At 56.8% G+C, this 57,671-nt stretch carries 48 protein-coding genes, 1 tRNA gene and 2 pseudogenes (1 of these 51 only partly in view); 36 read left to right on the plus strand and 15 right to left on the minus strand.

Going from position 1 to position 57,671, the window contains the following annotated elements; all coding sequences use genetic code 11:
* The first annotated feature begins 220 nt into the window (after positions 1-220).
* Both BLV07_RS07445 and BLV07_RS07450 read left to right on the plus strand, forming a co-directional pair.
* On the plus strand, positions 221-1,795 hold the full coding sequence (locus BLV07_RS07445; protein WP_210187791.1) for a tryptophan halogenase family protein: 1,575 nt from the start codon (positions 221-223) through the stop codon (positions 1,793-1,795).
* Positions 1,796-2,278: 483 nt separating this feature from the next.
* Positions 2,279-2,974 (plus strand): GntR family transcriptional regulator, encoded by a 696-nt coding sequence (locus tag BLV07_RS07450; RefSeq protein WP_091881861.1) that lies wholly within the window; start codon positions 2,279-2,281, stop codon positions 2,972-2,974.
* Here the strand turns inward: BLV07_RS07450 and BLV07_RS07455 are convergent.
* From BLV07_RS07455 to BLV07_RS07480, 6 genes are all read right to left on the minus strand, one after another.
* Positions 2,883-4,580 (minus strand): ATP-binding cassette domain-containing protein, encoded by a 1,698-nt coding sequence (locus tag BLV07_RS07455; protein ID WP_091881864.1) that lies wholly within the window; start codon positions 4,578-4,580, stop codon positions 2,883-2,885. The two genes, BLV07_RS07450 and BLV07_RS07455, sit on opposite strands and share 92 nt — an antisense overlap.
* The gene (locus tag BLV07_RS07460) at positions 4,567-6,225 is read right to left on the minus strand and encodes an asparagine synthase-related protein (protein ID WP_091881867.1); all 1,659 of its coding nucleotides are present in this window, start codon (positions 6,223-6,225) and stop codon (positions 4,567-4,569) included. Before BLV07_RS07460 ends, BLV07_RS07455 begins: the two co-directional genes overlap by 14 nt.
* Positions 6,222-6,779 (minus strand): lasso peptide biosynthesis B2 protein, encoded by a 558-nt coding sequence (locus BLV07_RS07465; protein WP_143035360.1) that lies wholly within the window; start codon positions 6,777-6,779, stop codon positions 6,222-6,224. The genes BLV07_RS07460 and BLV07_RS07465 overlap by 4 nt, the downstream gene beginning before the upstream one ends.
* Positions 6,780-6,854: 75 nt before the next feature.
* On the minus strand, positions 6,855-7,001 hold the full coding sequence (locus BLV07_RS47390; protein ID WP_176945388.1) for a hypothetical protein: 147 nt from the start codon (positions 6,999-7,001) through the stop codon (positions 6,855-6,857).
* 1,186 nt (positions 7,002-8,187) lie between these two features.
* Positions 8,188-8,622, minus strand: coding sequence for an SET domain-containing protein (locus BLV07_RS07475; RefSeq protein ID WP_091882146.1), 435 nt, complete (start codon positions 8,620-8,622; stop codon positions 8,188-8,190).
* A gap of 1,123 nt (positions 8,623-9,745) precedes the next feature.
* Positions 9,746-11,119, minus strand: coding sequence for a hypothetical protein (locus BLV07_RS07480; RefSeq protein ID WP_091881874.1), 1,374 nt, complete (start codon positions 11,117-11,119; stop codon positions 9,746-9,748).
* Between the two features lie 225 nt (positions 11,120-11,344).
* Here BLV07_RS07480 and BLV07_RS07485 point away from each other — a divergent pair, with 225 nt between their 5' ends.
* The 10 genes from BLV07_RS07485 (at position 11,345) to BLV07_RS07530 (ending at position 22,897) form a co-directional block, all read left to right on the plus strand.
* Positions 11,345-11,617, plus strand: coding sequence for a hypothetical protein (locus BLV07_RS07485; RefSeq protein ID WP_143035361.1), 273 nt, complete (start codon positions 11,345-11,347; stop codon positions 11,615-11,617).
* Positions 11,618-12,714: 1,097 nt separating this feature from the next.
* Positions 12,715-13,791: a hypothetical protein gene (locus tag BLV07_RS07490; RefSeq protein ID WP_176945390.1), complete on the plus strand. Its 1,077-nt coding sequence runs from the start codon at positions 12,715-12,717 to the stop codon at positions 13,789-13,791.
* 385 nt (positions 13,792-14,176) lie between these two features.
* Positions 14,177-15,562 carry an extracellular solute-binding protein gene (locus BLV07_RS07495; RefSeq protein ID WP_091882148.1) on the plus strand — a complete coding sequence of 462 codons (1,386 nt, stop codon included), beginning with the start codon at positions 14,177-14,179 and terminating at the stop codon, positions 15,560-15,562.
* Positions 15,563-15,619: 57 nt separating this feature from the next.
* Positions 15,620-16,582: a carbohydrate ABC transporter permease gene (locus tag BLV07_RS07500; RefSeq protein WP_091881880.1), complete on the plus strand. Its 963-nt coding sequence runs from the start codon at positions 15,620-15,622 to the stop codon at positions 16,580-16,582.
* Positions 16,583-16,592: 10 nt separating this feature from the next.
* Positions 16,593-17,453 (plus strand): carbohydrate ABC transporter permease, encoded by an 861-nt coding sequence (locus BLV07_RS07505; protein ID WP_091881882.1) that lies wholly within the window; start codon positions 16,593-16,595, stop codon positions 17,451-17,453.
* Complete coding sequence (locus BLV07_RS07510; protein ID WP_091881885.1) at positions 17,450-18,391, plus strand: ribokinase; 942 nt, start codon at positions 17,450-17,452, stop codon at positions 18,389-18,391. Before BLV07_RS07505 ends, BLV07_RS07510 begins: the two co-directional genes overlap by 4 nt.
* The gene (locus BLV07_RS07515) at positions 18,388-19,158 is read left to right on the plus strand and encodes an SDR family NAD(P)-dependent oxidoreductase (protein ID WP_091881888.1); all 771 of its coding nucleotides are present in this window, start codon (positions 18,388-18,390) and stop codon (positions 19,156-19,158) included. Before BLV07_RS07510 ends, BLV07_RS07515 begins: the two co-directional genes overlap by 4 nt.
* Complete coding sequence (locus BLV07_RS07520) at positions 19,151-19,975, plus strand: HAD-IIA family hydrolase (RefSeq protein ID WP_091881890.1); 825 nt, start codon at positions 19,151-19,153, stop codon at positions 19,973-19,975. Before BLV07_RS07515 ends, BLV07_RS07520 begins: the two co-directional genes overlap by 8 nt.
* Positions 19,975-21,087: an ABC transporter ATP-binding protein gene (locus BLV07_RS07525; RefSeq protein ID WP_091881893.1), complete on the plus strand. Its 1,113-nt coding sequence runs from the start codon at positions 19,975-19,977 to the stop codon at positions 21,085-21,087. Before BLV07_RS07520 ends, BLV07_RS07525 begins: the two co-directional genes overlap by 1 nt.
* Before the next feature lie 55 nt (positions 21,088-21,142).
* On the plus strand, positions 21,143-22,897 hold the full coding sequence (locus BLV07_RS07530) for a phosphoenolpyruvate hydrolase family protein (protein WP_283806513.1): 1,755 nt from the start codon (positions 21,143-21,145) through the stop codon (positions 22,895-22,897).
* A gap of 116 nt (positions 22,898-23,013) precedes the next feature.
* Here the strand turns inward: BLV07_RS07530 and nodU are convergent, their stop codons facing one another.
* On the minus strand, positions 23,014-24,792 hold the full coding sequence (gene nodU, locus BLV07_RS07535) for a nodulation protein NodU (protein ID WP_091881896.1): 1,779 nt from the start codon (positions 24,790-24,792) through the stop codon (positions 23,014-23,016).
* A 1,539-nt stretch (positions 24,793-26,331) separates the two neighbouring features.
* Here nodU and BLV07_RS07540 point away from each other — a divergent pair.
* From BLV07_RS07540 to BLV07_RS07565, 6 genes are all read left to right on the plus strand, one after another.
* A complete protein-coding gene (locus tag BLV07_RS07540; RefSeq protein WP_244551005.1) occupies positions 26,332-26,691 on the plus strand; it encodes a nuclear transport factor 2 family protein in 360 nt (119 codons plus the stop codon).
* A gap of 577 nt (positions 26,692-27,268) precedes the next feature.
* Positions 27,269-28,783, plus strand: a complete 1,515-nt coding sequence (locus BLV07_RS07545; protein WP_091881902.1) for an amidase — start codon at positions 27,269-27,271, stop codon at positions 28,781-28,783.
* A gap of 202 nt (positions 28,784-28,985) precedes the next feature.
* On the plus strand, positions 28,986-30,161 hold the full coding sequence (locus tag BLV07_RS07550) for a sugar ABC transporter substrate-binding protein (protein WP_091881905.1): 1,176 nt from the start codon (positions 28,986-28,988) through the stop codon (positions 30,159-30,161).
* A 68-nt stretch (positions 30,162-30,229) separates the two neighbouring features.
* On the plus strand, positions 30,230-31,192 hold the full coding sequence (locus BLV07_RS07555; RefSeq protein WP_091881908.1) for an ABC transporter permease: 963 nt from the start codon (positions 30,230-30,232) through the stop codon (positions 31,190-31,192).
* Entirely contained in the window at positions 31,189-32,730 is a 1,542-nt protein-coding gene (locus tag BLV07_RS07560; protein ID WP_091881910.1) for a sugar ABC transporter ATP-binding protein, read from the plus strand. Before BLV07_RS07555 ends, BLV07_RS07560 begins: the two co-directional genes overlap by 4 nt.
* On the plus strand, positions 32,711-33,739 hold the full coding sequence (locus BLV07_RS07565) for an ABC transporter permease (protein ID WP_143035362.1): 1,029 nt from the start codon (positions 32,711-32,713) through the stop codon (positions 33,737-33,739). Before BLV07_RS07560 ends, BLV07_RS07565 begins: the two co-directional genes overlap by 20 nt.
* A gap of 940 nt (positions 33,740-34,679) precedes the next feature.
* Here the strand turns inward: BLV07_RS07565 and BLV07_RS48675 are convergent.
* Positions 34,680-35,010, minus strand: a pseudogene (locus BLV07_RS48675) (LrgB family protein); the annotation flags it as partial.
* Positions 35,011-35,355: 345 nt separating this feature from the next.
* Positions 35,356-36,534, minus strand: a complete 1,179-nt coding sequence (locus tag BLV07_RS07570; protein WP_091881916.1) for a DNA sulfur modification protein DndB — start codon at positions 36,532-36,534, stop codon at positions 35,356-35,358.
* 672 nt (positions 36,535-37,206) lie between these two features.
* On the opposite strand from BLV07_RS07570, the gene BLV07_RS50070 reads away from it, so the two are divergent.
* From BLV07_RS50070 to BLV07_RS07580, 3 genes are all read left to right on the plus strand, one after another.
* Entirely contained in the window at positions 37,207-37,350 is a 144-nt protein-coding gene (locus BLV07_RS50070; RefSeq protein WP_502689894.1) for a DUF6538 domain-containing protein, read from the plus strand.
* A gap of 20 nt (positions 37,351-37,370) precedes the next feature.
* A complete protein-coding gene (locus tag BLV07_RS48680; protein WP_244551006.1) occupies positions 37,371-37,838 on the plus strand; it encodes a site-specific integrase in 468 nt (155 codons plus the stop codon).
* Between the two features lie 256 nt (positions 37,839-38,094).
* A complete protein-coding gene (locus BLV07_RS07580; RefSeq protein ID WP_244551007.1) occupies positions 38,095-39,375 on the plus strand; it encodes an adenylate/guanylate cyclase domain-containing protein in 1,281 nt (426 codons plus the stop codon).
* A 196-nt stretch (positions 39,376-39,571) separates the two neighbouring features.
* Here the strand turns inward: BLV07_RS07580 and BLV07_RS07585 are convergent, their stop codons facing one another.
* Positions 39,572-39,859, minus strand: coding sequence for a hypothetical protein (locus tag BLV07_RS07585; RefSeq protein ID WP_244551008.1), 288 nt, complete (start codon positions 39,857-39,859; stop codon positions 39,572-39,574).
* A 188-nt stretch (positions 39,860-40,047) separates the two neighbouring features.
* On the opposite strand from BLV07_RS07585, the gene BLV07_RS47400 reads away from it, so the two are divergent.
* Positions 40,048-40,215 (plus strand): hypothetical protein, encoded by a 168-nt coding sequence (locus tag BLV07_RS47400; RefSeq protein ID WP_176945391.1) that lies wholly within the window; start codon positions 40,048-40,050, stop codon positions 40,213-40,215.
* A 337-nt stretch (positions 40,216-40,552) separates the two neighbouring features.
* On the opposite strand, the gene BLV07_RS07595 is transcribed toward BLV07_RS47400, so the two are convergent.
* Positions 40,553-41,125 carry a hypothetical protein gene (locus BLV07_RS07595; RefSeq protein WP_091881921.1) on the minus strand — a complete coding sequence of 191 codons (573 nt, stop codon included), beginning with the start codon at positions 41,123-41,125 and terminating at the stop codon, positions 40,553-40,555.
* Between the two features lie 140 nt (positions 41,126-41,265).
* On the opposite strand from BLV07_RS07595, the gene BLV07_RS07600 reads away from it, so the two are divergent.
* The 7 genes and pseudogenes from BLV07_RS07600 to BLV07_RS50075 form a co-directional block, all read left to right on the plus strand.
* A complete protein-coding gene (locus tag BLV07_RS07600; protein ID WP_091881924.1) occupies positions 41,266-42,519 on the plus strand; it encodes a Tm-1-like ATP-binding domain-containing protein in 1,254 nt (417 codons plus the stop codon).
* Positions 42,506-43,336 (plus strand): phosphoenolpyruvate hydrolase family protein, encoded by an 831-nt coding sequence (locus tag BLV07_RS07605; protein ID WP_244551010.1) that lies wholly within the window; start codon positions 42,506-42,508, stop codon positions 43,334-43,336. Before BLV07_RS07600 ends, BLV07_RS07605 begins: the two co-directional genes overlap by 14 nt.
* 28 nt (positions 43,337-43,364) lie before the next feature.
* Positions 43,365-45,143, plus strand: a complete 1,779-nt coding sequence (locus BLV07_RS07610; RefSeq protein ID WP_176945392.1) for an FAD-dependent oxidoreductase — start codon at positions 43,365-43,367, stop codon at positions 45,141-45,143.
* A gap of 368 nt (positions 45,144-45,511) precedes the next feature.
* Positions 45,512-45,982 carry an Lrp/AsnC family transcriptional regulator gene (locus tag BLV07_RS07615; RefSeq protein WP_091881930.1) on the plus strand — a complete coding sequence of 157 codons (471 nt, stop codon included), beginning with the start codon at positions 45,512-45,514 and terminating at the stop codon, positions 45,980-45,982.
* Positions 45,983-46,095: 113 nt separating this feature from the next.
* Positions 46,096-47,508 (plus strand): pyruvate kinase, encoded by a 1,413-nt coding sequence (pyk, locus tag BLV07_RS07620; protein WP_176945403.1) that lies wholly within the window; start codon positions 46,096-46,098, stop codon positions 47,506-47,508.
* A 155-nt stretch (positions 47,509-47,663) separates the two neighbouring features.
* Complete coding sequence (locus tag BLV07_RS07625; protein ID WP_091881935.1) at positions 47,664-48,263, plus strand: DUF6088 family protein; 600 nt, start codon at positions 47,664-47,666, stop codon at positions 48,261-48,263.
* Positions 48,218-48,495: pseudogene (locus tag BLV07_RS50075) on the plus strand (nucleotidyl transferase AbiEii/AbiGii toxin family protein); the annotation flags it as partial. The gene BLV07_RS07625 and the pseudogene BLV07_RS50075, both read left to right, overlap by 46 nt.
* Here the strand turns inward: BLV07_RS50075 and BLV07_RS50080 are convergent.
* Positions 48,427-48,657, minus strand: coding sequence for a hypothetical protein (locus BLV07_RS50080; protein WP_176945367.1), 231 nt, complete (start codon positions 48,655-48,657; stop codon positions 48,427-48,429). The pseudogene BLV07_RS50075 and the gene BLV07_RS50080 sit on opposite strands and share 69 nt — an antisense overlap.
* Positions 48,658-48,905: 248 nt before the next feature.
* Between BLV07_RS50080 and BLV07_RS07635 the strand changes: the two genes are divergently transcribed.
* The 3 genes from BLV07_RS07635 (at position 48,906) to BLV07_RS07645 (ending at position 51,128) form a co-directional block, all read left to right on the plus strand.
* Complete coding sequence (locus tag BLV07_RS07635; RefSeq protein WP_091881938.1) at positions 48,906-49,760, plus strand: type IV toxin-antitoxin system AbiEi family antitoxin domain-containing protein; 855 nt, start codon at positions 48,906-48,908, stop codon at positions 49,758-49,760.
* Positions 49,747-50,658, plus strand: coding sequence for a nucleotidyl transferase AbiEii/AbiGii toxin family protein (locus tag BLV07_RS07640; RefSeq protein ID WP_091881941.1), 912 nt, complete (start codon positions 49,747-49,749; stop codon positions 50,656-50,658). Before BLV07_RS07635 ends, BLV07_RS07640 begins: the two co-directional genes overlap by 14 nt.
* Positions 50,659-50,741: 83 nt before the next feature.
* The gene (locus BLV07_RS07645; RefSeq protein WP_091881944.1) at positions 50,742-51,128 is read left to right on the plus strand and encodes a hypothetical protein; all 387 of its coding nucleotides are present in this window, start codon (positions 50,742-50,744) and stop codon (positions 51,126-51,128) included.
* Positions 51,129-52,050: 922 nt separating this feature from the next.
* Here the strand turns inward: BLV07_RS07645 and BLV07_RS47410 are convergent.
* Positions 52,051-52,119: transfer RNA gene (locus BLV07_RS47410), tRNA-OTHER, on the minus strand.
* 2 nt (positions 52,120-52,121) lie between these two features.
* On the opposite strand from BLV07_RS47410, the gene BLV07_RS07655 reads away from it, so the two are divergent.
* Positions 52,122-52,421 carry a hypothetical protein gene (locus BLV07_RS07655; RefSeq protein ID WP_091881951.1) on the plus strand — a complete coding sequence of 100 codons (300 nt, stop codon included), beginning with the start codon at positions 52,122-52,124 and terminating at the stop codon, positions 52,419-52,421.
* Positions 52,422-53,221: 800 nt separating this feature from the next.
* Here BLV07_RS07655 and BLV07_RS07665 read toward each other — a convergent pair.
* Positions 53,222-53,608 carry a hypothetical protein gene (locus BLV07_RS07665; RefSeq protein WP_091881957.1) on the minus strand — a complete coding sequence of 129 codons (387 nt, stop codon included), beginning with the start codon at positions 53,606-53,608 and terminating at the stop codon, positions 53,222-53,224.
* Between the two features lie 546 nt (positions 53,609-54,154).
* On the opposite strand from BLV07_RS07665, the gene BLV07_RS07675 reads away from it, so the two are divergent.
* Positions 54,155-54,436, plus strand: a complete 282-nt coding sequence (locus tag BLV07_RS07675; RefSeq protein ID WP_143035363.1) for a hypothetical protein — start codon at positions 54,155-54,157, stop codon at positions 54,434-54,436.
* 480 nt (positions 54,437-54,916) lie between these two features.
* On the opposite strand, the gene BLV07_RS07680 is transcribed toward BLV07_RS07675, so the two are convergent.
* Positions 54,917-55,105, minus strand: a complete 189-nt coding sequence (locus tag BLV07_RS07680) for a hypothetical protein (protein WP_091881963.1) — start codon at positions 55,103-55,105, stop codon at positions 54,917-54,919.
* 413 nt (positions 55,106-55,518) lie between these two features.
* On the opposite strand from BLV07_RS07680, the gene BLV07_RS07685 reads away from it, so the two are divergent.
* Positions 55,519-57,093, plus strand: coding sequence for an amidophosphoribosyltransferase (locus tag BLV07_RS07685; protein WP_244551011.1), 1,575 nt, complete (start codon positions 55,519-55,521; stop codon positions 57,091-57,093).
* 10 nt (positions 57,094-57,103) lie between these two features.
* Positions 57,104-57,671 carry the 5' portion of an HAD family hydrolase gene (locus BLV07_RS07690; protein WP_091881967.1) on the plus strand. The gene runs 113 nt beyond the window's last position, so 568 of the gene's 681 nt are visible here — the first part of the coding sequence; the start codon lies at positions 57,104-57,106; its stop codon lies off the right edge, out of view.

Raw genomic sequence — 57,671 nt, forward strand, 5'->3', positions numbered from 1 at the left:
TGCTGATCTCTCGTGACGAACGCGGCTGCGCCTTCAAACGCGGTTATGAGCCATCGCCTTTAAGGCGGGGTAGCTTCAATCTCACAAGCGGTGAAATCCCTCCCCTGACCTCGACGCCAGCCTGCCAAGCGATGCTCTTGTCGATCGAGCGGAGCTGGAGCTCTGCACCGATTGGACAACGCCAACAAACGACTAACATTTGATGAGCGAAATGGGAGCCATGATGATCGGCGAATCTATCGTGATTGTGGGCGGCGGGTCGGCAGGATGGATGACTGCCGCCTATCTCAAAAAGGCGTTGAGGGGTGTCGATATCGCGCTTATCGAGTCTGCTAACGTTGGCACCATTGGGGTTGGTGAAGCCAGCTTCAGCACAATGAAATTATTTTTTGATTATCTTGGCCTTGATGAATCGGAATGGATGCCACCGTGTAATGCTACCTATAAGCTCGCGATCAAATTCACCAATTGGAGCGCTGGGGGCGGTCATTTCTATCATCCGTTTCAACGCTATGAGATCATAGGCGGAAACAATCTTGGCGAATGGTGGTTACACCTAAAGCCTAATGAGACACCATTCGATTCCGCCTGCTTTAGCACCCCCTCTCTATGCGAGAACAACAGATCTCCAAGATACTTAAACGGTGAAGTCTTCGATCACAAGGTCAAAACCACCTTCAATTTTGCTAGCGAGGCGCCGCCAAATACATTCCTGTCTGATCACCGGTCGCAGTACCCTTATGGGTATCATTTTGAAGCCAGTCTGCTCGCGAGCTTTCTTAAGGATTATGCGACGGCGCTTGGCGTTCGGTGCATCAAAGACGATGTCGAAGACGTGCTTCTCTCGAGTGATGGTTCGATCGATTGTCTCAGGACGCGCAGAAATGGGGCAGTGAAAGGATCGCTTTATGTAGATTGTACCGGTTTTCGCGGTCTCCTCATCAACCAGGCGCTCAAGGAACCGTTCGTTTCGTTCCAAGACGTCTTGCTGAACGACCGCGCGATAGCGCTGCAGGTCCCCTACCAAGCCGACACATCAAATATCCAGCCCTTTACCTCAGCCACTGCTTTACCGTCCGGCTGGGTGTGGAATATTCCTCTGTATAATCGCGTGGGGACCGGCTACGTCTATTGCAGTCAGTTCATCTCTTCCGAGCAAGCTGAATCAGACCTTCGCGCACATTTAGGTCCGCGCGCCAAAGATTGCATCGCAAATCACATCAAGATGCGAATCGGCCGTTGCCGCAATTCTTGGGTCAAAAACTGCTTCGCAATCGGTTTGTCCTCCGGTTTCGTAGAGCCACTAGAGTCGACCGGGATTTTCTTTATTCAGTTCGGCATTGAGGAGCTCCTACGTCATTATTCAGGTTCCACGACGGACCCGGAGGTAGTGGCCGACTACAATAGGATCATTGCCGATCGCATCGATGGGGTGCGCGACTTTCTTGTCCTTCATTATCGCGCTTCTGATAGGGCTGACACGCCGTTTTGGAAGGCGACAAAGGAGATCTCTGTACCTTCCTCGGTGGATCAACGTCTTGCCCTTTGGAAAAAGCGGCTTCCGAACGAAAGGAGCATCAACTCGTGTTATCACGGCTTCGAATTCTACTCGTATTCTGTGATGCTGCTCGGGTTGCGTTATCGGCCCGTCAATAGCTTGCCTACTCTGCGGCACTCTAACGTAAGCGCTGCCGTCGCGGCATTCCAAGCAGTGCGGGATCGGACAGCCGAGTTAGTCCGCACATTGCCGAGCCATTTGGAATATCTTCAGCATCTTCGGCGAGCGAGGAACTGAACTGGGCTCCTGATTTTCGACCAGCGGATTAGGTGGTGCGGATGCCGTTCCATTTTGATAACGAGCGGACCTCGAGGCGGAACGGCGGAACTCAATCTCTCCATGGCGCCCGGTTCGTTGGTCATGATCAAAGAGGACCGCGAGTGCCGACGCAACATCGTGAACAGCGAAACCAACATGTTGGCGCCGACATCGGCAATCGTGGCAGCGACGCTGCTTCTTGGGCGAGTTGCACAATAGAAGAAATGCCGCTCGATCATCGCCTCTACCTGTTCCGACCGCCGAGTCCGCTTTGGACATACCCACGTCGTACTCTGCGGCAGAGCTTCGTGGCCCTGGCGGAAGCCCTGCCATGGCGGCCTACCCCAGCAGCCATTTCGCCACGGACCGGACCGCTCATGGCTTCCGGGGCGGCCTAAGCTATGCCAAGAGGTGAGGCCCCCTTGGCCGCCTCAGTCAGGACGGTTGAACGGGCGAGTAATCATGGCTTTTGAGACACAGCATCCAGTATTCGAGGCCTTGCGCGAGCGTCTATTACTGGGCCATTGGCTACCCGGCACAGCCTTGAAGCCTGCCGACATTGCCGATGAGCTTCGCGTCGGCATTTCGCCCGTACGAGAGGCTTTGATACGGCTGACTGAGCGCGATGTGGTGCAAAATGTCGACCACAAGGGGTTCAACGCCAGGCCGATCGACTCACACCAAGCCATCCTGTTCTGCAATATGCTGTCGCAAATGTATGTCGATAGCATCAGCGATTTCACCAAGGCGAAGCTGATCGACGAAGTGGCGGCAAGTTTCTGCGGTGAAATTAATCCCATTTACGCAAGCAATGCGGATCCCGCCAAGCTCTTCTTGAAAGCAGGCGAGTGCTATCGGCGCGCGTTGCTGGTCAAACAGCATCGCCACATTGCGGATCACGTCGCGGACGTCGTCTATGTCTACCTTTCACGCGCAATGGGAACGCGTACGTACTACAGCGATTTGCTTGTCGAAAGCCAAAGTATTAGTGCGTTGATGGTCGAAGGGCAGCACAAGGCCGCAGCCCGTGCTATCCAGGGCTTTTTCAGACGCCGGGTCACGGAGGTTATGCGAGCACAGGCGAGGCTCTCGCGGATGCCGACCACGACAAATCTAGCACGGAGTCATGTGAATTTATCACGCCCCGGCGGTGCGTAATTGCTATGATCGTCGTGTCCGACGCGAGTTGCCGAAGTTCGTCGAAGATTCCGCGCTCAGTCTGCTCGTCCAGACCGGAGCTGGCCTCGTCGAGGAGCAACAGCCGGGGCCTTGCGATGAGTGCACGGGCGATCGCAAGGCGCTGCCTCTCGCCGCCGCTTAGCAATTGGCCCCGTTCGCCGACGCGGTAGTCCAAGCCCTCCCGCAAGGAAGTCACCTTATCAGCCAGATGGACACATTCTAGCGCGTGGAGCACGTCCGCATCGGAAAACGGGCGGCCCAGCAGAACGTTTTCGCGGATACTCAGATTCATCATCATGGGCTCTTGGGGCACGTAACCTACGTACGCCAAGTAATCTTCCGAATCGATCGTGGCCAGGTCCAGGGAGCCAACGCGTACCAGGCCGCTGTAGCCTTGATGCATCTTTAGCAGGAGTTGCATAAGCGTCGATTTGCCAGCGCCCGACCGTCCGATGATGAAGTTGATGACGCCGGGCTTGAACTCGCCCGTTATCCCAGAGAGAAGCGGCGAGGCGGCTCGCTCATAACCAAACGAAAGCGCGCTGATGGAAATGGTGAGTGAGCCCGATATCGGCATAGTACGCTTGAGCATAGCGGGTCGTGCCGCTGGGGCATGTGCATCAAGCAGCGCCTGCAGCGGCCCGGCCATGCCACGCGCAACGATGATGTCCCGAATTGACATGCCGATAAGCTCGAACGGCCGGTTCAGTTGAACCAGGATCATGCTCACCATGACGAGCCCACCTATCTCGCCCGACCGCTCATAGAGCCACAGCGAAAGCCCCAAGATCGAGGCATACTGAACGAACAAGAGGGCGGCTTGCAAAGCGCCATAGCGCAATCGGACACCATAGAACCTGAGCCAGGCTCGGCGCGTGGCGGTGGTCTGGCGATCATACAACTCAGCTATCCACGGTTGAGCGCGAAACACCCTGATCGAAACGATGTTTTCGATTGCATTTCCTAAAACGTTCGAACCCTCGTTACTTGAGGCCTGCGCCTGAGCCTGATACACCTTTGTAACGCTATTGCTCTTCCACGTTATCAGTACGAGGACGGCGCCGTAGGCTACGACGAACAGCGCCACAAACCAATTGGCGGCTCCACCGACGGCAAGGAACGAGAACGCAACATCGGCGACCCCGCCCATCAGCACCATCAAATAGAGCTGGATGTAGATCTTATTGGACTGGTGCCAACTCTCTACCATTGCCGAAATCTTGCTCGGATTGTTTTGAGCAAACAGCGATCCCTTGGCGCTCACCAGAGCGGCCATGATCTTCTTGCTGGAGAGATTACGAACGTCCTGTTCAAGCCTGTTCGACAGAACCGCCTTGACCTCCTGCAAGCACCGAGCAAGCGCGGCCGTAACGGCAAACAGCAACAACAAACTGAGCGTATAAAGCGGCGGCGCGCTCGTCAGCCGGGCGACGGCCCGTGAGAACAAGAGCGGCCCAGCGACCGTGCAGGCGGACGCTGCAATGGTCGTGAGCAGGAAGCCCACGACAAGAAGGCGAGAAGATTGCAAGCTCGTCTTGATGATGTCCCATTGGAGCGGGGGTAAGAGCGGCTTACCCGAGTTCATGAAGGTCCATCCAATCGGCAACAGCGCAGACACGAACGAGTGCAAACGCTGAGTCGTAAGATAAATTGTCGATAGCAGAACGGAGGAGATCGCGGGAGATCAAGCCGTGCCGATACAATGCACTACGCTCGATACGTGACGCCAAGGCACCATATTCGTACCGCATTAGCATGTCGCGCCCGGCACCTTTGCCAACACGATAATAGATCACGTCGGGCAAGTCTTCCCGGAAGGCCTCGCGCTCAAGTGCACGATCAATTCCATTTGAGTGGTGATGTCGGCGAGCCGCGAGGAGACCCGCCTTGATGAGCGGCCAGAACACAAAGGCCTTTCGCTCTTCTACCGCAATGTCTCGCAGTGCGATGCGATTGAGCTCCGCATTGCGCATGCCGAAGAACTGAAACAGTCGCGTCGTCGGCAAGTGGCGTAGGGACCGGGCGCCAGGTACGAGCTCTGCACGGATATCCGGCCGCACTGATGCGACAGGCGACTGCGGAAATCGAAGATCACCGAACATATGCCGGCGTAAGTCCCGGCTGCTCTGACCGGTGATCACGTCGCGAAGAACACGCCAGACAGACGCTCGAGCCTGAATCGCAAGGCCGGCGAGCTCGCGCAATGCCTCTCGTGGCGATCGGGATTCGGCAAGCAGCTCTCTGGCCATCGTCAAGCGGCGCATTCTGAGAAATAGTTGGTCGCCTCCATCTCCTGTGAGTACCAAGCGCGATCCTGCAGCCTGCGCAGCCTCGTGAAGTTGAGCTGTTGTGGCGATCGTGGCGGCTAGCTTACAAGGTCGCGGCGTTGGAGCCAGCAATTCTGACGATAGGTGGGTCATCGACGAGCGAGCATTCGCTTCGACATAGGTTGGCGCGCCGCCCACCTGCTCGGCTAGTGCGGCAAAAAAGAAGCGTTCGTCACCATTGACGTCAGTCTCTGAGTAGCTGTTCAGGAGGGAGAGGGACCTATCTCGATGGAGGTCGGCCGCAGCCAACGCCACTACCGACGAATCAAGGCCCCCGGAACATTCAATGCTGAAAGCACCGCCGTAGCGGCGCGTTTTGTGAGCGATGCTCGCCGAGATCAATTGGCGAAAGCTGGCCACGTCATCCTCGAAAGAGACCGCTGACGCGTTGAGCCTGGCCACGGCGCCCGCCAGAAAATCGACTTGCCGAAAGGTGCCACTTGAGACGATGAGCGCCGCGCCACTCAGTAGCTCGAAAATCCCACACAACCCTGTTTCCGGGGTCAACCAGGACGCGTTGCATATCACGCCCGTCAAATAGCCAAAGTTGAAGGCGCGGCGTTGCGCCAAGGCGGCATCTGGCAGCTTCAGTCCCGCCCAGCACTCAATCACATCATTTCTGACCTGGTAGAAGATGGATATTTCCGAGAAAGGGGGGCGTACGATTGCGATGCCACTTGGCGCGCGAACAATGAAAGCCGCATCGCCAGCGTACCGCTCCTGCAGCAGAGCCACAATCTCCGGCAGAGACGTGCCTTTGAAGTGTGTTGGTTCCAATTGAGTCGGCATGCCGGTCTCTGCGTCAACAATATCGTTGAGCACCGTGATTTCCACGCGGCCGTTTACAACGATGGTGGCAAGCTCCTTGGCTGAATCCAAGAGCCCATCTGCATTGAGTCTCATTTGTCGAATCTCAAGATGACGCTGTAGTCCTCCACAGCACGCTTCGCGTCGTTCAAAATGAGGTCGCCAGATTGCAGCCAGGCGTGGGCTCTGAAAGGTGGCTGCTTCACACCCACGAGGAGCTCGAGCGATGCGATGTAGGGATAGAAAAAGAGATACCCACCCACGGAATCCTCAAGACAGCGCGGGCGGCGGAACCGAAGATTGCGCAGATGTTGGAATACGCTGGCGTAGTAATGGATTGTTTCGACTCCCACGGACACCGGTGCCGTACCGCGACGCGAGGCACGTAAAAAGTCGAGTTGACGAACGATGGTCTGGCTGCGAACGAAGCGAGCAGCATGAGCCGCACGCGCATAGTGCCACACCAGATGGAGGGGTGGGAAAAAGGCTGGCGGTGAACTCAGGCAATCGCGCAACTTTGCCGTCGTCTCGGTTAGCCGTTCACGCTCCTCCGGACAAGCTACAGATGTGGTAGCCATGCTGTAACGATTGGATTGCAGGTCGAGGCTGATCCAACGCCCGTTAGACCACGCATGAAATATGTCGCTCACAGCAGCGATCCCTTGCCCACCGCGCCCTCAAACTGATGGGATGGGCCGAAGCCCATCCCATCAAGACGATCCGCGTCAATCGGAATCATCCATGTAATAATAATCGCCGGTCGTGTGTTCTGCGCGCCACGAGCCCCCAAAGCCTTTTGTGAGCTCGGTGGCGTCCCCGAGCTCCTGCACCGTGTCATTGATAGCGGTGTCATTGATAGCGGTTGTATTCATCCACTTTCTCCAGAGTGACCGGCATATCGCCAGCGCGCGGAAGCTAGCATCGTGATATAAAATAGGGCTTTTATTTTTTGAGTATGATGTCGATCGATTCGAAAAAATAGTTTGACGTTGCGGAGGATGCGGGATTGGGCGACGAGGCAATTAGGTTGGCGCGTTTGCGGCCAGCGTCAGAAAAACGATGAGTCAATCGCCTATCATCATGCGTACCCTGAGCCTTCCAGGGTTAGTTCGAGAGGAAGGTTTCGTCGCCAGTTTTCATCAACAGTCGCGTCTTACAAATTCCAACAGGCGTTAACCACAGGTCTCCCCACCCTCAGGCTCAATCCAGGTTGAAGTTCGCTCGGGCCCCACAACAACGATCAGAACATGAAGCGTAGCAACTGTTTGCAAGAGATGGGGTATTCGGTCCCGATCGCCTGGCCTATTTGCCGAGTAGCCCCTTTTGCCTGGCGATCATGAACCCGTTCCATCCGAGGGGGACAGCCATGATCTACGTCGGCCTGGATGTTTCCCTAAACTCCTTGCGATATGCGAGGTCGACCGGACCGGAAAGGTTGTTCTGCGCCATCGATTGTGGGGTACCTTGAGCCTTGGATCAGTCAAGTTGAGCGGGTGGGCCTTGAGGCAGGACCGACTTCAGAGTGGCTGACGCGAATGGTACGACGGCCGACCGGTGGCCGCCGGCTTCGCAACTTCAAAGCCCATCTCAGCCAAACCGAGCGCATCGACAAATGCGTCGATCACGCGAACCGGGTTGCTCTCGTCAATCAAGTCACCGAGGCGTTCGGGCAGCAGTGTCCGCTGCCCACGATCTGCCTCTTCATGAAGCGCCTCATCAATTCCCCTAAAATCACAGGGAACTCGTAACAGCAGCCCAGTGTTTTCACTGCCAGGAGCCGTTGCGGCATTTGCCGGTAAAGCGAGTCAGTAACGAAGCCTCAGGTTGGCACAACAGATGTAGCGAACTCCACGTAAACGTCATCAACGGCGCGTTCGCGAGCGTGCGCCACCGCACCGCGCGCGCCAAGGAATGTCTATCGAACAAAGGGGATCTCTATCGAGCAAGACTGCGCTCACTATGATCTTCAACTCGCGTCGTCTCGATGGCCACAATCAGTTGCCGAAACTCTCCCGGGTGTAAATTCGTCAACGGAATCAAAGTCGTCAGACCGCAAACTCAATCCGCCGCCGCCTGGCGCCTTCCGGCACCAAGATTCGGTGCTGGCTCTTTAACCCACGATAAGTCGCACCTTGGATCGAAAGACAAGTAATCGCAAGTCAGTTCTTCACCCGGTTGTACGTCACGGGCTGTGAAAATTCGGCAATGATCGTCTTGATATGTGTTTGGCTGACTGCTGTGATTCATGAAACGGGCGTTGTCAGCATTGTACTCTAGAACACCATCATCAACGTCGAGGTCTCTTGGATAGGCATGCTTGTCAAGTAAAGCTTGAAATGTTGGAGGTAAAGCGTCGTACTGTTCAGGTGTCACGGCAATGTCAACGATCGGATTATGAATCCAAATTAATGTACCTTTAGGTAGAAGAGTAGCCGAGAAAAGTCCGATACCGCCAAACTGGTCTGGCTTCAAAATGGTTTCAACAATTAACACGGAGATATCTCCAAAACGACTAACACCCAGCAAGCTAACTGACCTGAGTCCTGCAAATCTCCTGCAAGAATTGGTAGGGGTCGTTTAATCGCGCCTCCGCCACATTTCGATTTTTCTTCGATCTCTGCATTCATTTCGGCGCTGCTGCTGTCGGATCAGGATCTCAGCGAACTGGATCGGCTTTGCGGCTATGTCATAGAATCCGGGCAGCCGGATATCGGGCGGGAATAGGAAGGAGTCCAATGGCCCCCGCCGCATACAGCCCCGCAGTGGCCGTGCCACTTCCGCCAAAAGAGCCCGGTGCGATGAAGGTTGCGCTTGATGGGACTAAGATTGTCGACTCAGCGCAGTCGGCCTGAGAGATGCGCCTCCTCAAGAGGCTGCAAGCGAACACGCCGAGACAAGTCATAAACCAAGGCTCGCCCGGCACGAACCGAAGGGCATTGCTGGCCGGCTTTCCGCGGAGGCGCTGGATGCAGATGTATCAAGAGCTATAACCAGGACACGGGCGTTGGCGGCAACGTCGGCGCAGCACTGGCTGAGCTGCGGAAGTCGTCGGTCGGCGCTAAAGATCGCGCACGGTATCCCGACCACTGCTGATCTCGAAGACACGGCACTGATAGACTGAGGCGGATCGACGACACCGCTGCAGCCCGGCGTTGGCCAGAGGAGCTTTCTGCGGAAGGCGACGACCAGGATGTGCATCTGGGGCTGATGGACGACTAGACCGTCGTCATCGGCCTTGCAGCCAGCTCAGTCGACGGGGACTTCAATGGGGTGCGGGAAGCAGCCTCTTTACTCCGAGGATGCTTCCCTGATTTCGGGGCTTGAGGAGGCCCTCATCGGGCAATGCCGCCAAACATACCGTCAAGAACACCGTAGGTTTTCTTCGCAGCTTTGGCCGCTGGCTCTTTGCAAATGACAAACGGGCCATGGCTGTTCGGCTCAACGAGCGAGTCGCTGAGCGATGCTGCGCGCTAGTTCATCGGGACGGGTAGCGCTCATTTGCACCGCCCCCATTGCCAAGGTCGCAAGAGTCGCTGGAGCAAGCTATCGTCCAATAACAACCCCGATATCAGAGCTATCTGGACGGGCTCCTAGCGTCGGGAGTGTTCCTCGGCGTCTACATTCGTGGATGATGGATGAGCCGAACGTCGTTGGGTCCTCCCGGCCCCAAGAGGGCGGTGTAGCGCTCGCCGCGAATGTCATATTGTTTTTCCGGCTGCGCCGTGTCCGGCAAGAGGCCCCAGCGGCCGAGCTTCGAGACCATCGTGGGAGGGGCGGGTTGGGTGCCGTGCGAAAAGCCCTCGGGAACGGCCCATGATGCAGCATAAATCTCGCGGACCGCGGGGGACGTCGTCTCAGCCCTGGAGGACGCCGGAGCGGCTTTTTCCGTCGACCGTCCAAGCCGCGCTTGCGAGGCCCGATTGGCCGGCTGCGCACTGGGCTGCGGAACGTCTTCCGGTCGAAAGCCGGGACGAATGGCAGCGCCTGGCGGATTGAGTGGGGTGCTTCGCCTCATCGCCGCCGCGGGCACGAACAGCGCGGTGTAGCGGTCAGTGTGAACCACGAAACTGTTGGGTCGGCTGTCCTGGCTCGGCGGGATGCTGCTACCGTCAAGCGCAGCCGACGCGTGCTGGTCGCCCTGCCGGAAGTTGAAGGGACGAACGACCGCTCCTAAATCCAGGGTCTGCTGATGGCGCGCGGTTGGCTCGAGAGACGATGATGGGCCGGCGTCTTCCACCATCGCCCACAGCTGATCCTGATCGTAACCTTCCTCAGGAAGGACCAATGACGAACCGACCGCTGGCCCGTAAGGCGACGGTGCGCCGGCGCTTTCCATAAGCACACGAGCCATTGAATTGCCCGGCTCGCTCAGCTGGCGCTCAATAGCATCCAGTTCCGCATGGCTTAGCGTCCTCTGCCTCTTCGCAGGACTCAACTGCCCGCTGTAATCCTCACCCATGAGGGCCGCGTGACTTGAAAGGGGGGTGCTCCTGGTGAGCTCGTTCGGAGCCGGCTGGTAGCCGTCGCTCCAGTTGAAGTGACGAACGGCTTCTCCGCGATCCGGTGCCTGGTGATCGCGCGCGGTTGGCTTGAGAGACGATGCTAGGATGGGTTCGCCCATCATTCCTCGCAGCGGATCCTGATCGTGACCTTCCGCAGTCAGCTCCTTAGGCCAACTCAAAGCTTCCCAGGGCGCGCTGTGCTGCGCAGCGGCGTCCCCGACGCGTCTGGTGACTGCGTCTTGGGGATGAGGACCGCCGGCACTATGGTGCCCAAGTTCCAACGCCTGGATGAGCCCACGGTCTTCGTCAGACAGATGAGGATTGTAGCGATCTGGAGAAACAGGAGTCTCTGCGACGGCAGGGGTATCAAGCTGCGGCACTGCATCCAAGTACGGCTCAAACTCCGCTTGCTGCTGTTGCGGTTGTGGCACCGCGGCGTTGTAAGCAGAGTCTCGGTCGAATGGGTTGATGCTGTTAAATGGGTCCATGTCCCGTCCCGGTTTGAGCTGGTTCGCAATCCTGAGCCGATCGTGTCGCTCTCTGGTTCTCGCTCTATTAGGATCAGCTGTCGACAAGCTGACGCATTTAGAGACTTAAGTGAGCCATTGGCCAGCCCGACCGCCACACTCACTCGAGGAACGCGCCAAGGATGCCGGGATTGCTATTTTTCGGAAACACTGGCTGGGTGAGTCGGAGCCGGCACGAGTAGCATCATGGGACCTACAAAATCGTCCAAAAATAAAGTGTGTACTGAGCTGGGAAGTGTTCTGGACGATGCCGTCCCGATGGTGCCCGAACTGAGGCGACTGGGAAGTGTTCTGGACGATGCCGTCCCGATGGTGCCCGAACTGAGGCGGACCTCTTCGTTGAAGGCATGCCTTGCCGAGAAGGTCTTGACTCTGGCCGCAGAGGGTGAATCGGATCCAGCTATCTTGGCACGTGTCGCGGTGCGGACAGTGCAGGAATCCTTGCAGCTGCCGATGTGAAGGAGGACCGACGTGCGACATGTTGCGTGTCGCTAGGAGGGGACTTGAATTATTGCACTCGCAAGGCGTCATCCTTCGAAAACCTTGATCCCGGTGATGGTTGGTTCGTCGCGCCGCGAAAGGACCCGCACCCGGACCACCTTATAGGTGGAGAGCAGATATTCGCATAGAAAGACGAATGCTGCCTCGCGCAGAAGCTCCTCCTCCTTTGCCGTGGCCACCAACCGGTGGACTGCGCCCGAGAACGCGGGCCTTTGGGGTGCATAGTTTCGTCGGCTTTCTGAAAGTGCTGGATCTCCTACATTGCTATGAGCAAGAGCGAATTTTGAGCCGGGCAAGTGAAGCAATTGGAACGACCGTTTGCCGCTCCGCTAGCAGCCCAGTACGAGGCGGCGGATCGCCCTCTAGCGTGCAAACAAACAGTTTGATATCGAAATCAAAATCATGCGTCTTGTCCGGCCGATATTTGCGCTGCGGCTGAACTCATTAGATGTTGCGGGGTGCCTGGGCCGCAGGCGCCGCGGCCTGCCACGACGGCGGCGCGACTGGAGAGCAGACAGCTCCTTCTCGCTCACACGGCTCTTAAATGGTGTTGCAGGCCACCGAGCCGTCCGCTTGCTTAGGCTAGGCCGGCGCCCGCCGGTTACGCTCGCTCCTGCTGGAACTAGCTCGCGGACACAAAGCGCGCAGATGCTCGGCAGATTCGATGTGCCGATTGTGCGCAGAATTCTTCGCTTCCTTTACCTTCTCTGCAGCGATACTTTGCTAAGTGTGGCTTCGTTCCGAGGCTCTGCGCGACTTCCAGCCGCGCAAAGGGTGTGGGGCAGCACGGCTGCGAGCCCACGCCAGCGGCTGTTCAACTATTTGGCAGTGGAGCTACACAGCCGCAACGTTATCCCATAACCCATCAGGCGCGCCGAAGACGCGGAATTACCTGGCGTACGCAGGTCCGTGGGACGCTCTCCCGCAGCGTCGGTAGCCGAGCGGGAAGCCCCCGAAAAGTTGGCGGTCGGTCGCATTCCTTTCCTCACTTGTCAGCTTCTCGAAAGCCGCACCTGCCAAGATCAAACTGAACGTCCCATGCGCGAGGGGAACAGATGAACATCGATCCACCGAACACATTAGAACGCTTGACCCAGCAGCAGCGGACGCAGCAACCGCCGGGCGGCCCTATAAGCGCACAAACCAGCTCACCAGCACACCCGTCGCCGGATCAAGCGGACTTTGAGCAGCAGCTGAGCGAACTGCGGTCACACCGAACATCAGATTCAGCTGCCGCTTCGATCGATTCCCGGATTGGATCACCCTTGACCGTGACGAGGGGCAATCGGAGAGCGTGCGCCATCCAGGAAAGCGAGCGGTGCCCGGCCGCATCCTTCGTCAGGGGGCGCGCCGAACTTGCCGCATCGCTAGCCGGAGCGAGTGTTAAGGCGCTGAAGAACGAGATCAAACTCGCTGCGCAGCGAGCCGCACAGTGGCCACGAGCCACCGGATCTTCTGCCGGCAGTGTCGACGTCGACCGCATTTTCGACGATGTGCTGGCATCATCGTATCTGCCGCTGCACCGTTTTCAGAACGAGGACATCGATTGTGAGCCCATTCTAGACGAGGAGGTGAGTGCCATCGCGCATGTGCGTTCCCTCGCGGGTTTGCGTGCTCAGGCTAGCCCGCATGTTTATAAGGCTGCTATCTGCTCGGACGACGAAAGGGAGGACGAAATTGATATGGCGCGCCTCGCGGCATGGCACACGAAAGGCGTTACAGAGAGTGCTTTTGTCTCATTGTCCCAGACCCCCTCGCGACTGCTCCTTTCAAAGGACCACAGCGAGAATGGCGCGAACGCGATTGCAAAGAACGCTAAGAAGCTGCACACTTATACGGTACCAAGCGTCACCGCCTGGCCGATCAAAAAGATCAACGCTATTCTAGAGCGTGGGCATGCTCCCGGAGATGAGGAGCTGCGAGATTGGTTAGGGGGAATACCGAGCGAGGAGACCGAGGTCCTGTTTCTGGGCGGCAACCTAGCTGATTATTGGACAGCCAGCGTGGATAATCCGAACATGGCTAGCACACCGCAAGATCGTAGGCCGATCAAGAAAGCAAGGATCAGCTTCGATACGCCCGAGATGATGACGGATTCTCGAGCTCATTGCCCCTCGGATTCCGGCCACTGACCCTCTCAGTGCTGGCGAGCTATCGGCTGCGGTCGAATCGGCCGGGACTGGCGCCCCTGCTTTCTGCTATTTGGAAGTCAAGCGTGCCGGGCGCATGCGCGTCCGGTCCGAAGGCCGGGCCCCTCGTCAGGTCGATAGCCAAGTCAGCGAAAGCGATCATGCTTCGCCGAGAAGCACGTGTTTCACGAACCCGACCGTGATGCTGTCTTACCCATCAGGTGCATCGTCGGCACCAACCGTGAATTTGGATCTTACCCAATGTTACCCAACGTTGGTTTGAAAACCACCTCAAGGCGGAAAAATGACGGATTAGCATCCCTGCACCGCGGCCCTGGAAGAGGAGGGCGCGTGGGTTTACGGGCCAAAGAGCCTAGAGGAGGGAATGATGACAAGGAAGCTCGCCGCTTCTCGCGGTTATTGGATGAGTTTTGCCCGAAACGTTCTCATCTGTTCCACGCTTTTGGCTGGAACGGCCGTGGTCTTCACCCAAGCCAAGGCGGACGACATCAATTGGCGCCAGTTTGAAGGCGCCTCGATCGTCTGGGCCTATGACATTCATCCGTATGCCGACGCGGTCGCAGCCCAGTTGCCGGAGTTCGAGAAGCTCACGGGCATCAAGGTGACGCCCGAGCTTTATCCGGACGATGCCTATTGGAATAAGTTGACAATCCAACTCAGTACCAAGTCACCGAGTTGGGACGTCGTGGGGACGGGCATTCAACCAGCTTGGGATCTTGCGCCAGGTCAATTGCTTGAGCCGCTCGACAATTATCTGAACGATCCGAAACTCACGATGGCGGGCTACGACTACCAGGATTTCTTCCCTGCACTTCGGGATGCGCTGACCTGGAAGGTCAAAGAAGGGCAGATCGAGCCGGGAAGCGGACAGGTCTGGGCCATTGCGCATGGGTTTGAGAACATCCAGCTGTTCTACCGCAAGGACATCCTCGACAAGTACGGCGTCAAAGTCCCAACGACTCCGCCGGAGATGTCCGCCGCCTGCGAAAAACTGAAGGCCGCGGACCCCGCGATCACACCTCTGGGCGTGCGCGGCGTGCGATTTTGGAGCAGCATCCACACGGCTGCGATCTCGATTGCCAGGTCCTATGGGGTGCATGATTTCGTCCTCAAGGATGGCAAGGCGGACACTGGCCTCGACTCGCCGGAGTCGATCGCGTTCCACAAGGACTATGTGGACATGATCAAGAAGTGCGCGGCTCCGTCCTTCGCCAACGACAATTGGTACCAGGTGGTCGATGGCATCAGTTCGGGACGAACGGCGATGGCGATCGATTCCAATATGTTCGGTTTTTGGAATGACGTGGCCGGCAAGCCCGGTTCGGGGAAGATCGCATTCGCGCCTCCGCTGCACGCTCCGAACAGCAAGAATTTCGAATCCAACATCTGGATCTGGTCTCTTGCGATGAATGCCGCGTCAAAGAAGAAGGGGGCAGCCTGGCTGTTCATCCAATGGGCAACGTCAAAGCAGGTCGGACTGAACGGCGCCGTCGCCGGCAAGCTCGTTAACTCTCCGCGTGCCTCTACCTGGAGTGACAAGACCTGGCTCGAATATGCGGCAAGGCCGGAGTTCAACAACTTCGTGGACACGTTCAAGACCGTGCAGGACAGAGCGAAACTCGCATTTACAGCTCGTGTCGGCTTTGCCGAAGCAATGAATGCTTGGGCCGTCGCTATGCAAAAAATGGTCAATGGAGCCGACGTGAAGGCCACGCTGGCCGACCTTGCCTCCGAGATCCGCTCGTCGATGTGAAACGCGCCTGGGCGGCGAGCATCATCGCCGCCCCCTGCATTGCAAAGATGAAGTGAGATGGACATTCCTGGATCCCACGGAATCGTGACGCTGCAGTCTTCGACCACTCAACTTGCCTCGCCAAAAGACAAGGCGGTCAGGAGCGCACAGGATTCGCGCCTTGATTGGTGGAGCATTGCCGCAATTACCCCTGCTATCATCGTACTTCTTGGCTTTCTTTTCCTGTTTTTCTATGGCGTCTTTCAGTCGCTGACCGATCTCAAGTTCGGTCGGCCTCTAGTCCACTTCATCGGCCTCGACAACTACGCGGCATTGATCAAGATAGGAGATTTTTGGAACAGCGTTCGTGCCACTCTTGTTTACGCCGGATCTTCGGTGCTTGCGGAAGCTGTATTCGGTCTGGCGCTTGCCAAGCTGTTCGCAACTGACGTCTTCCTTGCGCGTGTGATGCGGCCCGTCATTCTCTTGCCGCTCGTCCTGCCTCCGATGAGCGTTGCGCTCATGTGGACGACAATGATGGACCCGCAAAACGGGATTATGAACTACCTGCTCTCGCTTGCGGGCATAAGCAGATTTGCATGGATTTCAGATCCAAACACCGCGATGTTCTCGCTCGTCCTCATTGACGTCTGGACCTATACGCCATTCTTCGCGCTAATCATCTTCGCCGGTCTCCAGGGCATCAATGAAGAGATCAAGGAGGCCGCGCGTGTGAATGGCGCGAAGGGGTGGGCAACCTTCCTGCACATCGAGTTTCCGCTGATCGCGCCATACATTCTGATCGCCGCAGTGTTTCGGCTGATCGAATCCCTCAATCAGTTCGACATCATTTTCGGGACAACGCAAGGTGGGCCTGGGAATAGCACCTCCGTACTTTCGGTGCGAGCTTACATTACCGCGTTCCAGAACCTCGCCTTTGGGCGTGGTGCCGCACTGATGGTCGTCAATTGGATGATCGTTCTGATCGGAACGTTTGCCCTGGTGAAGCTATGGCGCTTCGTTCGGCAGCGCGTAAGCTGAGGATGCAACCATGCGATTGAAGCGCTCGACCTCTACCAATTTGCTTCTGAACCTGCTCGTCGGCATTTGCGCATTGATCCTGGCCTTTCCACTGGTCTGGATCGCGATGACGTCGCTGAAGCAGCAGGCTGAAGTGATGACCTGGCCGCCAACCTTCCTGTTCGTGCCGACGCTGGAGAATTACCGTGTGCTGTTTGATGTCACTCAGGCCGGAGCGACCAGCTATGGCACCATCAAAGTCGACTTCTTAACGCCGATCACGAACAGCGTCGTCATTGCGCTGGGCTCCGTAATCATCTCCCTGCTCATTGGGGTGCCAGCCGGCTACGTCCTAGCCAGGCGAGACATACCCTTCAAGGAAGACATTGCCTTCTTCATTTTGGGCTTCCGCTTTGGCCCGGTCCTCTTGGTCGTCATCCCGCTGTTCAGCGTCTTTCAGACGATCGGATTGTATGACACCTATATCGGGATGATCTGGGTCTACCAAGTCGTTACATTGCCAATGATTGTTTGGCTGAGCCGCTCCTATATCGAAGACATCCCAAAAGACATAGAGGAGGCAGCCGCCATGGATGGGGCCAAACCGGTCCGAGTCGTGGTGCACATCGTGCTGCCGCTTTTGAAGCCGGGCCTCGTCGGGGCCTCATTGCTCATCTTCCTACTCGCTTGGCACAACTTCGCCTTAGGTCTGATGCTCAGTTCGACCAAGGCGCCGGTAACGGTCGCTCTTCTCAAGCTGCTCAATCCAGGCGTGCAGTTCTACCCGGTCATGGCCGCAGGGCTGGTTGTGACGATGATCATTCCCGTCATTCTGATCGTGATCGGTCAGCGTCATCTTGAACGCGGCCTAACCTTCGGTGCCGTAAAATGAGCGCCAGGCCATTGATGTTCTTCGGAACGACGAATCTCGATCTGTGCTTCAATGTCGAGCGGCTTCCAACGCCGGGTGAAAGCCTGATGGGTACGGTGACCCGTCACCCTGGAGGAAAGGGCGCGAACCAAGCCGTTGCTGCCGCCCGGCTCGGCCTGAAACCACACTTCTACACGCATCTCGGTGATGATGATGCCGGTCAGTCGCTTTTAAAATCGCTTATGGAAGCTGGCGTTTGCACTGACGCAATCACGGTCTGTGCAGGCGAAGTCTCGGGCTCGGCCTTGGTTATGGTCGCTGACGACGGCTCCAACATGATCGTCATAGACCCGGGCGCCAATTCGAAGGTGGCGCCGGACATGATCGAGAGCGCAACCAAATTCATAGAGCACGATACAATCGTCGTCGCCGAAATGGGTATGCCGATCCCTGCGCTCAATCGACTCTTCGAGATGAAGCGTAAAAAAGGCTTCGAGCTTATTTTCAACCCGGCCCCGGTAAGGCCAGGTCTTCCATCGGCTGCGTGGAGAAGCGTTGATTTCGTCACGCCGAACCAGACGGAAGCTTTCGAGCTGACAGGCATCGAGGTATGCGACTTCGATGGCGCCGCGCGTGCGGCGGTGAAGCTGCTTGATCTCGGGCCCGGTGCCGCGCTGATCACGCTCGGGGCGCAGGGAGCTTATTATGCTGATGCCACGCGCTCCTTTGCTCTGCGGGCGTTTCCCGTCAAGGTCGTCGATACCACGGCCGCAGGAGATGCTTTCAATGGGGCATTCGCAGCATCACTCGCTCAGCGGCTGCCTCTAAAGGAAGCAGTGAGGAAGGCGCTAGCGGTTGCAGCCTTATGTGTGACACGGCGCGGTGCTCAAAGCTCAATGCCGACAGCCCAGGCAGTTGACGAGTTTCTACAGTCTCAAACGATCTTGGAGTTGGAATGACCGAACAGTTCTCAGTTTCAGACCGGACGGTGCTCGTCACCGGGGCAGGCGGCGGTATTGGCTCTGCCATTGCTAATGCGTTTCGTCAGGGAGGCGCGAACGTCGTTGCCACCGATGCCAATCTAGAGAACCTCAGAGACACTCTGCCAAGACTGCCCTATGGCAACGGCATAGTGCCCATGGCTATGGATGTCGCGCGCGAGGAGGACGTCGGAAGGGTCCTCGAACAGATCGACGAACACTTTGGCCGGCTGGACGTGCTGGTCAATAATGCAGGCATAAAATCTGCCCAGCCGTTGCTCAGCGGCAGCGCTGAAAAAATTGAACGTACGATCCAGATCAACTCGATCGCTGTCCTGCGCTGCTCAAAACTGGTCGTCGAGCGCTTCATGAAAGGCAAAGGCGGACGCATCGTCAATGTCGGCTCATCGCTGTCCTCGCAAGGTGCAGTTTTCAACTATCAGGCCGGCGGAGCCGACTATTGTCTTTCGAAGGCAATCGTACACGACGTGACCAAGCTACTTGCCTATGAATGCGCGCCCCTCAGCATCAACGTGAACGCGATCGCGCCTGGCATCATTGATACTCCCATGCACGGTCGCCCGCGGGAGGAGACTGAAGCGCGCCATGGTGGCCGGATTCCGTTGGGACGGGTTGGAGTGCCTGAGGATATCGCAGGGCTAGCCGTCTTCCTGGCGAGTCCGGCGGCTTCTTACATGACAGGGCAGATCGTGCACGTGAACGGCGGGATGCTGATGAATGGCTAGCCCAAGCTCTCACCTCAACTGGCCGTCAGTCGCTGGGATCATTTCGGACCTCGATGGCGTCCTCTATCGTGGAGATGCCGCAATTGTCGATGCCATAGAAGCGTTTGCGCGATGGCAGGCGGCCGGACTGCCGTTCTGCTTCGTGACAAACAACTCGACCCACACGCCGGAGGACGTCGTCCGCAAATTGGAAGCGTTTGGCCTTGCAGTCGCGCCGAACGAAGTGGTTACCAGCGCGATTGCGGCCGCAGAACTCGCACGCGCGAAGTACCCGGACGCAAGCCGCGTATATGTCATCGGCGCGCCCTCGCTTGCGAATGCGGTCGCCGCGGTAGGTCTGGACGTTACTGACCAAGAGCCGGAGATCGTCGTGATGGGTCTCGATCGCCGCATCACGCATGAGAAGATGCGGATTGCTGTTGAGGCGATCCTGAACGGAGCCGCCCTCATCGGCACCAACCCTGATCTTCTCTTGCCGACCGCCGATGGCTTCGAACCGGGAGCAGGAGCAACAATTACGGCTGTGGCTGCTGCCGCCCAGGTCAAACCCCTGATCGTTGGTAAGCCCGAGCCGCACATGATCAAAACGGCGCTTTCCCGCATAGGGACGGTGCGCAGCGCCACACTGATGATCGGTGACCAGACTGCGACGGATATTCAGGCCGGTAAGCGAGCTGGCCTTCCAACCGTGCTGGTCACGACCGGCGTTCCGCCCCGAGAGGATCCTGCCCTGGCGCGACCAGATTTCATCGTATCGAGCCTGGCAGAGATTGAGATCCCGGCCCTGGTTGGAGGCTCGCGACAGAGGAGAGCGTGATGGCCGATGTTCGTCTGGAAGGCGTCAGCAAGGCCTACGGGACCATCCAGATCCTGCGGAATATCAACCTGACAATCGACCATGGCGAATTCGTCGTCTTCGTCGGGCCATCCGGGTCGGGTAAGTCGACGCTGCTGCGCATGATCGGAGGGCTGGAGCGCATCAGCGGCGGACGGCTCTTGATCGACAATGTGGTCGTCAACGGCCTTGATGCGGCCGATCGTAACCTCGGTATGGTGTTTCAGAGCTATGCGCTCTATCCGCATATGACCGTGCGCGAGAACTTGGCCTTCCCTCTGCGTATGGCCAAAGTGACAAGAGCCGAGATTGATGCCAGGGTCGCTGAGACCGCATCGCTGTTGCAGATCGATCACCTCTTGGATCGTAAGCCTCGGCAACTCTCAGGTGGACAGCGGCAGCGCGTGGCGATTGGGCGTGCCATTGTGCGTGAGCCCAAGGTGTTCCTGTTCGACGAGCCTCTGTCGAACCTGGATACTGAGTTGCGTGTGCAGATGCGGGTTCAGATTGCCAAACTGCACAAGCAGTTGGGAAACACCATGATCTATGTAACGCACGACCAGGTCGAGGCAATGACGATGGCCGACAAGATCGTTGTGCTCAAGGACGGCAATATCGAGCAAGTGGGAAGCCCTCATGATCTCTATCACAATCCAGCGTCTCGGTTTGTGGCGGGATTCATCGGCTCGCCCAAGATGAACTTCCTCGACGGCCACATCGAGGCAGCAACCGAGACGGGCATGGACGTCAGGCTCGACGCGGGCGCAACGGTCTCTGTCCCCGTCCAGCCGGATCAATTGCTGGTCGGCAAGCCGATCACACTTGGAATTCGGCCGGATGATTTCTCTCCGTCCGCCGCCGAGAAGGCCGACATCGCAATTGAACTTGACATCGATTTCGTCGAGCATCTTGGCAGCGTCACTTACGTTTACGGCAACGCCGGAAAGGAGGCAGTCGTCGCAAAAGCGTCAAAGCCCGAGCCGCTCAAAGGCTCCGGCAAAGTTCGTCTTGCGGCTTCCCCGGCGGACTGCCATCTGTTCATGGCGAACGGAAAAGCCCTGCGACGGTTGCAAGCGCCCGCAAATTGGAGCTAATTTTGGTTAGTGCCGCGCCAGGAGCGAACGCGGTCTATAGACACGGACGGATGAGGTGAAGGGGGGCGGTATCAGGCAGTTCTTCCGGAACTCCCGTTCGTTTGTGCTGGGGGCGGGGATCGGATCGGGCATGGCTGCGAGAGCGGCCGAACGAGCAGGGGCAGATTTCGTGCTTGCGCTCAATGCCGGCCGATTTCGCGCGATGGGCGGTTCTTCACCTGCCTCAATCCTTCCAATCCGCAATAGCAATGAATTTGTGGCCGGCTTCGGTCGGACCGAGATCCTGCCCAGCACGAAATTGCCGGTATTCTTCGGCGTTTGTACCTTTGATCCGCAACTCGATATCGATCGTTGGCTCGATCGGATCAGCAGCTGGGGTTTTTCGGGGGTCACTAACTTCCCTTCCGTCATCCACATTGATGACTACAGGAGGTCGTTGCTTGAGAAATGCGGCCTAGGTTACTCCCGCGAAATAGAGCTGCTGGTGAAGGCGGCAAAACGTGGCCTGATGACGATCGCCTATACTCGAACCCAATCTGAAGCAAGGCGCATGGTTGAAGCTGGTACTCAGGCCATCTGCATCAACTTCAATCTCAATCGTGGCGTTGAAAGCGCATCCGACCCATCGATTAGCCTGTCGGAGCTTGCCGCGCGCACGAGCGCAGTCGCGCGTGTGGCTCAATCCGTCGACCGAAACGTGATCTGCCTACTTGGCGGCGGGCCGATAACGAAGCCTGACGAACTCTTGGATATCTGCGGCGAAACGGGTGTTAAGGGCTTCATCGGGGGTTCCTCGCTCGATCGCGTCCCGCTGGAGATGTCTGTCCTTGAGGTCACCTCGGGATTCAAGACTCTTCACTTGTTGCGGGAGAAGGTCGATCTCCTTGAGCGCCAACTCCAATTGAGCGGCTTCAGGCACGGCGTCATCGCACAGTCCTCAATCATGAAACGCGTTCTTGAGACTGCAAAGCGCCTGGCTTCCCATCCCAGTCCTGTGCTCGTTTGGGGCGAGACCGGCTCGGGCAAGCGAAGGATAGCCAGCCTGGTCCATGCCTTCAGCGACCGCAAGCACGCGAAGGCAGCGCTGTTTCAATGCCGACCCGGCTTGCCCATCGATACGGTCGGTGCGCTTTTTGGGGCCGAGCGCGATCAGAGCAGGAGACGCCAACTGTCGCTGCTGGAAAGTGCAAACGATACGACCGTGTTGCTGCTGCATCTCGATCAGCTTTCGCGTGATGGGCAGGAACGGCTTGCCGATTACCTCGAGACCGGTAGTTTCGCGCCCTTGAACGGCGCATCCATTGTGCGCTCCAGTGCTCGAATCATCGCAACTGCCACGGTTGCTCGCGGGGCGGGCCTTCAAACGGTGCTATGTCCCCGGCTGCTCGGCTTGTTTTCGGGGCTCGACATCAAGCTACCTGCCTTGCCAGACCGATTGGAGGACCTCCCTCAGCTGGTTCAGCATTTCACAGTCGAGGCGAAGGGGGATTCGAATGCCCAAACGCTGGCGATCGAAAATTCTGCATTTTTGGCGCTCGCTGGCCATGATTGGCCCGGCAATTTAAGGGAATTGCGCCAGATCGTGAACCAGCTGGTGACGCTCCCAGATGCGCATATCAGCGCGGGCGTTCTGAGGCCGCTGTTGAACGCGTCGGCACCGGCTAAGCCGAAAAATGCATTCTCCGAGCGGGAATGGATCATAGAAGGCTTGAAACGAAACAGACTTCATCGCGGAAAAACAGCCAGTTCTCTGGGGCTTTCAAGAAAAACCCTCTACAACAAAATCAAAAAGCTGCGGATCTTGGAGTAGCAGTCCCGGTGTTCACGTTGCTCACGCTAGCCGCCTCGAAGCGGTCCCATCCAAAAGCGTGAACATTGGTAATGACGACCGGGTGCGCCAAGGCTCACCATACGATTTCACGTTCGCTAAGCCGATTGCTGCCGTGGAGCTGCGCTAATCTCGTCTGAACCACGCTCGGCGCCATTGCTGGCTTGCGGAGCTTTCGTCCACAGCATCCCGTCGCACCATACGTGCTCCACGCGGCCCCACTTGCAGGCGGCTGCGAGATGCGGGAAGAACCCACGTCCATGGTGATTTGCGCTCGTATTGCAAAGCAGCGGAATTCCCGTGAGCGCTTCGTATTCGACGAGAAGCTCGGCGACTTTGTGTTGAGAGGTCCTGCAGATCGTCTGCAGTCGCGCAGATCCGTCGAGATGTACAACAGCGGGGATTTTGTCCCGCCATTCAGCTCGAGTCTGATGATCGAAAATCATATAAGGATCCGGCGTTCCTGGACTGAAAATATCCGGCGCGCGATCTTCCAGGCAGATCGGCGCCACTGGCCGGAAGTGTTCGCGATGCTTGATGTCATTGAGATAATCCTTCATTCCCGGCGATGTTGCGGCTGCGAGAATGCTTCTGCTACCTAATGCCCGAGGTCCAAGCTCGGCGCGGCCGGCAAGAAAAATCACAGGCTTGTCGCTGGCGAGAATAGTCGCGAGTTCATGCATACCACACGGCGCGCCATCCCATTCAGGTGGCACATCGCTACGTTGCAGCGCCGGACCACTGTATACCGACCATTGCAACGGCACGAAACCTCCGTCCGCTCCCATTGCGCAACAAGCTGCACCGATTGCAGAGCCGCTGTCATTTGGAAACGGGGGCACCCAGACAGCATCGAACAGGCCTGCCGCCCGTAGTGCACTATTCCATTTGATATTGAGACCGCAACCGCCCGCTATGCACAAGTTGCGCGCAGCAAAACCCGAGTGCCGCTGCAAAGCACTCGCCATTTCCCGCACGAGCAGACGCTCGAGGAAGCAATGAAACGATGCGAGCACATCTTCGGGCGCCTTGGCCTTCAACCGCCGCGCGCTAGCATCGAAGAAGTCGTGAACGGTCGCAAGCTCAGACTCCATGCTCTTGATGTCGGTACGGTAACTGGCACGCTTCGTGTCAGCGGCAAAGCGCTCCTCATAGAGCTCCTGAAAGACCGTGACGATGTTTTCATTGACAGAGCCGAGGCCGATATAGGCCATCAGCTTGCCGGCGACACCCAGGTTGAGCTTGCCGGCACCTCCCGGATCCAGCTTGCCGGGGTCACCCAGGTCCCAATTGGCGCGGTTCGCTCGCTTATACGGCCCAAAGTGAAGACCCGCAGCGGCATAGACGTGCCCGATCACCGGGAACAGACACTCGATAAACCGGGTCCCCCCGCGTTCTACATGATAGAGTCGTGGAAAGGTGCCGCCATCCCACACGAGGCAGAAAGCAGGCTGTCCAGCTTTGGCAAACGGGCTGGTGCAGTATGCGGCGGCCACGTGGCTGGCGACGTGCGGATAGCTCTTATACGGGAAATCCCTGCCATCGAGCCTAAGGCCAAAGCCGTCGCGTGAGGCGAGAAGGCCCTCGGTATGGCGTTCAACATAGGACGCGCCTTTGAGCGTGATAGGTGCCGTTCCGCTAACGACCTGGTACCGAGACTCCACTTGCCCCACCCAGCCGTCGACGACGAACTGATCAATGTCCTGCACATCTAGACCGTGCTCCGCCAAAGCCATGACGATTGCATCGAGATTGTCGATCGTTTGATAGCGCGGATTGTTGTTCCGCTTCTCCTGCTCGATGCAAAAGATGAGCCGTCCGTCCTCGATCAGCGCGATCGCTCCGTCATGCGTCAGCTTGATACCGCAGATGCGCATAATGCCTCCACTTTAATGCCAGCAATTCGATGAGTTAAAGATCAAGTCTGGACTCCGAGAGCATGCGAGTAAGCAATCGTCGTGGCCCGACTCATCCTCGCGCCGCTCGCGCTAGACCATTCGCCTCATTTCGCATGCCCATGACCCATTTCGTCATCAGCGAGATCCGGTTACTAGATGCCGTACTAAGCGTGGTGCATGATTTGCGCCGATGCGGGGGACCCTATGGGGTCTACCCGGACGAGCTTCGCGTTCGCGACCGAGCAGTGCGCCAGGATTGAGGTCGCTGTTCTGCGCTGTATTGACCTCGACGATCGTGAAGGGGCCGAATTGCTCGCGGAGAGAAGATAATGTGTAGCATGCGCGTCAGCGCTCCGTTCCCTTTGTCAGTTCCGAGGGCATTGGCTTGCTTCGTCAGATCAGTGCATTCTTGCATCATTTCCTATTCTCGTATGGCTCTTCATACGGCGGGATTCCTTCGTAGTTTCAAAGAGCGTGCCAACAGCCAGTGCTGCTTTCCTTTGCTATTCCCATCCAGGGCGTGTCGCGTAGAGAACGGGATGTCCTGAGACCGACAGTGGCGTTGCAGATGCTCCGTCTTGCTTCGTTTGACGCATCGCAATTTTTGTCAGCGCGCGAAGCCGCTTTACTTAATGCGATGGAGAGCCGTGGATTCGAGATCGGCTGTTTGCGGCCTCTCCGGCCAATCGCCCTCCGCGTTTGGCGCCAAGCAGCGTGATTAAGGAGGGCGATGACGAGTGAGGACACCCGCGCTTGCGTGGGATCTCCGATAGGCGCTGGGGAGCGGGACGGTACGCAGGTTGTCCTAAGAAACGGCAACTGCTCGGGGATACGTTGATGCGTCGCACGGAGCTGCGCGCCGAGTAAGTTCGAACGCCGCGAATACCTCAGGGCCAGACCCGTCTTCATCGACGCATGCTTGATAGTGGTCGCTTACGACTGTGCTGCGATACCTCGCCTTCAGTCGATTTGATCGAGCTGAGCCTCTCTGCGCCTGGAGTCCACACGGCGCGAGCCGACTGCAATTCCTTTTCGCCGCGTTCCCGACAATCTCGCCTGAGACAATCGTACCCAGACTAAAGAATGTCACATCGACTATGAGATCTGGTCACCGTATGCAACGATTGAATTAGAGATCAGGCTTCGCCCGGCCAATTGGCTCACCGACGAACTCCATCATACCGGGGGGCACACAGTTGCATCGCCGTGGGTCTTTGTGCACTGTTCCTGGTCGAGAGTGTCGCTTGCGCGCTCGTCATACGTTGCGATGCCCAAGGTGCTTTTTGCCCTGAAGCCGCACTGTAGCTCGATGCCATCGTGTGCCGCACTGTTCCTCGACAACGCACGCAATATGGTCAGGCTTTACTCCTTCCGCTAAACCGGTACGTTCTCCTCAGCATGAGTGAGGAAGCTCAGGTCAGGCGCTTTATCGCGAGTAGCCGGTCTTGCCGTTACCGGAGCGTGCGTTCCGGCAATCAACTTCTTAGATCGAGATTCATAGTGAACGACGACTGCTCGATGAAGGACATCCGCGAGTTCCTGGACCTCTGGCAGCGAGTCTTCAACAGGCATACGCCCGATCGCCTGGTTTCGTTGTACACAGATGATGCGATGCTGCAGGGTACATCGAGTCCTAAGCTCTACATCGGGGCCAAAGAAATAGGCACTTACTTTCGTGGCGGCGCTACCGTGAAAATGGAAGTATGGCACTCTGTCACGTTGGAGCACAACGTTGTCCTGGTCGCGGGAAGCTATGTCTTTTCACAGATATCGAAAGGCCATCAGAAATCGACGCCGGCGCGGTTCACCTTCGTACTACGCCGTCAGGACGGCACGTGGAAGATCGTGCATCATCACTCATCTGCCAGCCCAGATTGAAAGTCGAACCAAGCTACGCGGTATTCAGAGTTTGGGACTGGAGTAACGAGCTCAAGCCCCTTTCAGGATTCTACCCATACAGCGAGAGGGGCAGTCTCGGTAAAGTTGCCGCTTGCCCTCAGGGGTTTTCACGAACTTCCTACGTAGGCGCTTCCTCTTTAAGACGAGAGGCGGCTATACCAGTTCTTCGGCTCTTCATTTTCGCTATGTGATCTGAAGATCATCACGCAGCGGACGGAGCCTACCTGCCCGCCTATTGCTCTTCTTTTTGATTGATGCGTTCACGTCGGCAGCGGCAAAGGCACTAACTGCTTCTGCCGAGCCAGTTATGGCGCCGCATCTACGATCCGACGTGGCATGTCCACTTGGTCCATCGGCCCCCAATGCGCAAAGCAAACGCTCTAGATGGCATGGGTGCGAAAACTTCTGCTCTGCTTCGCCACTTTCTTGGCAAAATTACCCAGATTTACCCACTGTGAGCAACTGACGTCAGGTTCGACCAACCTGCAGTCGACTAGGCTTGCCGAATTGAGCCCATCGCAGAGTGGGTCTGCCCTTGAAATTACAGGAGCGCCCAGTGCCAGTTGTCCCGCCCACACCCGCCCAGTTGCGAGATGTCGCCTCACAGTGCGGCCTTTCACTTACCGACGAGGACGTCGTTTCCTTCCGCGGACTTATCAACGAATCTCTCGAGGCCTACAGATACATCGAAGCCCTCCCGGATGAGTTGCCTCAGGTGAAATATGCGCGCACCCCGGGGTATCAACCGCGGGCGGAAGAAAATCTGCACAACGCATGGTACCGTAAGGCGAGGGTCGAAGGAGCGCCAAGCGGAAAACTCAAGGGTAAGACCGTTGCGCTGAAAGATAACGTCATGTTGGCTGGGGTGCCAATGATGAACGGCTCGGCGACGCTCGAAGGATTCGTACCAGATATCGACGCAACCATTGTCACTCGCATGCTTGATGCGGGTGCCGAAATCGCAGGTAAAGTGCATTGCGAATGCTTTTGCACATCCGGTGGTAGCCATACCGGTGCGCTCGGACCTGTGCACAATCCTCATAAAATGGGCTACTCTGCGGGCGGCTCGTCTTCGGGCTCGGCCGTTGTCGTGGCGCTTGGCGAAGTCGATATGGCGATCGGCGGCGACCAGGGCGGCTCAATACGCATGCCATCGTCGTTTTGCGGTATCTACGGCATGAAGCCCACCTGGGGTCTTGTCCCCTATACCGGCATCATGCCCAATGAGCTGACGCTCGACCACACGGGCCCCATGACCGCAACGGTCGCGGACAATGCGTTGCTCTTGGAGGTAATCGCCGGAGACGACGGTTACGATCCACGCATCAAAGCACCGAAAGTCGAAGAATACACGAAAGCACTCGGTCAAAGCGTCAGCGGATTGAAGATCGGCGTTCTGAAGGAGGGCTTCGAACAGCGCGGGGCGGAAGCTGGTGTCAATCGAGCAGTTCGTGAAGCGGCCAAGCGCTTCAAGGATCTCGGGGCCTCGGTTGAAACGGTCTCTGTACCAATGCACCTCCAAGGTGCCGCAATCTGGACGCCGATCGGCACCGAGGGCGCCACACAAACCATGATGTTTGGTGACGGCTTTGGTACCAGCCGATCAGACCTCTTTTCACTGTCACTCATGGACTTCCATCGGGGGTGGCGCCAGAAGGCGAACTCCCTGTCCGAGCAGGCCAAGTTGTTCCTGTTGCTCGGCACTTACGTAAACAACACGTACGGGCCGCGATTCTACGGCAAGGCCGTCAACGTCTCTCGCCGCCTACGCGCAGCTTACGACAAGGCCCTTAAGGATTACGATCTCCTTCTTCTACCGACGACGCCGATGAAGGCGACGCAACTCCCTCCACATGACGTCAGCCGAGAGGATTATGTCACGCGCGCGACGGAGATGTTCACCAACACGGCTCCGTTCAACATCACGCACCATCCGGCTATGTCGCTGCCGTGCGGAATGGTGGATGGCCTTCCGGTGGGCCTGATGCTCGTTGGTCGCCACTTCGACGAAGCAACCATCTACAGGGCGGCGCACGCCTTCGAGCGGATCGGAGACTGGAAGAAGATGTGACCAGAGCAATGATGCCGGCCACAACGGACCACCGCCGCGTCCGCGGTACGTTGTGAACTCTCCGCTTCGCCGGGATGACCGTTCTGACGATAGGCAAACACGTTGTGTGTTCCGATTTCTTCCATCGCGAATACGTGCTGGCCTGCCGACCGATGTGAAAGAAAGGCAATCATCTACAACCAAGTACGAGGAGGGTCAATCAATGCGTAGACTGTCGACTTACCTTTTAGCTACCGCCGCATTCCTGGGCGTTGCGGGTGGTGCGAGCGCCGAGGATGTCCTGTCCGAAGTTTCCACATTAGAAAACGAATACTTCAATAACTGGTCGCAAGGTGCCGAACAGGCCGCAAAATCGCTCGGTCTAAACTATCGCATCCTTTCAGGCAAAGGTGATGCCGCAAAGCAAATCGAAATCTATGAGGCCCAATTCGGTACAGGTGTGAGGATCACGTTCGGCGAGAATCTGGTTGCGGCGAACATAAAGCCCATCGTTGAGATGGCGAAGAAAGTCGGTGCGGTGCATGTTGCTGTTTGGGAGTCACTTCCTGGCTTCCATCCTTTGGATGCGGGGGCCGAAAATTATGCTTTTGCAACGTTCTTCTCGCCGGATGATGTCGAAAACAGCTACAGAATTGCCAAATTGCTTTTTGACAAGATCGGCGGAAAAGGCAACGTCGCGCACATTACTGGTTTTCCCGGGGTAGATGCAGACATCTCCAGAACCGCGGGTTTCGATAAAGCTCTAGCCGAATACCCCAACATCAAGCTCGTCGCGCGCCAACCAGGAAAATGGAATCAGATTGACTCTCGCAAGGTCATGGAAGACCTATTGGTGGCGCACTCCAAGATTGATGCTGTCTTCGGGCAAAACGACTCGATTGCACTGGGCGCGATGCAAGCCGTCGAAGACGCTGGTATGCACATTCCGATCGTCGGCCTCGACGGTAATCGAGAAACCCTTAAGCTGGTGAAGGAAGGCCGCATTCTTGCGACAATGGGCTTTACCCCACAGTGGCAAGCCGGTTTTGCGCTCGTGCGGGCATACGATGTCGCTAAGGGATTTAAGCCGAGCCCGTGCGAACGCATGATGTACACGGGAGCCACGCTGATAACCGCTCAGAATGTGGACAAGTATCAAGCGTTTCTCGCCGGCGAGAAGCTTCCGTTTGATTGGAGGAAAATGTCGCGGGTTCTTCATCCCAGCGATTGGGATGCTCAAAACTATGTGTGGCCGATCGACGTGAAGACGTACTGGGGAGCTCGAACGCCGGTCGGATACAATTTTCCGAAGGCTTATCAAGATGCCGTTGAATCTGGTTGCGTGGATCAGCTCAAGGCGGAGTATAACGATCACTATAAACAGCGAATTCCCGAGTGATCGCTTCGGATGCCCCTCTCTCTCTGGAGAGGGGCGTCGTGTTTACCTCACGTTGACGGATCGCAAACATGCTAGAAGTGTCGTTGGTTGGGCGCAGAGATAGCGAGCTATGGCGGCGTGCCATAACTATCTTCGTCTTTACAATCGCGATTATATCTTTTGGTGTCGCGGCTCCATCGTTCTTTACCATCGCAAATATCAGGGCAATCGAACTATCGAGTTCGGTCCTCTTGATCTCATCCATCGGGGCGACCTTCGTGATCCTGATGGGCTCTATCGACCTATCGATCGGAGCGGTTGCTAGCTTTTGCGGCATGCTGGTCGCCCGGCTAGCACCAGACCTAGGTTTATGGTCAGTTCCTATCGCGTGTTTGGTCGGCTTGGTGTTTGGTGCGATCAATGGGCTGGTCTATGTCTACCTCAGAATTCCCTCGATTCTGGTGACGCTTGGAGCAGCAACGACCATTTCAGGAGCGGTACTCTTCATTTCAGATGGCCGGTCCTTATCAGTATCGAACGCGGCTGTCATTGACGTGGCCCAGGGCGCACTGGCCAATATAGTCCCCAATGCGGTACTTTTTTCGGCCGTGATCTACGGTGTTGCGATTCTAATAGGTGATCGCACGCGTTTCGGACGAATGACGCTCGCGATCGGAAGCGACGAGCAAGTAGCCGCGCTCATCGGAGTTAAGGTCAATACGATCAAAATCCAGGCGTTTGCATTGTCCGGCCTTCTTGCAGGAATTGCCGGAGTCCTGTTGGCCGCTCGTCTGGGATCCGCCACAGTCACAATGGGCAGTTACATGACTCTCGACACGATCACCGCAGTGGTCGTTGGCGGAACTGCGATTACGGGTGGGTTTGGCAACGTGCGCCTGACGATAATCGGGGTTCTTTTCATAACGATCCTTTCAGACGGCATGAACATTCTCGCCCTGCCGTCCTATCTACAAACAATCATTCAAGGGACCGTCATTCTGCTCGCTGTTCTTCTGAACACCAATCGTGCGAGCGCGGAGGACGTGAAATGAGTGGCGTGCCGACGCCCATCTACACGATGCGCAACGGGTCGAAGCGCTTCAATGGCATTTCCGTGGTCGAAGGAATCGATCTCGATGTATTCCCGAACGAAATAGTTGGCATTGCCGGCGAAAACGGGGCAGGCAAATCAACGACCCTCAAAATGATTGCCGGCATCCATACGCCGGATGCGGGAAGTATGAGACTCTGCGGCAAGAGCTTCAGGCCGACAAGCTATACTAAGGCCGTTGAGGCCGGGATTTCGATGGTCTTTCAGGAGCAGGCCCTTATTCCAAGCCTGACTGTCTACGAAAATATATTTCTCTCTTTAGAAGCCAACTTTGCCAATCCGATAGGCATCGTCGACAGAAGAGCGATGATGGCCGTGAGCGAAAGACACTTCAAAGACCTCGGTCTTGACTTCATCGATCCGTGCCGTCGCACAGGCGACTACGCTTTCCACGATCGGCAGATGATCGAGATTGCCAAGGCGTTCGTGTTGGCCGAGTATTTCCATATTGATCATCCCATCATCCTGCTCGACGAACCGACAGCGGCAATCGGCGAGCGAGAGATCAGAATTCTCTTTGATTCGATTCGGCGGTACCGTCGTCGCGCGTCATTCGTCCTCATTACCCACCGTCTTGCGGAATACGTAGAGCTTTGCGACCGCATCTACGTGTTCAAGGACGGGCGAAATGTTGGCGAGTTCGCAGGAGAACAGATCTCCGAACAAAGCCTTCATCGGGCGATGGTTGGCCGAACGCGAGACGACGAATACTTCATGGAGAAGCGCCAGCTGAAACTCGTGGGAGCGCCCATCGCGATCTCAGTCAAGGGTCTAAGCGGCCACAACGTCCAGAATGTCAGTTTTGAGGTTCGCAAAGGTGAGATCCTTGGAATTGGTGGCCTCGTCGGATGCGGCAAGGAGGCTGTAGCCAAAGCCATCGTCGGATTTGAACCCTTCCCCTCAAACGGCACCATCGAATTGGGCGGCGAAGCGTTGCCGCTTCGCGGACGTGGAAAAGCGGCGATCGTGCGCGGGATGGGTTTCGTCCCCAAAGAACGCAAGACCGAAGGCATCGTGCCTTACATGTCGGTTCAAGCAAATATGTCTTTGGCCTCGCTTCCGCTCGTCTCGCGCCTGTCTGGTTTCATTTCGCGCTCCCGAGAACGGATTCTCGCCGAAAAGTACATCAATCGCTTGCGTGTGAGATGCAAAGGTCCAACACAGCTTTGCCAATTCCTTTCCGGGGGTAATCAACAGAAGGTGGTGATAGCTAAATGGCTGGCCCGAAAGGTTCAGGTGCTGGTCCTCGACAATCCCACGCGCGGCGTCGATGTCGGCGCCAAACAAGAGATCTACGGCGTCCTGAGGGACTTGGCTGAGGAGGGCGTAGCTATTCTTCTGGTCACAGACGATCTGCCTGAGCTTATTGGAATGTCAAACCGCATCATCGTGATGCGAGAGGGAGAAATTCAGTTCGTGTGCAACGCGCCTGCCGATAACAAGCCAACGGAGCAGGAACTTGTCCAACACATGGTATGAGCCGCAGACGACTGGGTCGAGATCAGGTGTAGAAGTAAAAGTGCAGATCGCCCAGTTTTATAACCGTCACCGTCCCATCATAAATGCGATAGGGCCATTGTTGCTGCTGATGGCAATGGTCGCGGTGTTCGCGCTGATCAACCCGCGCTTTTTAAGTTGGATAAATCTTTTCAATCTGATGCGACAGTCCTCGATCCTGCTGATCGTCTCAACGGGCATCACATTTGTGATTCTCATGGGAGCGCTTGACCTTTCCGTTGGAGCCATCGTGACACTTGTGGCAATTTCGTCTGCGGTTCTGATCCGTGACTTTGATGTAGGTGCGGTCGGAATAGCCGTCGCTGCCGCAGGCATTGGAGCGCTGTGTGGCCTCGCAAATGCTGCGCTCGTCCTTCGACTACGGCTGCCTTCTTTCGTTGCCACACTAGGCACGATGACTATTCTTGGCGGCGTTTCCACGTGGATCAGCGGCGGTGGCAACGTGTTCTTTCAGAGCCCGAACCTCACGTGGATTGCTTCCGGTTCTGTGATTGGTCGAATTCCGAATTCGGGAGTGTTGGCGCTTCTCATTTTTGTGGTCGCTTCCTTTGTCGGTGCGAGAAGCCACTTCGGAAGAGCCCTTTTTGCGATCGGTGGTGGTGGCCTCACTGCTCGACTTTCGGGGATTGACGTTCTTCGCACCAAAGCCGTCGCTTTTGTTGTCTCCGGAATGCTTTGCGGAGTTGCGGGCTTGCTACTTGTCGCGCGGACATCAACGGGAACGTCGCGCATGGGAGACGATCTGCTGCTCCAGGCGATCGCCGCGGTCGTGATGGGCGGAACCGCGCTATCTGGAGGTTCAGGCGGAGTCCATCGAACATTGACCGGCGTTCTGGTGATCGCCGTGCTGCAAAATGGTCTCAATATCGCAGGCGTGCATACATACCTTCAAATCATGGTCACGGGCCTGATCGTAGTTCTATCTGTTACAATAACTCTCGATCGATCGAGGCTAGCGTTTATTAAATAGCGGAGCACTGTCGTGGCGATATGGACCGACAATTGCCTCCCTCTGACTCGCGCCATCTAAACGCGCGTTGTGGCGAGAACAGGATGTCGGCCGGATCACTCGAGCTGTTGGGGAAAAGGTGCGGCCGGTCGACATCGCCTGTTAGGCTTGCTGATGGCGGTTAGAACCGAAATGGCGCGCCGAGAGCTCCGTTTCTAGATGCATCAGTCGAATGCCTATCCAACTTGTTGCCGGCCCGATGTCATCAGAAAATTCCGATCTGTGAGAGGGAGCTCGCGCACATGTTGCATCGGCGCGCGCATGCGAGTCCGAGAGTGGCTTCGGAATCGAATTGACCTGTCGAACCCGTTGGTATCTCTCTCCGAAAGATCGCTCGTTCCTGTGGAAGCACGCATTTGCCGCGAGAAACCTTTGGATTAGGAAATGAGCTCGCCCGCGTATTGTGCTGACGAAGTATCGGTTGCTCTTTCACAACCGCGCGGGCTGGTAGTGCCAGCGTGCCAGCGGCCACCTGTTAAGTGAATCGTGCCCGTGCGACTCCGCAAACATCGCGTTTCTAGAGCCGTGGGAAGGTAACTGTCGCGTCAGACCTGGAAGACAGCTGCGCCTAACGGTCGGTTTACTCAAAATTACCCGGATGCTGAGGTCGTGCGCCGTGACCAATCCCACATCATTTGAATAATAGCGACCGACGGCCAGAATTCCGTTCTGATCTCTTGGCTCCGCTGGCAGACCGGTTCGTCTGCTTTCTCCCAAGACTTGAGCCGCTGCCGGAGAAATCCGGCAGCGGTTTTTTTGGAGCTTCATCATGCCCACTTTGCAGTCGAGATATTGAGGTGATTGCAGCCAGTTCGATGAACGGACAGCGCAACGATAGTCGTGCCTGATAGCCCGCCCGTTGCATCGTCGCATGTAACGAAAAAGGCGGGCTACGAAAAGATCATGGGACGAGCAGCACCGGACCTGATGTAACAAGTGCATTGAGGCTCATCCGAGGCTCGAAAAGGAGCCGGCGAGTTCATCGAGCTGGAAGCGAGCGCTGTCCCTTCGTCCCGATCCCGTGCACCCCCGCCGCAAAGTCGCGCGCTCGGAAATCTGCGATCCCGTGCGGTTCTTCAGCGGCGTCACCACGATCGCCTCCATATAGCTGTGAGAATAGCCGCAGCAGTTAGCGACGGGGCCGCATCCAACGTCTAGCTAATGCCTATTGCAACACCAGCTGCGACTGATTCCGGCGCTAGCGACGAGATCACCTCGCGAGGCAGCCCAGCCGGAAACGCGGCAGAAAAGCGGCATTGGTATTCCTTAGAGAGCTGAATTGCAGCCATACCCAGACAGACAGACGGAGATTGATTGGTGCTGTCGCACGTCAGCGCCGACGCCGGTTCTCGACGTGCGAAGTTCCTAAAAACATAAGAGGTCCGATGGCGGGCCTCGTCGTGAAGGGGCCCAACACCCGCGACGAGAGCCCCTCCTCGACTGCGACTAGGCGGGCACGGGGGGAAACGAGCCCAACCGCGACGACAACTGGCCTTTCAGATTTTTGCCAGCAAATCCGTTCCAAAAAGAAAGGCCCCACATGGGGCCCTTCTGGTCTTGATCTTGTCGCCGGTCGATCAGGCGGCCTTTGAGGCGGCTCCGCCACGAACCCGCGAATACCCGGCGGATGCCGGATCGGTGAGGGTCGCGTACACCGCGTATGCCGTCTCCTTGGACCCACCCAGCGAGAACGAGCCCTTCGGGGTGAACTTTCCAGCGATGCCTTCCCAGGTCTTGTCGCGTGTCCAGTTCACGCCAGAGAGACTGTTGACAAGCTCGCGGGCCTTCAAGGCGCGATCTTTCGGATCGGCAACGTTGACCAACGGATGCCCAACTGCGCCGAGCGCTGCCATCGCCGTCGGTGAGGAAGCAAGGCTGTGCTCCCGGTTCTCGAGCGCGGGCCCGTAGGCCTCCGTCAGGGCGTTGAACCAATCGATGGCTGCCCGCTCGATTGCATTAATCGTCTCTTCCGGGACCGGGACAGGCCGTGCACCGTACTGAACACCGTTGATGCCCTTCGCCAAGGTCACGCAAGCACCGCGCAGGGTGGTGATCGTGACCACCTCGGCGTCGGTCGAGCGCAACTGACGACGAACCTTGTTCACCCTGCCCTTGAAGAAGCCGACATGCCGCTCGACCTCGCGGCAGACGCGGGTGATGGGGTCACGAGCGTCCATACCGAGGCTCAAGGCTGCGTTGGGACGCACACCGAGAGTGTTCAGATCGTGAAACGCCTGCCGCGCCCAGCCCTCGTCCCGACCGTGGTTGATGTAGATGGGAACGAAGTCCTTCTTCGTTTCGGGATCGAGGTTGGCTGCTTCGTGACGAGCCGCGAGTTGCGTCTCGCCGTCGATGGCGACCAGCCTCTTGTCCCACGGGACCTGGATGAACGCGGTGCCGTCCTCGCGCATCTCAACCAACAATGGCGCCTCGCAGTAGAGCGTGATGGCAGGCGTCAAGCCATCCTGACCATTGCGCAACGCAACGATGTAATCGGCATACGGCTCGACGTTCTTCTTCTTCGCGCCCTCGAACAGGCGCTGGACCTCGTCACGGATGCCGCGGAGTTCCTGCAACTCGTGTGAGGCGTCGAGCTTCTTCTTATTCTCGCTGTCGCGTGGATCGGGCGCGATCTGGAAGAGCTGAGAGGCGCGAACTCGACCGATGAAACGGTTCTCATCAATCGCGGTCCCGGCGATGATGTGCCCGTCCGTCGGGTTGAGGGGTTTGGTGTGGGTTGTAGAGATGGTTGACATTGCAATAGCGGTCCTTTGCCGCCTTGTCCGTCACCCTGGACAATTGGGGGCGGGGACCATACATTCCGATTGCTAAAGCCGGACTGGCGGGTCCCCGCCGGTTTCAAAGAACCCGAGCCTTCCTAACGGATCGCTCGGGTTTTTGCGTTGTACACCTGAGTCGCGGAACCCGCAAGTCGGGAGTTCCATTTTCTGCGATGGCGGCTCTCCAGCTGGCTGGTCGCAAGACTCGAGCTAGCGCATCGCCAGGCATTTTGTACCCGAGTTCAGATATCCTCAACTCGAGCTGCGTGACCGAGCCGCTCAAACAGTCCGAGGCGATCCTCTAGCCCCGCGATAATGCGTTGCTTTGGTCCAATCTCCTGGTGCAGGCGTTCGGCGACACAAAAAACCGTTATTCCTCAAGGTCCTGCGTCCGAAATGGTGCAATCCTTTCCTCGGCACCATACGATTCTGGATCGCGAATAAATCCAGATAGATAAGCCCTTTCAGGGTGTTGCGTTGGCCCCGACTGTGTAACAATGGGGTGTAACATTGCTGTTCAGGGTTGTTCGGCCAATGCGCCGGGACGGGTCTCAAAACAAGTGATTTGCTCAGCGCATCCCTGCTGATGTCCGCCCCAAAGTAATCGGTGTCGGACTCGCAATCCCGCTGGGCGATAGCTTCGTTTTCGTGACGCCTAGCGAGAGCACCCAAGCCATTCGTTTCTCCCTCCGCACTGCCGATCCCAGTGAGGCCAAGACGCGTAACGCCATTGCGGCGGCCTATCTTGAGGGTGTCTGGCAAGCTCTCCGCAATGATGCCCCCGTGATCTGAGCCACCGACAGGCGACGGCCTTGGCGGGCCAACTCTATCGCGTTTGGGCGGACAAGCGCGAAGGCAAGCTCTGGGTGCTCCACGTGACGCCGGAAGCGGGACCGGTCAAGACAGATGAAGCTCGCGATCTCGTGCTCCATCGGCAACTCATCGAGGAAGGCTTCTTGGCTTTCTTTGAAGAGTCGAAGGGTGGCTATCTGTTCATAGAGCCGAAGGCCGGTGAGCTAGGTGTGCGCAATGCGGTGAAGACGGCGCGGAATAAGGTCAATGAATTCGTCCGCGAGGTTCTGAAGGATAAGAACGTTGATCCTAGCCACGGTTGGCGGCATCGGATCAAGACGGTTGGCATTGATCAGGGCGTTGAGATGCGCGTGCGGGATGCCATTCAGGGGCATGCGCCGCGCAATGTTTCGGAGGGCTACGGGGACGTGACTATTAAGGCCAAGGCGAATGCAATAGTTCGGTTTCCGGCCATCGACGTCGCATAATCGGACGCCTGTAAGGTCCCCTAAGAAGCGGAATAAGACCTAGCTGCTTTGTCCCACTCGCGGATAGCAAATATCTCAGGCTACTCTGGTTCGTGCGGAGTTTTAGAGGCTGCGTAAAACGCTCCGAAGCATAGCGATCGGAATCCAAAGCGGCTTAGGCAACAGCCCCGGAAGTAGCTTCAAGCTGGCGGCCTATTCTGGCGCCGGCATCTTATGCTTAGATACATAGGGAATGTACTCACCCGGGAGAAACTCTTTGACCACAGCACGAACCGACCGACGACTGGCCGCTATCCTTGCGGCTGATGTCGCCGGGTATAGCTTGCAAATGGGGGCGGATGAAGAAGGCACATTAGCCCGTTTGAAGGCGGTAAGAAAAACTCTCATTGATCCCACGCTCGTTCAGCATCGCGGCCGAATATTTAAGACTATGGGGGACGGGCTGCTGGTTGAGTTTGCAAGCGCGGTTGATGCGGTACGTGCGGCTGTTGATATTCAACGAGCCATGGCAAAACAAAACGGGGCCGTGTCGAAGACTCAAAGGATTGAGCTTCGTATCGGCATTCATCTTGGCGATATCATAATTGATGACGACGATATCTTGGGGGATGGCGTGAATATCGCGGCCCGGCTGGAAAGCAGTGCCGAACCTGGAGGCATTTGCGTATCCGGTGCTGTGCACGACCAGGTTCGCGACAAGGTGTCGTTTCCATTTACTGATCTGGGTGAACAAACGCTGAAGCACATCGCGCGGCCGGTAAAGAGTTATGGCATTGCGGCAAAAGACATGGTTCAGCGGCAAGAGATGCAAAAGGATGACAAGATCTCAAAGCCGATCGTGGTCATTGTGACCGGAGTTAGAAATCGAATCGGTAAAACGACTGTAGCCAAGACATTATTAGACTATTGGACGGCCAACCAACTTTCCTTCCGGATTTTCGACGCAAGTGGGTCCGGTAATAACGATCTAGCTCGCTTCCACCCAGAAGCTACGCGCGTCGTCGATCTAGCATCGGTCGAAGACCAAATGGCTGTTTTTGACACCCTTAATAAGGGGCCAAAGATCACATTAATTGAAATTGGAAGCGATCAGTTCATCACCGTTCTGAGGACGTTGGACCATATAGGTTTCGTCGCGGCGGCTGACGCTGGAGCAATCGATTTCAGGTGCCTGTATGTCTACGATGAGAACGAGCCAGATTTATCCGAGGTTCGTAGCTACTTTAGGGATGGTTTTTTTCATCCGGTCTTGAATGAGCTAACGCGTCAAAAACCGGCAGGCGTTGAGAAAGCGCAATCTGCGTCCGGGGATATCGCAATTCCCGCTTTGCCCAAGCAAGCAATCGCAAGCGCTGAAAACGAATCCGTTGGCTTTTTGACGTACGTTGCCAACAAATTGCCGAACGGCGCTGGCGCGGATTACTCCTTCGTTTTGCGCGGCTATGTTAGAGCTTGGTTGGCCGAAATATGGACCTACTACGACAAGATAGAAATGTGGAAAAATTCAAAGGCGTCAAAGTCAAAGGCCTCGAAGTAAGTGCATTGAAGCAAAGGATGCGCGGATTCGATAATTGACGCTAGTTCGGAGAATCTTGGTGGCCTGCTTGAGTCCTCAACATGAAGTGGAGGAAGAGGCTATGGCGCAAGCAACCGCAGTGGCCAACAAAAGCTCGATTGAGGCCACAAGCGGCCCTGTCACGTCGAGTACCGGTAAGCCGACATCGATCTAGCCCTTATCGCGTGTTCGCGTAGTCCGTTGCTGCTGATTTGCAGGCAGCAATCTTGGCGGACGCCAGCACAGCACCTTCACGCAAGGCCGCCTCATAGGATTCATCTTTGTGGTTCGCGTGAAGATAAGCCCCGAGCAAGGCGGCAGCGACCAAAACCACGACGTAACGGGCCCGCTCCAAAATCAGCCGCGCCTTGAGGTTCTTCTGAATGCGAGTGACCGTGGCCAAAAATACGGCCGGTGTGCTCACGAGTAGGATGGCCACCCGCACGTCCGACGCAATGGGGATCACCGCGGCCGTCCATCTGCCAGTGCCGCCACCGCGGCCTTCAGCGTCGCCGCATCGACCGTGCCTGTGATCCGCATCCGAGCCCCGGCCGCAAACTCGATCTCGATCGACCCGCCGCTGCTGCTGGACGGCGCGACTGGACAAGGCATCTGCCCTGATTCCGCGACCACTATCCTAAGGCGGTCACCGGCTTGGAAAAGCGTGTCTGTGTCTTCAACAACGATTTCATTGCGGCTAACTTGCGATGGGAATCAGGTGTAGCAAGCCCCATCTTCTACATCGGTGCTGACCAAGCAGAAGCGGCGAAACAACTCAAGGCGCTGGAGGCCGTCCTGCCGGCTATGCTGGCGAGCTGTTGAGATTAGCGGCCTTTAACAGGCACAATCTCACGAGCTACGCTGATATCGTAGACTATCTTAGTTCGCCAATCTCAGAACGTCGTCTGAAGCAGAACATTCGGATGAGTAAGCTTCGTCTGCGGGCGCTTGCGCAGGGATCAAAGACCTAGCACTTGATCCGGTCACTCGGCACATGGGTCAACGGTTGGCATTACGGCCGCTCTAAGACCCATTTTGGGAGGCGGATCGCCCGTGAGCCCCAAACACAAGGCTGTGTAACAAGCCAACGGGGGGCTTGAAAAAATCTTAATTCAATAGGGTAAGGTAGCGGCTCACGCAATCCCGCTAGTCACTTTGTTCAAGTTGGCCGCTTCGAAGTCGTCCCATCCAGAAGCGCGAACATTGGTAATGACGATCCGTGCTGGCCAAGGCTTACCAGCTCCATCTCCTCGCTCATCGTCCGTGTAAGAGCCTCTGCTGGTAGATGGATGAGTCCGTCCAGATGGGAGCCAAGTCGCTTCTCCGCTGCGGTAATTTCAGAATCACTCGCGATGGCAAACAACGCCTTGAAACCATGGCTTGTGAACCATTCCATCCGCCGAAGTTCGAGCTCCTGTCCGGCATCAACGGGTACGCCCGCCGCCGACCGCTCGATCATAGATGCAGGCGGGAAATTGGCGACGCCGGTGATGCCGGCATCCTTCAACGATTCGGCAATATCCTCCCAGCAAGCGAAGGGGTCGATCATGAGTATCGCCGCATAGACATGAGGAGCGGACGTTGCCTTGTCGAGGGTTAGCAAGTCTCGCAAAAGACACTCATTCCAGTCGAGGATTGGCAGGGTCGCCATGACTAGCATGGAGCCTTCTGGAAGGCTGCGCAAAGAGGGCGCGTAGACTTGCAATTGTGCGCCTTTAGCTATGTCAGACATGCGTGTGGCAAGTTTGCCGGGAACTCTCGCTCTCACCGTTTCTACCCAATGTTACCCATTTGGACGCCTCACCGATCTTATACCCGGGCAGAGCCGGGTCTAGACCACCTGTTGTTAGGAATGGTTCTGGGAGGAAGATCGTGTCTCACCATTGTACGGACGACCAGAGGTCGGCCCGGGATGGTAACCTGTCCGAACTGGCGATTGGAGCCGCGACTACGGACGCGGTCGCGATCGTGGCCACGCTGGATACCAAGGGCCGCGAGGCGTCTTACCTTGCCGACATTATCGAGGCGTGCGGCCGCAAGACCATCCTGATCGACGTCGGCACTAAGAGGGATGACGGCAACAAACAAGCCGATGCGACGGCCCCCACCGAACTCTTAAAGCAGATTGCTGAAAGGACGCGCAGTAAGGTTGGTGATCTCCTGGGATCAGGAACGATCAGCGCGATTGTCGGGGTTGCGGGTGGCAGGGGGAGCGCGGTTTTCGGCGAGGTTGTGTCTGAGCTTCCTTATGGTTTTCCGAAACTTCTGGTGAGCAGCGCAAGGCCTGCGCTACTCGCCGAATTGGCCACTCACAGCGACATCATCCTCTATCCAACGCTGGTCGATCTCTTCGGCATTAATGTCTTTACCACAAGGGTGCTCGACAACGCGGGGCGGGCCATTGCGGCCACGCGCTATGCTCCCGCCAAGCTTGGACGAGACAAGAAGATCGTTGCGATCACTGCCTTCGGCGTGACCACGCCGGCGGCGAATCAGTGCGCAGCGCGGCTTGCCGACGCCGGCGTAGACGCAATCGTCTTTCCGGCTAACGGGGCGGGCGGCCGTAAAATGGAGCAGCTGATCGCGGCTGGTGAATTCGACGCCGTCATTGATTTGACCACAACTGAGCTCGCAGACGAAATCGTTGGAGGCACCGCAAGCGCCGGTCCAGATCGGCTCAAGGCAGCGTCGCGGCAAATGATTCCGCAAGTGATCGCGCCCGGTGCGGTCGATATGGTCAATTTTGGCCTGCCATCGAGCGTTCCTGATCAGTTTCGCGGTCGGCAGTTCTACGCCCATACGCCTTACACGACGCTCATGCGCACAACTGCGTCTGAGAACGCGAGCATTGGCCGGCTCACGGCAGAACGGCTATCGCGAGCAAAAGGACCCGCAATGGTCCTTTGGCCGGCGAAAGGCGTATCCGATTACGACCGCCAAGGCGGCATCTTCTACGATCCGGACGCCGACAAGGCTTGGCTGGATGCGGTCAAGGAACGTCTCTCCGCGCACGTCATGGTCCGCGACCTGAACTGTCACATTAACGATGGCGAGTTCGCCGAGGCTGCCGCGGCATGGATCCTGGAACAACTCACGCAAGAAGGTTCATCCCATGCGGATGTTTGACCGAGCCGAAATTCTTTCCAGGATCGAAGGACAGGTGGCGGAGCGAAAAGCAATTCTCGCGGCAGGAAGTAGCTGCGGCCTGGTCGCGAAATGTGCCGTTCTTGGAGGTGCCGACATGCTGGTGGTCTACTCGACCGGCCTGTCGCGTCTGATGGGGCTTCCCACGAGCCGGATTGGCGATTCCAACGCACGCACGCTGGAGCTTGCGGCCGAAATTCGTAACGTGGTGTCTTCCGTGCCGGTGGTTGGCGGTATCGAGGCTTGGGATCCTCTCCGGCTCAACCTCGATGCTCTTTTGGACAAGTTCTGGGCTGCTGGGTTCTCCGGCGTCATCAACTATCCGACGATCTCCACTATGGGTGACAAGTGGCGTGACCGCCGCGGCCGCGTCGGCCTCGGCTTTGAACGTGAAGTCGAGCTGATTGCTCTCGCGCGCAAGAAGAACATCTTTTCGCTCGCCTATGTCGGAAGCCCTCAAGACGCCAAAGCGATGGCAAGTGCAGGGGCCGACTGCATCGTCCCACATGTCGGCGCAACGCGCGGCGGCCTGGTCGGTCATGAGGACGGGCAATCCATAAAGGAGGCGATCCGGCGCATCAATGAAATCAACGCGGCGGCGCGAACCGTCCGGTCGGACGTCCTCTCGTTTTGCCATGGTGGGGCAATTGCCGAGCCTGAAGATACGATCGAGGTCTATCGAACGACCGAGTGTGTCGGCTTTGTTGGCGCATCCTCAATTGAAAGAATTCCAATTGAGCGGGCAGTGAAAACAGCGGCGGCGGAATTCAAAGCTGTCCCGCTTCCGCAAACTCATTGATGTTCACTGCAACGTGCAGCGAGGCCGCATGAACACACCAAATGACCGCGCTAAACCGGACACGATCGCTTTCGCCTCCAAAGGAGGGACGAGGCTGGATCAGGACTTTGAGACAGATGTCCTCGTGATCGGCAGCGGCGCGGCTGGACTGTCGGCGGCGCTCTATGCGGCAAAGGCCGGACTGCGCGTCATTGTATGCGAGAAATCTCCGCGACTTGGCGGAACGACGTCCCTGTCGAATGGCATGATCTGGGTTCCTTGTTCTGCTCAGGCGCGCGCGGCTAACATTGATGACACTATCACCAATGCGCGGACATACCTGCAGCATGAACTCGGCGTTCATTATCGTGCGCAATTCATTGATGCTTATCTTGAAGACGGCCCGGCGGCGCTAACCACGCTCGAGAACGGCACGAGTGTCAAGTTTACCTTGGCCTCTACGCCCGATTATCACTCGAGCCAACTTGGCGGCGCTGATACGGGACGGGCACTGAGCCCCGCTCCCTATGATGGGCGGTTTCTAGGCAACGACTTCGATTTGATTGGTGACCCCATTCGGGTTGTGCTCGGGGGCATGATGATCTCATCGAGTGAGGTGAGAAGCTTTCTCAACCCGCTCCAATCTGTTGCGTCGCTCAAGCACGTCTTAACTCGCCTGAGCCGCTATGCGCGGGATCGGCTCAGGTTCAGGCGTGGTACTGAGCTCAGCGGCGGGAATGCCTTGATCGCGCGGCTGCTGGTGAGCCTGCGCGAGTACGGCGTAGAAATTTGGCCATCTTCTCCGGCGCTCGAACTCATCAAGGAAGGCGGGCGCGTCACCGGTGCTGTTGTCAAGCGGATCAACCTTGATATCCGCGTGCGCGCCTCGCGTGGTGTTGTTCTCGCAACTGGCGGCTTTGCCCGGAACGCGCAGTTGAGGGCGGACCTCAGTGGTGCACACCAGCATGACGTTACGTTGGCCCACGCCGATGTTAACGGTGACGGCATTGGGCTTGCAACCACGCTCGGGGCCGCCATCGACAAAGATGTCGCATCCGCCGGCTTCTGGACCCCAGTTTCAATCCTGAAACGCGGCATCGGCTCGCAGGTTGTGCCATACGGCTGGCTCGACCGCGGCCGTCCTGGGGTCATTGCTGTCGGTCCGAATGCCAGACGCTTCGTCAACGAATCGAATTCGTACCACGATATTTGCCTGGCAATGTTTGAAAACGGATATCCAGCAGATAAGCGATTCTACTTCATCTGCGATCACCAGTTCGTGCGATTGAGGGGCATGGGACAACTGCTGCCATGGCCCTGGACGTTGAGCATCGGTAAATATGTCCGTCTTGGCTACATCAAGGCAGGTGAAACGATTTCGGAGCTCGCAAAGCAGCTGGGACTAGATTCCGCCGTGCTTCAAAAGACGATCGAGGAACACAACGCGCACGCTGCCCAAGGACGCGATCCCCTCTTTAAGCGTGGGGAATCGGCTTTCAATCGCACGCTCGGCGATCCGACCGTGGGAAAAAATCCAAATCTTGGACCCATCAAAGACGGACCATTTGTCGCGTTGCCGATCGTTCCGGCAACGCTTGGCACGGCGACCGGATTGGCGACCGACAGTTACGGAAACGTCCTGGATGCACAAGGCAACGCAATCCAGGGTCTTTACGCTTGCGGCAACGACATGACGTCGCCGATGCGCGGAATTTATCCCGGGGCAGGCATAACAATCGGTCCCGCCATCGTATTCGCCTATCGCACCGTCAACGCAATAGTGCTTTCCGCCGATCAGGAGCAAAAAGCCGTCGCCTCCGGAGCTTGACCGTCTACCACACCCGTGTGTGGCGGGGGGGAATATGTGCTCGGGTCCGGGGCGCGCATTGATAGAACTGGAGTCGGACAGCCTTCATCAGCAGCTCTCAGCGGACGTGGGTCCCGACCCGCGACATTCTCGAGATGGCGGCCGGGTTCGAGAATGGTGAGCCCGGCGGAGGGGGAGATCGCTGCACCAACTGTCTTCGATGTATCGCAAAGAGCTGGGCTCCCATAGGTGTTCCAAGGCACATGACAGCGGGAGAAATCGATCGTTCAACAGCTAGGCTGCCTAGTGACGAATCGAAAATGTCAGGACAAGCCGCGCAGGCGTCTGCTTCTCCGACGCGATCGCAATCCGCTGGCCGCGAGGCAGTGATGCAACTCGACAAAATCGATTTTCGTCTTCTTGATCTCGTCCAACGAAACAATCGCCTCTGTAGTGAACAACTTGGCGGGAAGGTCGGCCTATCCGCATCCGGAGTTCAACGTCGGCTCAAGCGCCTTCGATCCAAGGGTGTCATAGAGGCCGACGTTTCCATCATTTCTCCAAAAGCAGTTGGACGGAATGTGACGGCAGTGGTGCTCATTTCCTTAGAGCGCGCGCGTGCCGACACCGTCGATCGCCTAAAGCGGCAAATTCGCAAGATGCCTGAAGTGATGAGCGCATTCTACGTTACAGGTCTGGCCGACGTCGTCTTGCTAGTTACCGTAAACGATATGGAAGATTACGAGCGGTTTGTCCGACGTCTTACAGACGAAAGTGCAGACATAAAACGCATTGAAACAATGGTTGTCATGGATCGGTTCAAAGCAGGATTCACTTTGCCAATAGCGTCCATCGCATAGTGGCGACTGACGAAAAGGACATTGGCTTGTCAACTGCCGTCGACCGCAGTCCGTAAGGGTCGGCTTTGGACTTTATGGCTAGATCGATCACATCCTTTCAGATGGGGGATACGTTGCGTCGCTCGCGTCACGCCAAGATCGTGGCAACCGTCGGTCCGGCAAGTGCCGCGCCTGAGAAGATACGTGCTCTCTACCTTTCCGGGGTAGACATCTTTCGGCTAAACTTCAGTCACGGAACCCACGAAGACCACGCCAAGAGTTATGTGTGTATCCGTGAACTCGAGCGGGAATTCGGCCGGCCGATAGGCATCCTGCAGGATCTCCAAGGTCCAAAGCTCCGCATCGGCTCCCTTGAAGAAGGCAGGCTGGCTTTGCGTGCTGGTGAAACGGTCCGCTTTGTGATCGACGGAGCCAAAGGAGCAAAGCAATCGATACCCTTGCCTCATCCGGAGATTTTTGCGGCCGTCCATCCCGGACAAGAACTTCTCATTGACGATGGCCGGGTGCGCTTGAGGGTCACCGAGCCAGGAGACGGAGAAATCGTTGCGCAAGTGGCGGTCGGAGGCCTGATTTCGGACCACAAGGGGGTCAACGTGCCGGGGGCCATGCTCGACTTATCTCCACTCACCAAGAAAGATCGCGCCGACCTCGCGTTCGGCATTGATCTTGGGGTCGACTGGGTGGCCTTGTCCTTTGTTCAGAAACCGTCCGACCTGATCGAGGCGCGCGCCATCATTGGCGAGGCCGCAGGTCTGATCGCCAAGATCGAGACGCCGATGGCGCTCGATCGCATCGACGACATCATTGGCTTGTCGGACGGCGTTATGGTGGCGCGCGGTGATCTTGGCGTCGAAATCCCGGCCGAGGAGGTCCCTGGCCGGCAAAAGGAGCTCGTGCGCGCCTGTCGGCGTGCCGGAAAATCCGTCATCATCGCAACGCAAATGTTGGATTCCATGGTGGCTGGGCCGACGCCGACGCGGGCGGAAACCTCAGATGTTGCGACCGCGATCTATGATGGAGCCGATGCAGTGATGCTATCTGCTGAATCGGCAAGCGGGGCCTACCCGGTCGAAGCGGTTGCCATGATGGATCGCATCATCAAAAGCACGGAACGGCATCATCTCTATCGGTCGCTGATTGAGGCTTCTCGAGCTGACGTGGAGAGTACCCCTTCGCATGCCGTCGCGGCCGCAGGGGCAGATCTTGCGGCTACAATTGGCGCCAAGGTCATCATCGGCTTCACGGCAGGCGGGACGACAGCCGCTCGGATCTCGCGAAGCCGGCCGCCGGTGCCGATCCTTGCCCTTACTCCGGATGAGAGAGTGGCTCGGCGCATGAGCTTGTTGTGGGGGGTGCACAGTGCAGTGTCCAGCGATCCTTCTGGCTATGAGGAGATGACGCGCATCGCCTCGGCGGCCGCGCACCACGAGGGCTATATTCGATTGGGCGACTTGGCTGTGATCGTCTCTGGAGTGCCGTTTGGACTTAGAGGCGCGACAAACAATCTTCGCGTTGTCGCTTGTTAAGACAATGCCCTTGAATCGCGCTGCAGAAGGCCACCCGATCGCCATATGGACCACGCTCAGGATTCAGCTGTGACCGGGAGCCGGTATTGCTTGAGTTCGAGGCACTTGTAGTGTGTCAGAAGTTCTCCTATGTTTCTGACACTGGAGCGTGAGCCGTGACCCACCTGAGCACGCGGATTCTGGAAGCAACCAAAGAATTGCCCGAAGGCGCACCAATCGCTGCCAAGGCGCTTTTGCATCTTGGAAAGCGTGCTGCCGTCGATCAGGCTCTTTCGCGTCTTGCCGAGCGAGGAAGACTTCTGCGCGCGAGACGAGGGATATATTTGCGTCCAGTTGAAAGCCGTTTCGGAATTAGAGCTCCATCAGTCGAGAAAGTCCTCGAGGAAACCAAGGTTCGCAGCGGCGAAACCATTGTTTCCAGCGGCGCGGCGGCGGCCAATCATCTTGGTTTGACGACGCAAGTACCTGTTCGCCAGGTTTATCCGACCTCTGGTCCTTCCCGCAGGCTCCGCCTTGGTAAGCAAGTCGTGGAGCTCAAGCATGCACCGCGTTGGCAGCTTGCCTTGGCGAACCGACGCACCGGTGAGATAGTGCGTGCGCTTGCCTGGGTGGGCCCAGAGACGGCAGAACGAACATTGAGGTCCGTCAGTCAGAAATTGACCCCGACCGAAGTGAAGGAGCTGAAGTCAGCTGCTTCTTCCTTTCCGACTTGGCTTGCCAAGCCGATAAGCGAACTCCGTCGGATAGATTTCTAAAGCTGTCTGACGCCGAGCGCCAAGAGGCGCTCGGCGTTGCTGCTCCAACTCAGGTCGTCCGGCACATCTTCTCGAAAAGGATGTCTGGGTCGTCTGGTGCCTGAACGCGCTCTTTTCCTCGCCTTTAGGCGAACATCTCGTCTTCAAAGGCGGAACTTCGCTATCAAAGCCTTACGGTGCGATCCGCCGTTTTTCGGAAGATGTCGATCTCACCTACGACATTCGGACAATACGTGACGAGCAAGGTACTCTCTTTCCATTGGAGTGCGATTTCCATTGGAGTGCGATCGAGCCGCTGATCGATGTTCCAGTCTTCACGGAGGCGGTTAAGGAACTCGCGGCCGCTGCTGGAACCCCCGCGCAGGAGCGCTTCTTGAATGCGGTCGAAAAACACGTCGCTGCTGAGGCCGCAAAGGCGAAGGTAGCAGCGTCAGGCGAGGCTGATGAGCATGAAACTGAGACGGATTCACGGAGGGGAGATCCGTCGATGAAACAGATCCCTGAATTCGTCAGGTAAGCGCGCAAGACCAAATCCAGGCCGTCTGACGGTTTAAATATTGCTCAATTTATAAATCTATACTTGATTTACAGAAGATTCTTCGAACTGGACCGGTGGTTTAAGAATATGCTATTATATCAATTATGGATAGACAAAGAAGACAGCTCTTAAACCAGCTCGATAAGCTCCTTCCGGAGGGGCTGGTCGTGGATTCCGCTTGGCTCAAGCGACACGGCTACTCAACTCAGCTCCAACATCTCTATGTGCAACGAGGCTGGCTCGAACAGCCAACTCGAGGGGTCTTTCGGCGGCCACGCTATGAGCTGAGCTGGCAGCAGGTGGTGATATCCCTTCAAGGCGTCCTGAATTATTCACCGCTCGTCTTGGGAGGACGGACGGCGCTCGAATTGCAGGGATACGCCCATTACCTTTCGCAAGCGACGAGCCGCGTTCACCTCTACGGACCGAAAGCGCCGCCATCGTGGGTGGACAAGCTGCCGTTGACGGTCAAATTCATCTACCACAATGATCGGCGACTTTTCAAAAATGATCCCGTTGCCAAAGGCGTAAGCAGCGTCCGCTGGAATGTCGAGACCGGAAAGATGCTGGACGTCACGGCCTTCCGGGGAGGCGACGTCACTCAACTGAATTGGGGGCAATGGGACTGGCCTCTGACCCTGTCGACGCCGGAGCGCGCCGTTTTCGAGCTGCTTGACGAATTGCCCAACAACGAGAGCTTTGAACAGGTCGATGCGCTGCTTGGTGGCCTTGCCAATCTTCGTCCGGATCGCTTGCAAAAGCTCCTGAAAGATTGCGCGAGCGTGAAGGTCAAGCGTCTCTTTTTCTACTTCGCCGACCGCCACAACCATGCCTGGCTCAAGCGGCTTAACAAGAATGCTGTCGATCTAGGACATGGCAAACGCATGCTCATCAAAGGTGGTGTTCTCGATCCGACCTATCAAATAACGGTGCCGGGAGATCTCGATGGCGTTCGCTGACGATTACAAAAAGCAAGTCGCGCTGCTTCTGCGCATTCTCCCATTTATCAACGAAGAGAAGTGCTTCGCCCTTAAAGGAGGCACAGCGATCAATCTCTTCGTGCGCGACTTGCCACGGCTCTCTGTCGATATCGATCTAACCTATGTTCCTGTCGCGCCGCGAGTCGAATCCCTTGCTGATATCGATTCGGCGATGAAGCATATCGTCGCCAGGATCAAAGAGAAGATCCCAGACTCGCAGGTCCATGAGACTCGGAAAGAGGATGCGATCGTCAAACTCGTAGTTCGTTCGCAGAGTGTCCAGATCAAGGTTGAAGTCACGCCTGTGCTGCGCGGTTGCGTTTTCGAGCCAGCTGTGACCTCGGTGCGTCCCGCCGTTGAAGAGCAGTTCGGGTTCGCTGAGGCCCATACGGTCTCATTTGCCGATCTCTATGGCGGAAAAATCGTCGCCACTTTGGATCGCCAGCATCCGCGCGATCTATTCGATATTCGCGATTTGTTAGCCAATGAGGGAATTACGGATGAGCTCCGCAAGGCCTTTATCGTTTATCTTTTGAGCCGCGACCGCCCGATGTTCGAGGTGCTCGGCTCACCTCAGAAAGATATAAGCGACGAATTCCTTCACGGCTTCCAAGGGATGACGAAAAAGCCCGTTTCGAAGGACGAGCTCATTGCCGCGCGCAAGACGCTTGTCGAGGAGATCGTTGGCAAGATGCCAGACGATCATCGAAAATTCCTGGTGTCGTTTGAACGGGAACAACCGGATTGGAATCTCCTCGGCTTGCCCAGCGCTGCCAATCTGCCGGCCGTCAAATGGCGTCAGCAGAATCTCGACAAGCTTCCGAAGGAAAAACGCGATCGGCTTGTTGCTGATCTCGAAAAGGTACTGGCACGGTAACCCGCTTGGCACTGCCAGCCATTGTTCTGTGTTGCGCCGCCATCGCGAAAGCTCACAAAAATTCTCTAAGCGGTCATCCATGATTGACTTCGGCCGACCTCGTCTTTGAATTTCATAACTGGCTCGCCGACGAAATTCCCTGCACGGAAAAGGAGGCGCGCGCAGAACTGCATTCCTTTCCGCTGCCTTCGCTTCTCATCCATTATCTCAACTGGCGTGACCGCATTGTGCCGGTAAGGCCCCGCACCGTCATGACTTGGGACAGGTTCTTGGCCGACAAACGGACCTTGGACCATTGGGCGGCCGTCAATGCCCATGTCGAACGTATCGTCGCGGGCAAGGACCTTACTCCGTACGTCCGCTGCCGCTGCAAACCGATAATCCGTGCAACAAAAACCACGAAAGAAGCCGACAAACCGCCGAATTTAGGCGCCGATCCTGGATTTGTTGCATTAATCGGTTTTCATTGAGCGCTACAATTTCAGCGCTGAACGAGATGCCTCACGAAGGAAATTTCGGCGGCGGTCTGGAAGGCAACGGGAATAATTGGCCACATCTAGTTTGGCTATTGCTGCACAGGAGCAGAACATGGCTAAGCATTTGTACCGTCTCCGTATGGGCTCGTATGTCGGGAACCTATTTCGGCGCAGCAAGCATGATTTGCAGCAGAGGCTCTGGCTGCAATGTAACCTGATGCGGCTCGGGTGCGACCTAGCGCGATCCCAGTATCAGCCCGGCCTTGAGCAAGGGAAAGCTACTACTGCCACTTAAGCCGCTCACCAAGTCGACTTCAACTAGCCAGAAAGCCTACCTAGAGGCCGCAACTAGCGCCGCTGTGGGTCTTCATCGACGCTAAGACGATTTTGAAGGGCGCGACCGTGGCCAACTCAGGCACTGTCGATGGAGAGTGTAGCGATGGCGAATGAACAAGATGTTTTCGGCCGGATCGATGAGATCGAACTCAACGAGGCGGCGGCGGTCATAGTTGAGTAGGCCCATGACGAGATCACCGTGTTATCGCGGCGTGGTGGGCTTTCATTTTCAGCGAACGCCAGATCAGGCGCTCAAGCTCTCTCGGGCCTTGGCTGTTGCCGCAGAGAATGCGAAAAAATTCCAAGGATCAACCGAGGCGCGGCCAATATAACGCATCGCCGACCCGGAACGAGCGAAAAGCTACAGATTTTGAGGAAATCCTGCTGGTTCGAGGAAAGATCTGCAGTCATTCCTCCCGGCTCGCTAATACAACCCATTGCGCTTCTACATCAACGATGACGGTTTATGCCAAATCCCGATCTACTGTTTCTGGTCCTGGGTGGTCTCACCCTCGGAGGCTTCGTCGGCGCCCTGATTAAAGCTCTGATCGGCGACCGGGAGCTGCGCGACCGTGGATGATGCCCTCGACAGGACTTGAACCCACGCCACGAGACGTAGAAACTTCCCGCTCCACTGAGCTATGAGGGCACATGGCAGAGGTAAAAATCACGGCCAACCAATCGGACGAAGAAAGCTGGCGCATCGAGCGCCTCGAGGAAGTCCGCGATATTATCCTCGAGAAGGGCGTAAAGAACATCCTCGCGCTTCACGATCACAAGGGCAATCTCTACGTCGATTGGTCAGAGCAGCCCAGCACCTATGCTCTCGCCACTGCAATCAAGATCTGGTCCGATAAAGGCGAACCGCACTCAAACCATTCTGTGCGGGGACGCCCGCTCGTATGGGATATGGGTGGCGACAATCCTTTCTGCGGCCCTTCTTTCCCTTAGTTTCACAATCTTCAAAGTCCGCCGCTAACGGAGGTCGATTGCCATGCCAGCACTTTGGGTATGCGAGACCTTCGGCACCAGTTGCTCAAGCTACAATCCACATCAGTCGTTGACCCGACTGACTCTCGAGATGCTTTACTTGAGGACCTCCGAGTGATCGAGGATGGACTCGAGCAGTTCCAGCTGAGGCCGTAACGGGGGCACGCCAGTTCACGCTGGCAGATCTACGTGTTAACCAGCAGGCGCCGTGGCGATCGTGCGGAACGTCGTGGCACCGGCCGCAGGGGTTGGTCCAAAGCGGCTCCTGCGGTCGTTTGTTCTGTAATGTCCGGAAGTGTCCCCATTTCCAGAAACGAATGTTTTCTTGGGCACTTAAGGGGCTGATAGCCGAACGACAGTGCAGCCGTTGCTGAGGCTATGGGCCCGGCCTCCTAGGCACACCGGCCCGCGTTGCTCAAGGCCGCCTCAGTTGGGCGCCGTTCTCTTGATCTAGCTCAAGCGATGCCCCCTCTGCAGCAGTCCATCAGGCTGCGCCTGCCGCGCCGCTGGCAAGGCGCTCGTGGTCGACGATTTCAAGACGGATCAGCGTCGGGCAGGGCGACCGAAACTGATATCGCAGCCATGTTCGAGGAGCGGGCGATTACCGTGGTTGAAAAGCCGCCGCTCCTCATTGCCTCGACACTGGCTCAGGCGAGCCCCTAATCGTCGGGCTTCAGAAGGGCAACTTCCACACGAAATAGAGAAGCGCAGCAATGGCTCCCCAGAAAAGTATGCCGCGGAAGATGAAAGCGAGCGCCATGTTAATCGCCGTCTCGTCCAAGCCGCTGCGCCATGGCGATTCCATCGATCGCGTCTGCCAGCCCTTCTAAGAAAACCCGATACCACGCATCATCATCGGGAAGCTCCCACTCTCGTAGGCTGCCGACGTAACGGGTCAGAGCAATAACGCCCGCGATCGTGGTTGGCGTTGAACGGATGAGCACATTCGCATGCTCCGCGAGAGCATGGTTCCTTTGACTGCTGATTTCGTCGGCGGCATCAAACTCGAGCCCCTTATCGAGCTTCGCCGATACAGACAAGGCCGCATCGTAATGCGCCGACAGCTCGCGATGACGCTCGATCACTACGAAGATTAGATCCCGATCGGCTGCAGCCGTCGACTGGGTGGAAATTTCCTGCGATGACAATGTTGGCCCCGAGCAAGTAGCAGGCCTACGTTAGCATTGCGGCCATGATGATAATCAGCGTAGAGGGTCTTTCATCTGCGGTATTTCTGCTCGATCGGCTTGGGCATTCAGACGAGGTCACCGGCTCCATTTGGAGGTCGAGGTTTCGGGGACGAGGACGCGCGCCTTACTCGCGCCGGAAAACGGCTCCGCTCCAGCCATTCCCGGCGTAAAGCTGCATATTTTGCGCGTATAAGAGGTTGTTATCCCGCATCGGCTGCGCTTGGATAAGCTTCTACATTCGAAAGGGGCGGGCGAAATATGAAGTTGATTGCAATAGTTGCCGGTCTGTTGCTGCTCGGCGTGATCGGACAAGCAAACGCACGCGGAGGACATGGAGGGCGCGTCAGCTACGGCGGCGGACATCACACTACCAGTCATGGCGGCAGCTATTTGGGCGGATCCGGCTCATCACACCGTGGCGGGACTTATGTCAATTCGAGAACTGGCAACCGTTACGGCACTCATCGATAACGCGCGGAGAGGCAGGACTCGCGCGGCCATTCGATGGGGCTTTTTACGCGTGGACAACAATGGGAACCGACGTTTCGGGGACTTTCTAACTGCGCTGTTTTGCCCTGGGGCGTGATCGGGCTCCTCTTCAATGCGGGCACTCTCTTCGGCCGGGCTGGCTCGGTTGGGATCGGCACTTCGGTTTATGTCACCGCCATCCTCATTTGGATTGGCGGCATGGTTCTGTTCGGTTTGGGAGCGCTGCTCTCGCACAATGACTTTGATGGCGAGCGGCCCCTGCCAGAAGACGCAGGCGATATTCGGATAACGCGCTAGAACTCTCTAGGATGGGGGCCGGGATGAAATGCAGCCCGGAGTGTCCGAACGCATGAGAGGCTCAGCCGCGGTTCTTCACCTTGATCCAGTGGTTTTGTCCTGCATTACAGGATGGGACTTAAGCGGATGAGCGTTTCGTCGAGCGAAATGGCAGACTGCCGTCAAGCAATTCAAAGCTTTATGGAAGCCTATTGCATAGCGAAGATCTTGCGAGGTGTGCCGCGCTGCTTAAAGCATCACACCTCAACCCCGGCCACTGGCGACGCTAGGCCCTTGAAGTTCGTATGAAGAGCGATTCGAGGATGAGGTAGACCGCTTTCGGATCGGTGTGCCTAGAGACCAGATACGATCGGATGTCGTGGCGGAGCTCTGGCGTGAGCCGCAGTACGAACAGCTCTTTGCGATCGATTCGATTTTCCTCGTACCAGCAGATGACAGCTAAGCAAAAATCAAAAGCGAGCACGACATCGCGCGCTGCAACTAAGTCATCTCGCGCAGCCTTAAGCTGAGCTTGGTTGCCTGCGAAGCGATATTGAAGGTCCGTTTCGAACCGGCCGACGCCCTCGGAATGACCGGCTCGGGCAATGTTTTGCCGACCTTGGATTTGCGGATCCGGAGACTGAACTCACGAAGGCGAACGTCCTTTTCGAGATCGATCGAGGCGATCAAGAAGAGCTGGCTATGGAAAGGACTCGCACATTGATCTCGCCGATCGGTTGGCAGATGTGGCGGGCACTGAGCTGCGCGTTCATGACGACCTTCTGAAGCATGCATCTAGGCGAATCAGTGATGCCTTGTTGGTCGTCACATGCGCTTCCGCGCGATGTTGGCTTTGTTATTTCTCATACGAGCTCGTCGCGCTTCAGACGAATTGTCGCGAAAACGCCAGCTCATTTGTCCGGCCACAGAGATTGCGAGAGCGGAAATCTCGACACCTGTGGGTTTGAAGGTCTGGTCAAATTGCTGAGCGCTGGGCGCTGGTACGAAGCTTGCTTAAGGGCAGGTCCATCTCTTCTCGGATCGGCGGACTACATCCGCCTTGTGACGGGCTTGGGACGGGACGCTACAAGAAGGTTACCAGCATGTCAGGTATCGCTGCCGCTTTTCTATTGCCTTGGAGCAGTTCCCATCAGACTGTTTATGATCGGCTCAAGCACATGCTTCCGAAGCTCTCACTTCGCGGACAGGCAGGAGTCGGCATCGCCGCCTTCATGCACAACAAAGGCGTTCGATACAAAACCGCGTCTCGGCCACCACACGAACTGCGTGCGATCGACAAGGATGAGCAGGATCTGGAGTTCACTCCCCATGTTGCAATCGCCCATGTTCGCGGTCGAGTTTGCACAGAGGGTGAGAGCGACGATCAACCAACGCCCAATCGCAGGGCCACCTCCCGTCAACTGACAATTTCGTTGGACGGAGCGTTAGTAAATGCTCGAGAGATTAGGGCAGAACTGGTTGCCCAAGGTCGCACCTTCGCGGGTCGGACGGATGCCGAACTCTTGCTCAAGCTAGTTGAACACATTTGTGAAAGGGATTATTGGCGCCCGGGCCTGCGAGTCAACTATGAGAACGTCTTTCGTGAGATTGATGAGCGCATTGATGGTGCTATTAGTGCGCTTTTGTTGGACACCGAAGGAAATCTGGTTGCGTTCCGCAATAGATATGGTCTGCGTCCTTTGGAGTTCATGCAGACGGACGATGGATTCTTGCTCTTTGCGTCGGAAAATTGCGCATTTGCCGGGCTTCGGGGCAAGTCAGACCGAATCGTCCCCGGCTACATCAAATATGTAGATGGCAAAAGGGGGCATTGCCTCGATCGATGTGTCAGCGATTCTCAACGTGCCGCCAAGCTTTGCGTCTACGAAACTCTTTACCTCGGAAGTCCGGATACGTCGATCCAGGGCCGATCTCACCTCGAAACTCGTTACAGTATCGGTTTTTCGCTGGGTGATCTTATTGCGCGTCGGCTTCCCACAGAGCCGGACGCCACTCCAATCATCGTCGCGTCCATGCCTCATACCGGAGGGCCCTACGCTGACGGCTTATTTTCATCTCTCGTAGCACGCGGGGTTAGCGCGGAACGGCGTGAAGTCATCGAGACTCAAATCTCTGAACGAACTCTCATCGGCCCAAGCAGTGAGCGCAAGCGCCGTATTGCTCACAAATACCGTTTGGCTTCGACTGACGTCGACAAACGCACGATACTTATCGCCGATGAAGCCCTCATTCGGGGCGATACCAGTCGTACCGTAACGAATATGCTTCTTGCGGCGGGTGTCAAAGCTGTCCATTGGGGAATCGGCTCACCGCCTATCGTGGCCCCAAATTACTACGGCGTGAATATTGAGACCATCGATGAACTGGCCTTCTGGCGGACATGGAAGGGACTGTCCGCTCAACAGCGGAAGAAAAGCCTACTATTTAAAGATATCGAGCCGCATGTCCTCAAAGCCATCGAAGGAAGAATCGCGGCTTCGATCAACGCGGCAACTGTGACTTACTTGCCCTTCCCGCGTCTCACATCGTTGCTGCCGCGGGGAAACGAGGGAATAGATTTGTCACCCTTTACATTCGAAATGCCAACTCCTGCAGGGCAAACGCGCGCAAATAGAGACTTGCATAACCTGGTCGCTGGCCACTATAGCGCTGCGTGAGGCCCGAAGCATGAAGCCAGTTTTTGTTTTTGATTGGAATGGCACGTTGCTTGACGATGCCAATGCGCTACTGCAAACGACGAACACTATCTTGGAGCGCTTCGGACGCCCGACGATCGATCTGGACACCTTTCGGGATCATTCCGATGTCCCACTCTCGATTCTTTTCCGAAATGTCGGAATGTCAGAAGAGGAAGTCGCAGCCGTAGATCACGATGGGGGCGCAATCTTTCATGATACGTACGAGCCGCTAGCCGATAAAGCGGAGTTACGCATAGGTGCGCGCGCAATGCTGGAATTGGTGCGCCAAGAAGCGGCGTCGTCCATCATAGTGAGCAACCATATAGTCGCGCCCCTTGTTGCTCAATTGCAAAGGCTCGGAATCGATCGCTACTTCAACGGCGTCCTGGCCTTTGAAAGCCGTGCCACGCAGTATAAAACGATGAGCAAAGGGGAGAGACTTCGGCGATATATGGAGCAAAATGATATAAATCCCGAGTCAACCTTCATCATCGGGGATATGCCAGTAGAAACGAATATTGCACGAAGCCTTGGACTGATAAGTATATCCATTACCG

The organism is Bradyrhizobium sp. Rc2d, from assembly GCF_900099855.1.
Classification (GTDB): Bacteria; Pseudomonadota; Alphaproteobacteria; order Rhizobiales; family Xanthobacteraceae; genus Bradyrhizobium.

Coding starts and splice junctions, on each gene's coding strand:
- BLV07_RS07595 (WP_091881921.1), bottom strand. CDS start 41,125: ATGTCTGACATAGCTAAAGGCGCACAATTGCAAGTCTACGCGCCCTCT.
- BLV07_RS07495 (WP_091882148.1), top strand. CDS start 14,177: ATGACAAGGAAGCTCGCCGCTTCTCGCGGTTATTGGATGAGTTTTGCC.
- BLV07_RS07455 (WP_091881864.1), bottom strand. CDS start 4,580: ATGAACTCGGGTAAGCCGCTCTTACCCCCGCTCCAATGGGACATCATC.
- BLV07_RS07605 (WP_244551010.1), top strand. CDS start 42,506: ATGCGGATGTTTGACCGAGCCGAAATTCTTTCCAGGATCGAAGGACAG.
- nodU (WP_091881896.1), bottom strand. CDS start 24,792: ATGCGCATCTGCGGTATCAAGCTGACGCATGACGGAGCGATCGCGCTG.
- BLV07_RS07490 (WP_176945390.1), top strand. CDS start 12,715: ATGAACATCGATCCACCGAACACATTAGAACGCTTGACCCAGCAGCAG.
- BLV07_RS07570 (WP_091881916.1), bottom strand. CDS start 36,534: ATGTCAACCATCTCTACAACCCACACCAAACCCCTCAACCCGACGGAC.
- BLV07_RS07515 (WP_091881888.1), top strand. CDS start 18,388: ATGACCGAACAGTTCTCAGTTTCAGACCGGACGGTGCTCGTCACCGGG.
- BLV07_RS07445 (WP_210187791.1), top strand. CDS start 221: ATGATGATCGGCGAATCTATCGTGATTGTGGGCGGCGGGTCGGCAGGA.
- BLV07_RS07685 (WP_244551011.1), top strand. CDS start 55,519: ATGTCAGGTATCGCTGCCGCTTTTCTATTGCCTTGGAGCAGTTCCCAT.
- BLV07_RS07675 (WP_143035363.1), top strand. CDS start 54,155: ATGGGGCTTTTTACGCGTGGACAACAATGGGAACCGACGTTTCGGGGA.
- BLV07_RS07450 (WP_091881861.1), top strand. CDS start 2,279: ATGGCTTTTGAGACACAGCATCCAGTATTCGAGGCCTTGCGCGAGCGT.
- BLV07_RS07485 (WP_143035361.1), top strand. CDS start 11,345: ATGGGACCTACAAAATCGTCCAAAAATAAAGTGTGTACTGAGCTGGGA.
- BLV07_RS07555 (WP_091881908.1), top strand. CDS start 30,230: ATGCTAGAAGTGTCGTTGGTTGGGCGCAGAGATAGCGAGCTATGGCGG.
- BLV07_RS07540 (WP_244551005.1), top strand. CDS start 26,332: ATGAAGGACATCCGCGAGTTCCTGGACCTCTGGCAGCGAGTCTTCAAC.
- BLV07_RS07510 (WP_091881885.1), top strand. CDS start 17,450: ATGAGCGCCAGGCCATTGATGTTCTTCGGAACGACGAATCTCGATCTG.
- BLV07_RS47390 (WP_176945388.1), bottom strand. CDS start 7,001: ATGAATACAACCGCTATCAATGACACCGCTATCAATGACACGGTGCAG.
- BLV07_RS07550 (WP_091881905.1), top strand. CDS start 28,986: ATGCGTAGACTGTCGACTTACCTTTTAGCTACCGCCGCATTCCTGGGC.
- BLV07_RS07525 (WP_091881893.1), top strand. CDS start 19,975: ATGGCCGATGTTCGTCTGGAAGGCGTCAGCAAGGCCTACGGGACCATC.
- BLV07_RS07640 (WP_091881941.1), top strand. CDS start 49,747: ATGGCGTTCGCTGACGATTACAAAAAGCAAGTCGCGCTGCTTCTGCGC.
- BLV07_RS07460 (WP_091881867.1), bottom strand. CDS start 6,225: ATGAGACTCAATGCAGATGGGCTCTTGGATTCAGCCAAGGAGCTTGCC.
- BLV07_RS07500 (WP_091881880.1), top strand. CDS start 15,620: ATGGACATTCCTGGATCCCACGGAATCGTGACGCTGCAGTCTTCGACC.
- BLV07_RS07505 (WP_091881882.1), top strand. CDS start 16,593: ATGCGATTGAAGCGCTCGACCTCTACCAATTTGCTTCTGAACCTGCTC.
- BLV07_RS07610 (WP_176945392.1), top strand. CDS start 43,365: ATGAACACACCAAATGACCGCGCTAAACCGGACACGATCGCTTTCGCC.
- BLV07_RS07560 (WP_091881910.1), top strand. CDS start 31,189: ATGAGTGGCGTGCCGACGCCCATCTACACGATGCGCAACGGGTCGAAG.
- BLV07_RS07635 (WP_091881938.1), top strand. CDS start 48,906: ATGGATAGACAAAGAAGACAGCTCTTAAACCAGCTCGATAAGCTCCTT.
- BLV07_RS07655 (WP_091881951.1), top strand. CDS start 52,122: ATGGCAGAGGTAAAAATCACGGCCAACCAATCGGACGAAGAAAGCTGG.
- BLV07_RS07480 (WP_091881874.1), bottom strand. CDS start 11,119: ATGGACCCATTTAACAGCATCAACCCATTCGACCGAGACTCTGCTTAC.
- BLV07_RS07615 (WP_091881930.1), top strand. CDS start 45,512: ATGCAACTCGACAAAATCGATTTTCGTCTTCTTGATCTCGTCCAACGA.
- BLV07_RS07520 (WP_091881890.1), top strand. CDS start 19,151: ATGGCTAGCCCAAGCTCTCACCTCAACTGGCCGTCAGTCGCTGGGATC.